This is a genomic window from Burkholderiaceae bacterium DAT-1 (genome assembly GCA_019084025.1).
In the GTDB taxonomy this organism is placed as follows: Bacteria; Pseudomonadota; Gammaproteobacteria; order Burkholderiales; family Chitinimonadaceae; genus DAT-1.
Window position 1 is genome coordinate 394,584 of sequence record JAHRBI010000004.1, and the last position, 57,671, is coordinate 452,254.

Here is a 57,671-nt window from a genome sequence, read left to right on the forward strand (position 1 = left end):
AGTGCCGCAGAAATCAGCATACCTATTGCGGCGATGGAGCTGCCGGTGGTTAACAGACGCTCGATTGGCAGCACATCACCCATGCGCTGGATAAGCAGGGTGCTGGCGATAAAGCCGGTGAAAATGACCGCTTGGCAAAGTAGATAGGTGGACTGATCCTGATGCAGCCCGGTCATGATCAGCGCAGGGGACAGGCCGATCCACGCGGTAAGCGGGGTGATGGTGATACCGGCAAGCAGAATGCCTGTCATAAAGCGCTGACTGCCCAGAATTGTCCGGTAGCCCGCTACCACATCGCGTAGTTGCAGCGCGGGTCGCGGCAAATCCTGCTCGACTGGCATGTATAGCCAGATGCCCACCATCGCAATCAGCGCGAGCACAAAAGCCACGGCAAAGATCGATTGCCACGGCGAATGCAGCAGAATGGCGCTGCCTGCCAGCGGGCCAGCAAGCGGGGCAAAGATGGCAATATTGGACAGCAAGGTGGTGAGCTTGATGGCGGCGCTATCTTCTAGCGTTTCGTGAATGCTGGCATAGCCAATGAAAATGAAGCAGGAACCCATCCCCTGGAAGAAGCGTGCAATCAGAAACTGATCGATGCTGCTGGCAAATGGCACGATGGCGGTGGCGAGTAAAAAGAAGACGCATCCGCCCAGCATGACCCGTTTGCGCCCGATCTGCTGGCACAGCGGGCCCAGAAAAGCCTGCAGCAGGCTACCGCCCAGTATGTACAGACTGAGTGACTGGCCGATATGCCGCTCGTGGCCATGATAATCGCGGATCACCGCGATCATGGCGGGCATGATCATGTCGTTGGAAAGATAGACTGTCAGCTCGTACAGGATAAAGAAAAGCGCGAAATACAGCAGATGACGTGGTACGTCCTTCATGTATGACTCCGGTTCAAGGTGGGTGTGTCATGTCTGGATGGATACCTGTCGGTATGAGTCCAGATTCTTGTGTGGTATCTAATATGTATTTAAGTGGTAATTTTGTGGATTCTAGTTCCGCACATATCTAACGGTATTTAAAAAGTGAAAGTGTGCGGGCAGGTGTTGCGGATTGGATAATGAGCAGGTGATGCCAAAATGACGTCTGATACAGGTGTGATGCGGCCTGCAGTCAATTGAGCAAGACACTTTGCCTTGGGTATCGCAAATCTGATCTGGTGGCAGTGCCGCGATCTGTGCATCATCAGCAGATTTTGCTAGATCACTCACAGCATCGCGCCCGCCGTCGCAGGGGGCACAATCACGATTGCAAGGTAGGTACCCATGTCATTTATTCGCCGGATCGCGCCTCTCGCTACTTGTGTTGCGGTCTTGACCCCGCTGTTTGCCGCCACGCCCGCACCTGTTTCGTCCGGCGCAGATACGCTCGCCCGCCTGTCAGCACACGCCATGCAGGACGGTTATGCCTATGAACGATTGACCGACCTGACCGACCTGATCGGCCCTCGTCTGTCCGGTTCGGCAGGGGCCGCGGCGGCGGTTGAGCAGGTTGCTGCGCAACTCCGCGCCTTGGGGGCGCGTGTGACACTGCAGCCAGTTAAAGTGCCGCACTGGGTGCGAGGGGAGGAGAAAGCAGATATTGCCGACTATGCAGGCAAGCCAGCTGGCGTGTTTCGCCCGGTGGCGCTGACGGCGCTGGGCGGTTCTGGTGCGACGCCGGAGGCCGGGATTACGGCGCCGGTGATGGTGGTGCATAGTCTGGAAGCCTTCAACGCCCGCGCGTCCGAAGCCAAGGGCAAGATTGTGGTGTTCGATGTAGCCTTTGATCAGGGGATGGCTGAGGCCGGGCGAGCCTTTAATGCCTATGGCGAGTCGGTACGGATTCGCTCGGCAGGGCCGATTGCCGCAGCCAAGGCGGGTGCGGTTGCGGCGCTGGTTCGCTCGATTGGTGGCGCGGACTATCGACTGGTGCATACCGGGGCAACCAGCCTGGGACGCAATGGCAATCCGGTGATTCCGGCTGCTGCACTGGCCGCAGAAGATGCCATGCTGCTGTCGCGGCTGAGTCAGCGTGGCGAAGTCAAGCTTCACCTTACCCTGACCCCCAAGAACCTGCCGGATACCGACAGCTTCAACGTCATCGCCGATCTGCCCGGAAGCGACAAGCCGGAGGAAATTGTGATTGTGTCCGGCCATCTGGATTCATGGGATCTGGCGCAAGGCGCGATTGATGATGGCGCAGGGGTGGCGGCGTCGATGGGCGTGATCAAGGTGATCAAGGATCTGGGATTAACACCCAGGCGGACGATCCGTTTTGTGGCCTGGATGAATGAGGAAAACGGGCTACGCGGCGGCACGGCCTACGCTGACGCCTATCGTGCGTCGGCCGGGAAACACGTCGCAGCCATTGAAACGGATGGTGGCGTAGGACGACCGCTGGGTTTGATTACCGATATTGCCCGTAGCGATCTGCCTAAACTGGCTGACCTGCGCCCGGCATTGCGGATGATGGGTGCACCAGTCGTGGAATGGCGTGCCAATGCCTGTGGCAGCGATCTCGGGCCGATTGGCGAAGCGGGCGTGCCATGTTTCGAGCCGATGGTCGATAGTCGCAATTATTTCGATTACCACCACACACCGGCAGATACACTGGATAAGGTGAATCCGGATGATTTGAGCAAGCAGGTTGGTCTACTGGCAATAACTGCTTGGTATTTAGCAAATATGGACGGGCGGATTGTTCCGCGTGAGGGGGATCACTGATCCGTATCTCAAGAGGCCATATTGCTACTGGATACTGCATGCAGCAACCGATATAGTGCGCTGATGCCCACTCAGGGGCATCTCGCATACCCAGATGATTTGAAGGCGTCCGCCGTTTTTGGCGATAGGCGCACATGACACAGGAAACCCAGGATGACTTCTCGCTTCGCTCCTTTGATGCCCAGCCGCACCGCTATTGCCGTGATGGCCGGACTTGCAGCATGTCAGCTGTTTGCTGCGCCTGCCAAGCTCGATCCCTTGCATGCGTGGTCTGCCGGGGATGATCCGGTTCAGCTGGAGGCGTGGGTAAAACAGCATCTGGATGCCGCTCAGGGCTATGTTGACCGCATTGCAGCGGTGAAGGGCAAACATACGATTGCCAATACACTTCGCCCGTTTGATGATGCCCAGAATGAACTGGCGCTGGCAGGGAGTCAGGCGACCGTGATGAATATGGTGTCCAAGTCTGCCGCTATTCGCGATAAGGCACAGGCACTGGCGGAAACCATTTCAGGCGCGAATGCTGCTCTGTCACTGAATCAGGCTGTCTACAAAGCGCTTGCCGATATTGATTTGAGCAAGGTGGACGCAGCATCGCGCCAGTATCTGGAGCGTAGCCTGCTGCAGTATCGTCTGGCAGGTGTGGACAAGGACGAGGCAACCCGTAGCAAAGTGAAGCAGCTGCAGGAGAAAAGCGCCAATTTACAGGCAAAATTTTCGCGTAATGTCACCGAAGATGTGCGCAGCTTCAAGGTGAAACCGGCTGACCTGGCTGGGCTGCCAGCCGACTTTATCAGCCGCCATAAGCCTGATGCAGAGGGCAATGTCACCCTGACTACCGATGCCCCGGATATGGGCCCGGTGATGAATTTCGCCAAGAGCGACGCAGTGCGTCACCAAATGTTTTTGACATATAACCAGCGTGCTTGGCCGGCCAATGTGGAGGTGCTGCGTGATCTATTGCGTGTACGTAAAGACATCGCCAATACACTCGGCTTCAAGAGTTGGGCAGACTTTGCCACCGCAGACCAGATGGTCGATTCGCCCAGGAAAGTAGAGGCCTTGCTGGCAGGGGTGGAGAGTGTGACGCGAGAAACCGGGCTGCGTGAACATAGTCAGCTTATGGCATTTGCCCAGTCGCAGCAGCCGGATTTAAAAACCATGTATACCGCTGATCGCGGATACTGGGCGGAGCAGTACCGTCGTGCAACCTTTAATTTCGACGCCCAATCGGTGCGCCCGTATTTTGCATACGACACGGTTCAGGCCGGCATTCTCAAAACCGCCGCGCATCTCTTCCATGTGCGCTTCGAGCAGGTGAAGGGCTTGAAGCTGTGGGATGAATCGGTAGATGCCTTTGATGTGTTTGATGGCAAACGCAAAATTGGCCGGATTTATCTGGATATGCATCCGCGGGCAGGGAAGGATAAGTGGTTCACTGCCGACCCGCTGGTGCCGGGCATGAAGGGGCGTCAACTGCCGGAAGCCATGCTGATTTGTAATTTCTCAGGTGGTGTGAAGGGCGATCCGGGTCTGATGGAATATGGTGAAGTTGTTACATATTTCCACGAGTTCGGCCACCTGATGCATCATCTGCTGGGTAGTCAGGGCGTGTGGTCCGGTCAGGGTGGCTTTAATGTGGAAGGCGATTTTGTTGAGGCGCCCTCGCAAATGCTGGAAGAGTTTTTCAGCGATTACGCTACCTTGTCCAGCTTTGCCAAACATGTGGAAACGGGCGAGAAACTGCCACAAGACCTGTTCAACCGTATGATCAAGGCATCCGCCTATGGTCGTGCCACCTGGCTGCAACGCCAGATGGTGTTTGCGGATATGGCACTCAAACTGCACACCACTGACCCAGATACGATTGATTTTGATGCCGTGCAAAATGCCAGCGCCCAGCGCTATCTGCCGACATCCGTGATGGAAGGTGATCACTTCTTTGCGGCCTTCACGCATCTGACGGGCTACGCCTCGAACTACTATACCTACGTGCTGGATAAGGTTATTGCCATCGACTTCTTCTCGCAGTTCGACCGCCAGAACCTGCTCAATGGTCCGGCGACCATGAAGTATCGCAAGGCAGTGCTCGATCCAGGTGCATCCAAGCCAGCAGCCCAGCTGGTGAAGGACTTCCTCGGCCGTCCGGAAAGCATGGATGCAACGAGAAACTGGATTAACGTCCAGTTCAAATAAGCGGCCTGCATGCTTGATCAGTTCTTGTAAAATCAACAGCCCCGGTGTGATGTCGGGGCTGTTTTTATGTAAATAATGGAAAAATCAATACTTGAATCAAGATCAATTTAAATACGCTTTAAAGTGCGGTCGTGGAAGCGCCATTCGATACGTCCAACAATATGGAGCAGATGCTGTTCGGGACATTCTGCTTGCCGCATGTATTGAAAATCAAGCTTATGATGGACAGTGCGAGGGGAATCGCGCTGACTGGTTGTTTTCCATGATTCGAGGCTGCAAGTCTGAAGCCTGGTTTGCAGAATCACTGGTTAAACAGCTGAATGATCCGGACGAGTATTGTGATCTTGAGCAAGTCTGTGAGCTTCTGGCGAAATTAGCACTCGCAGGTCACGAAAATGCGGCCCATACCCTGCGTCAATTTGTCTGGGGTCAAGTCATTGAATGCGAGATGGATGATTGGTATGGATTTCATGCGATTATTTCGTTAGATGGTGAGCCAGCACTTATTCGGGTGATCCGCATTCTTGGCAGCATCCTGAAAACGGACGAGCGTGCATATGTTGATTCACTAGATTCGCTGACGCACGATACTGGTATTTCGGACACTGCACTCGCGCTCATTGAAAGTCATGCAGATTCAGATGAATACATTGCTTTGTATATCAATAGAGAAAAGCGCGAGGCAGAGAAAGAAGCTAAACGCGAATCTGAGACACCAATTGAACGGGATGCACGCATCAAGCAGTTTGGTCAAAAATATTTGGTAGATTTACCTGTTGAATTAGTCATTCAAATGGCTAAGGAAAAACAGTCTGGTTGTAATGGGAAGTTTCGCCAGTTTGGAAGATTTGCGGGGGATGCCGAGCGACAGGCAATTTTACGGGTAATAGATCAAGAATCTGACCTTGATGTTGTGAATAGGCTTGCGCGCGTTTTCATGGTGGGTGAGCCCGCATGGATTCCCGCCCAAATATGGACGCTTCTGGCTTCGGAAGATGAAAATACTCACTACATCGCCTCGAAATTTCTTTCGAATTCAAAGGATGTAGCCGTTGGCGATTATGTCAGGCAGTATCTTCATGATCAGTCTATAGCACATAATCCAAGTTTCCTCCGGTTATTAAAAAAGCATCTTATAGAAGCGGATGTTGTGCTGATTTATTCAGTCCTTAATACCCAGTGGTCGGATGATGACTTGCATGAAGCTGGTCGAGCTTTGCTTGAAGTATGCGAAGAAAATAAGCATATCCCGACGGGCAAAGTCTGCGAATGGATGTATCTGAATAATCCATGTTCACTGTGTAGAGAAGGTGCGATCGATCTCTTAATTGAGCATGATTATGTTTCGGCGGATGTGATAAATGAGGGTGTGTGGGATGTAAATGGCGATACCGTGCAGAAGTTAAAGCAGTATTCAAAAGCTACTTAGATTAATTCCGGAACTGAACATGATCATCCCCTTTCTCGTCTCCCACGAAAATTCACAATTGCCCGCCTGGTTGAACGGCTGGTTATCACCATTGCGGCAGGCCATGCCAGATGAGCAGATTGTCCCGTTTGAGGCACTGTCAGAGGCGGATAAGCTCGCCTGCGAAGTTGCCATCGTGGCCAATCCGGAGCCTGCGCAGCTGGCCCAGTTGCCCAATCTGAAATGGGTACACAGCGTATGGGCGGGCGTGGAGCGGATGCTGGCCGAGCTGCCGGAGAGCGATCTGGCGGTGGTACGTCTGGTTGATCCGCGTCTGGCTAACACCATGGCAGAAGCGGTGCTGACCTGGGCGCTGTATCTGCATCGACTCGGGCCCCAGTACGCGCAGCAGCAGTCGCAGCGGGTCTGGCGTGCGCTGGAATATGTCCGGCCCGAGCGACGCACCATTGGCATTCTCGGGATGGGTGAGCTGGGGAAATGTACGGCGCTGCGTCTTCGCGGCGCGGGCTTCCGTGTAATGGGGTGGAGCCGCAGCGGTACGAGTGTGCCCGATGTGGAAACGCTTTCAGGAGAGGCAGGTTTGCGCGAGATGCTGGCGCAGAGTGACATTGTGGTTTGCCTGCTACCGCTGACAGCCGAGACGCGCGGACTGCTGAATGCAGAGCAACTTGCACGCATGAAGCCAGGCGCAGCGATCATTAATTTCGCCCGTGGCCCGATTATCGACGAGGCAGCGTTGTGGGCGGCACTGGATCATGGCTCGCTCGGTTACGCCGTGCTGGATGTGTTTGATCAGGAACCATTGCCTGAAGATGCATGGTTCTGGGATCACCCCAAAGTCACAGTTCTGCCACATTGTTCCGGCCCAACCGATCGCGAATCAGCCGCGCAGATTGTGGCTGGGAATATCGCACGATTCAGGGAAAGCGGTGACATCCCGCCAGCAGTAGATCGTCAGCGGGGGTATTAATGCAAAAAGGGCCTGACGGCCCTTTTTATTCGGCGATTGCGCAGCTTATTCGGCAGTCAACGCCACCAGCGCAGCCACCACTTCATCCTTACTCACGCCATCACCCAGCGCCGCAGGCACGTCCGCGAGCGCAGCTTCCGGGGTGGATTTGAGCTTGCCTACCCATTGACCAGCATCGCGACCGCTGGCGAAGCCCTGGCTTTGCAGGAGCACGCGGCCATCGTGGCTGCTGAGCTTGAAGTAGAACTGACCGTCTGCTTCACGATATTGCTTGAATACCGGTAGCTGATCCTTGGCTTTTTCTTCCTTTTGCACCACCACCGGCGCGACGAAACGGCGCAGGCCTACTGCGTGGCGCAGCTCGTTCAGGAATGGTGTTGCAGTCGCACGAGCCTTGGCCGCACCAGCCTGCAGTATGTCTTCGATCTCGACCGGCTTGGCCATCAGCTCGACATAACGCTCGCGCATGGGCGCCAGTTCTGTGTTCAGCAGGGTAAACAGACGTTGCTTGGCCTCACCCCAGGCCAGACCGCCGATCAGGTCGGCACGGAATGCAGCGCGCTGTTCGGCGGATGCAAACGCATCGTAAATGGTCACGAGGTGCGAGTTGTCGGGATCTTTGGCTTCGCCGGGTAAACGTGAGTCGGTGACAATCTTGGCAATGGCATCCTTCAGACCACGCTCACCGCCTTCAAACAGGGGAATGGTGTTGTCGTAGCTCTTGGACATCTTGCGGCCATCCAGACCGGGGAGTGTCGCAACATCTTCTTCAATCACAGCCTCGGGAAGCACAAACAATTCTTTGCCGCCGCCAAACATGTGGTTGAAGCGCTGCGCGACATCACGAGCCATTTCAACGTGCTGAACCTGATCACGACCCACCGGAATTTGATGTGCATTGAACATCAGAATGTCCGCAGCCATCAGAATCGGATAGGAATACAGCCCCATGGTCACGCCTGCATCCAGATCCTCGCCGTTGGCGGCATTGACATCGGTAGCGGCTTTGTAGGCATGGGCGCGATTCATCTGCCCCTTGGCGGTCACACAGGTGAGCAGCCAGGTGAGCTCGGGAATCTCGGGAATATCACTCTGACGGTAAAACGTCACGCGCTCGGTATCGAGCCCAGCAGCCAGCCAGGTCGCAGCAATCTGCAGGCGGGATTGTTCGATGCGAGCCGGATCATCACACTTGATGAGCGCATGGTAATCGGCCAGAAAGAAAAAACCGTCCACATCCGCTTTGCGGCTGGCGACGATGGCCGGGCGGATTGCGCCGGCATAGTTTCCGAGGTGGGGCGTGCCGGTTGTGGTAATGCCGGTCAGAACGCGCGTAGTCATGTGGGGAATCCTCAAGCACTCAGGTCAAGCAGACGAGCACTATACCGCACCCGACGCTGACAGCGGGAGCTCTTGATAGATGAATATCTGATAGGGACGGATGTTCAATCCTGAAAAATAAAGTACACCGCTCCGCAGATACACAGCGCCGCCCACAAATAATTGAGCTTGAACGGCTGATTCATCACCAGCATCGAAAACGGCACAAATACCACCAGCGCAATCACCTCCTGGGTAATTTTGAGCTGCGCAAGCGTCATCGGGCCATAACCGATACGGTTGGCGGGTACTTGCAGCAGATATTCGAACAGGGCCACGCCCCAGCTGGCCATGGCTGCGATGTACCACGGTTTATCGCCCAGACTTTTTAAGTGTCCGTACCATGCATACGTCATAAATACATTAGAGAGAACCAGAAGCAGAATCGTTTGCAGGGTGGGCGGCAAAGTGGGCATGGCGGGTCCGGAGGGCAGAGGCAGGGCTGGAGTGTAGTGTGCATAATGGCGTGCGTCGAGTGCATGAAACTGCGCCGGCATGTCGAATGCATAGCTGCACAGTTGTCCGCGCAACAGTTTCAGCAAACACTCATGCAGGGCGCACCGAGGGAGAATAGGATGTGCATCCCGTCATCGATCTGGCGGATTCATCTGATGTGATGCTGATACCCCTATGGATAAAGTCAAACGGGTCTATACCCTGCATGGATTGCTGCATGGCCGCCGTACCGTGGTGAGTCTGGCGTCTATCATGGAACACCTCGAATGCTCGCGCGCGACCGCACTGCGCATCATCCGCGAATTACGCGACGAGTTTGGCGCACCTGTCGAGTTCGACCGTGAGCGCGGTGGCTATTGCTACCGGAAGGCTGGTGATCGACCCTTTGACTTGCCGGGTCTGTGGTTCGACGAGTCCGAACTGTTGTCGCTGCTGACCATGGAACAGCTGCTCTCGGGGATGGGCAATCCGGCACTGAGCCGCATGCTGGCCCCCGCACGCGAGCGGGTGAGCGCTTTGCTCGGGTCGGATAATGCTCATGTATCAGGCCGGATTCAGGTGGTAGAACATCTGAAACGACGAGGCCGCAAAGATGTTTTCGAGCCGGTGATGGCGGCCATCCTGCAGCAGCGGCGACTTTCAATGGCGTACCACGCCCGTGGCAGCGACCAGACCACGCAGCGGACCATTTCACCGCAGCGGCTGGTGCATTTCCGTAGCAACTGGTATCTCGATGCCTGGTGTCACACCCGGGAAGACGTGCGCCGTTTCGCGCTGGATGCCATTGTGTCGGCAGACATGCTGGAAGCCGCCGCCATCTTGGTGCCGGTAGAAAAGCTGTCCAGTCAGCTGGACGAAGATTATGGCGCGTTTACAGGACAAGCGCGCCTGATGGCAGTGCTACGCTTCAATCAACAGGCTGCCCGCTGGGTAGCCGACGAAGTCTGGCATCGTCATCAGCAAGGCCATTGGCTCGCCGATGGTCAGTACGAGCTGCATATTCCCTATTCTCACGATCGCGAACTGATCATGGACATCCTGCGGCATGGTGACAATGTCACCGTGGTTGGCCCCTCGGCACTCCGGCAGGCAGTCCGGGATACCCTGGTTCGCGCACACGCGCAATACGCCACCTGACATTCAATTTCGCAACAGTTTGATCGGGCAAGCGGACAGTCTCATGTTTTGAGACTGTCCCTGTGCACCATGCATGTATACGTAACCCGATGGAGACGAATCATGCAAAAACTGGCGCGGATGAGTGTGGATGGATGGGTGGTGGTGTGCTGTGTGCTGGCGATGTCGATTGTGGGGTGGGGGTAGGCATGGTGTTCATGCAAGGCTCATGAGCCTGCATGCAAAACAAATAAAAATGAAATGAAGAGGAAAAGCCATGATGTGGATGATCACCGCCCTGCTATTGGCAGGCCTGATCCTGATTGTGCTGCGCGCCCGAAGCGCTACGCCGGTTACCCCGCCCATTCTGAAAGAACAGCCTAGCCTGCGCTATACCACGGCACCGGCCTTGTTTACCCCTGCTGAACGATCATTTCTGGGTGTGCTCGATGGGCTGCTCGGGCCGTCTTATCGTGTGTTCGGTAAGGTGCGCGTGGCCGACGTTCTGGTTGTGCGCAAAGGGTTCGAGCGCGGCGAATGGCAGCGCCTGCAAAACATGATCCATGCCAAGCATTTTGATTATGTGATTTGCCGTGCAGATGATCTCAAGGTAATGGGCATTATCGAGCTGGACGATAAATCGCATCATTCAAGCGAGCGCAAAGCCCGGGACGAACTACTGGATGCCGCCTGCAAGGAGGCCAATCTGCCCATCCTGCATGTCGCGGCCAAAGCGAGCTATGTGCTGTCCGATATCGACAGCCAGATCAGAATCGTCCTCGGGATCGATATTCGTGGTGTTCAGCAAAGGGTGGGTGTGCACGCCAGCATGCCGGTCGTACCGCTCGACAATCCCACCATTTCAGTGCCCCCTCCGTCTGCCTATTCGCCTGCAGACGTCAATTCCGTCCTCGGCCCGCCCTGTCCGAAATGCGAGGGCAATATGGTCAAGCGCATCGTTAAATCCGGCACCCATGCGGGCAAGGCATTCTGGTCGTGCGCCAATCATCCGGGATGTAATGGGATGAGGGTGGTGGAGGTTGAGCGGGGGTAAAAGCCTACATCCCCAACGACTTCAACAAATCATCGTTATCGTCGTCACCGCTATTGGCGGTCGATGGCGAGTTCTGTGCCGGGCCGGTGTTTTCGGCCAGCAGGGCATCCACGTCGATTTCGGCGTTGCTGTCAAAATCGTGCAGCTTGATGAATTCGGTGCGGTCGATGGCGAGTTCGAGGTAGAAGACGTTGTTGCGTTCGGTATAGAAGCTGACCCGGCGCATTTCCGGGCGGTCGAGCGGGGTGTCGACGCTCAGGGTGACTTCCTTGTTCAGCACCAGCATTTTCGGCTGGCTCTGGGTGATGTTGGTCTGCAGTTCGCGACGGATTTTGCTGGTGAAGTCACCGACAATCTGGTTCATCAGTTCGCCCAGAATATTGGCCACTTCATCCGAGGTATGAGAAGCGACCAGTTCATCGGCGGGCATGCCCATGGTCAGCATATAGCGTTCGTACAGCTCCATGGCTGCTGACGATGAAAAGTTGAGTACCACCAGCCCCGAGAACCCGCCATCAAACAGAACAAAGCAGCCCAGATCGGGTTTCAGGCCAATCTTGGTGATGCGCTGGACCATGGCCGAGTAATGCATCTTGCTTTGCGTGGCGATGTTCAGTACGCGCACGATCGAGTTACACAGGCTGATCAGAAGATCTTCTGTGTGAAAAACGATTTTCTTGTCGAAGTCTGGCACGTTGGTGTCCTCAAAATCGGTCGGTACGGTGCGGCAATCGCGCAAACCCGAACACGGATAATTTGATTGTAGACACAGAAATCAAAGCGTGTAGCCGATTATCCTCATGAAGCGGATATCGTGTACGCCTCAAACTCGCATAGCGATCGCCAGTGATCGGAAATATACTGCCACCAGAAAGCACAAAAGGGGCCTCAGCCCCTTTTTGTGTGTTCGCGCATGATTCGGTCAGTGCACAGTGGGTGTAATCACTGCATTGCCGAGATAGTCAGCGCTGATTTCACCTGCCGGTGAACGGAAGGTGACATTGAAGCTGCGGCCGGTTGGGCGCACTGCAATTACTTCAAATTGAACGGCGTGGCCATTCAGGTGTTGGACGAAGCAGTCGCCCGGTTGGAGTTCACGAATCAACATAATATGTATGTCCAAATAACGGTTCAGCGGCCTGCGCATTAAGGCCAGCATGGCAGCAAATCATTGCACTTGCGTGACAACTGTATTGCTAAACGGATGCTGTGGCAAAACGCAAACAGGCAACTGTTGCAGACACGCATGTGCCTGCCTGGCTAAATATGCCATACGATTGCGGCTTCGGTGGCCGCCAGTGCGAATGGCTCGATATTTCCGAGCGGCAGCGCCGAGAGGAGGGCTAACGCCATCTGGCCCGATCAGGGCGAGGCGTATCAAGCGCGGTGAGACATGGATCTGATCGGCTTCCGTGTATGGGAGGAAGCAAGGTCGGCCATCGAGGCAAAAGGCTTGAACTGCAACTAGGACAGTCTGGCAATTGTTCTTGTACATTTTGCCAAAACTGGTGCGCATCCTACCGGAGATTTTGAGATGGTGCAAGTCATTGATTTGTATCGGCGTGCGAACACGCTCAAACGTGAACCGGGAAAGACTGTATCTGGTTGTGTACGAATCAGTTGTGTTGAAGTAGTCACTTGATTTCAAAAATAAAATGGGAATGAGCATGAAGCATGTCTTGAATACCGAGCGCCTGATCCTGCGTCGATTCGAGGAACATGATCTGGAGGCGTTTTACAAGCTAGGTACGATCCCGGAAGTGATCCGCTATGCTCAGGCACAGCCCTACGTATCGATGGATGATGCGCTTCAGTGCATGCACAAATGGCCATTTCATGATTACGCGACCGTTGGATACGGGCGCTTTGCCGTGGTGTGGCGCGAAACGGGCGAGGTAATCGGATTCAGCGGCGTGAAATATCTTGCCGATCTGGGTGAGACCGAACTCGGCTATCGCTTCCTGCCAGAATACTGGGGACGTGGATTGGCCACCGAGGCCGGGCAGGCATCGATTGATTTTGCCCGTGATGTGTTGGGGCTCAAGCGCCTGATCGGCCTGGTGCATCCTGACAATGAAGGATCGGCCAACGTGCTGACCAAACTCGGCTTTTCAATTGAAAAGCAGATGCCCTTTGCCGGTCTGGACGATGTGCAGGTCGACGTATTTGCGCGCGCCATCTAAGTGCTGACAGATGGCGCGTGTCGCAGTGTAATCACCTACAACGCCAGCGTCATGAACACACTGTGTGGATCTTCGGCATAATCGCCGAAGGGGCCGCAGAAGGTGAACCCACGGCTTTCATACAGGGTATGTGCGGGCAGGAAGTCGGCCGCCGTACCGGTTTCAAGGCTGATTCTGGCAAAGCCACGCTGACGAGCAACATCGAGAATGTGATCGAGAATGGCTCGCCCCGCACCGCGCCTCCGCTGTGCAAGCGGTGTACGCATCGATTTGAGTTCGGCGTGGTGCGCATCCAGTGCTTTGATCGCGCCACAGCCTAGTAGCGTTTCTCCGTCCCATATCGTCCAGAAGGTGACATCCGGTGCGCGTAGCTTGCTCAGGTCGAGCGCGTGCACGCTTTCTGGTGGCGAGAGTTCATACATGCTGTTCAGATGCTCGTTCAATAGCGCATGAACACGTGTATCGCTTAGGTCATCAATTTTAATATGCATCGCAAGATCCATTCATAGTCTGGTGATTCAGTCAGGATTCGTGCGATAGATGGGGACACTTGCTGCCCCTTTGGGGAAGGGGCGTGGATACCCTGCCAGACCGGGGAGAGAGGCTGGGATCGGCAAAACCATCGCGGTGCCAAGTGTAACCGAGTAGGTCAGGGTTCGCCATTGCGCCCGAATTGCCGGTACCCGGATCGCTCGTTAAGCAGGTCGTAATAGCGGGATACTGCCGGAAGATCGGGGCGCTCCGTCATCGGGGTCAGATACCAGCGATGAATGGACAAGCCGATGGAGATGTCTGCCAGTGTAAACCGGTCGCCGCAGATGAACGGGCCCGCATGGTCGAGCTGCTGATTCACAATGTGCATGCAGTCATGCCATTTTCTTTCGCTGGTGGCAGCCTGTTCAGGATCTGCAAAGGCGGGAGACTGGCGAACGCGAGCCATAAAGCAGTAACGCCAGGCCGTATTGAGATCGGTTGCCTGCCAGTCCAGCCACTGATCGACACGGGCGCGTTCGCGAGGCGCAAGCGGGTAGAGGTGCCAGGCTTGTTCGCGATTCACCAGATAGCGGCAAATCGCATGACTCTCCCACAGTGTCCAGTCGTCTTCGCGGATAAGGGGCATCTGAGCGTTGGGATTCAGTGCCGTAAAGGCGGGAGCGACCAGCTCCGCCGCTGTTATCGACTGGTGGGTGTTGCAGTAGTCGATTCCGAGTTCTTCGCTTAGCCACAGTACTTTGCGGACATTGATGGAGCTCGGGCGGCCGATGATTTCCAGCATGTTGACTCCTTAAATTTCTGCCACGCCCTGCATGTAAAACACAGCTGTACCACTGAGTTCAACCCGGTCCCCGATCAGCTTGCACTGTATTTCACCGCCACGGGGCGAGGCCTGCCACGCGCGTATGGATTGCTTGTCGAGTCTAGCCGCCCAGAAAGGTGCGAGCCCGCAGTGTGCGCTGCCTGTGACCGGGTCTTCCGGTACGCCTTTGGCTGGGGCGAAAAAACGGCTCACGCAATCGAAGCCTTTATCGCCGGGGGCGGTGACCACCAGACCAGATTGATCCAGTCGGGCAATGGCAGCGAAATCCGGCTTCAAAGCACGTACAGCATCTGCTGATGGTAGCAATGCCAGATAGTTCGGGCCGGAGGTAAAGACTTCGAGCGGGGCGATGCCAATGGCCTCAGCCAGACCTGCAGGACAAGGAATGGCTTCATTGACGCGGGCAGGGAAGTTCAGTGTGTAGTGCTCACCGTGTTTGCGCACGTGTAGCGAACCGCTTTTGCTGGAGAACGTGATCGCTGTTCTGCCCGGCTCCAGCAGCTCGCAGATCACAAAGGCACTTGCCAGCGTGGCATGGCCACATAACGCGATTTCCACCTCGGGCGTAAACCAGCGGATCTGGTACTCAGCGCCTTCGCGCAGGATAAATGCAGTTTCAGCCAGATTATTTTCTGCGGCGATACTGGTCAATTGCTCATCGCTGGGCCAGTGTTCGAGCATCATGACGGCTGCTGGATTACCCTTGAAACGCTCACTGGTGAAGGCATCGATCTGGTAAATGGGTACACGCACGGTTGTTCTCCCTTTGAGATATGCCACAGATACTACCGCTCACACTCCGCAATTTTCAGATACAGATGGCTGTTTTGCCGGGGATGCAGATGGCGCCTACGGATGTTGGCTTTGTCCGGTTTGAGCATTGACACGCTCACGATGCAAAGGATGGATCTGTATCGGTACGGCTTGCAGAAAATTGCATCTGTATACCTGAACAGCTCAATGTAATAATCCCCCGATGAATATGCCATCACTTTATCAGCGTCTGGCCGCGCAATACCGGAAAGCCATTGAATCAGGGACACTGGTGGCGGGTACCCGTTTGCCATCGCTGCGGGAGCTGATGGCGCGCCATGAGGTGAGTCTGTCGACCGCCGTGGAAGTGTATCGCCTGCTTGAACGGGAAGATTACATCGAAGCACGGGATCGCTCCGGCTATTTTGTGAAGCTGCGCGTTCGTAGTCGTGTTCGGCCTGCCAAAGAGCCCGATCCAGCAGCCATCGATCCGGCACAGTATGTCGGAATTAACGAGCGGGTGTCTCGGGTGATTGCTGCGGGTCAGCAGGCCTTGGTGACGGTAGATTTAGCGCATGCCAGCCCTTCGGCTCGCTATTACCCCTCGGATGCCCTGCAGCGACTAGCGACGAGAGTCATGCGCGAAGACAAAGACCTGTTCGGCCGCATGGCACGGGAAGGGGGAGAGCCGGCACTGAAGTCGGTGCTATCACGACGGGCATTCGCTGCGCAGATCGATGTCTCGCCAGACGAAATCATCGTGACTCACGGGGGGATTGAAGCTCTGAATCTGGCGTTGCGTGCCGTCACGCAAACTGGCGACACGGTTGCAATCGAGTCCCCTACTTTTTTTGGTTTGCTGCAAATCATCGAGAGTCTGGGTCTCAAAGCGGTGGAAATCCCGACCAGTCCGCAAACCGGCATGTCGATCGATGCGCTTGAGCTGGCGCAACGCATGTGTCCGGGACTAACGACAGTGATTTCGGTTCCCAATTTCCATAATCCCACAGGCAGTGTGATGCCGGACGAGGCCAAGGCAAGACTGGTGCAATTCTGCGAGCAACACGGCATTGCCTTGATTGAAGATGATTCCTATTCCGTCCTGGGGCAGGGAGAATTACCCGCAGCCTCGCTCAAGCGCTGGGATAGATCGGGCAATGTGATTCATTGTGCCTCGCTGCACAAGACGCTTTCACCGGGTTTGCGCCTGGGCTGGATGATTGCGGGCAAGTGGCAACAACGAGTGCGTATGCTCAAGTATGTGCAGTCTCGCTCGAACAATGCACTGCACCAACTGGTTGCAGCCGGGTTTATGGCGGAATCGTCGTTTGACCGTCATCTGAAAAAGCTGCGCGGACATTTGTGCGATCAGCGTATGCGCTATGCCCAGGCGATTTACGATTACTTCCCGGACAGCATTCGTATGACGGTGCCGGAGGGTGGCATCTACCTGTGGATTGAGTTACCGGAGCAGGTGAGCTCACTGACCTTGTTCGAGGATGCACTCAAAAAGGGAATTCGGCTGTGGCCGGGTTCTATATTTACAAACACCTCTCGGTTTGATCACTTTATTCGACTGACTTACGGTGAAACGTATAGCGAACCTGTAGATCAGGCGATGCGGACCCTCGGGCGAATGGTAGAGAGCGCTTCACGTGCATGACAACGTGATGTCCTGCTTTCTATATCTGCTTGGATTCTGATATTTTCCGCTCATGACAATCATCGCCCTCCTACTTTCCGGCTTCTCTATTTTTAGCGCAGCATTGCTTTGGGTCACCCATTTGCGTCAGATGCACCCTGCCCATGCTGTTTCGCGATGGGCTGGATACGCATTTTTCGCAGCATTGGCAGCACTACAGCTAGCCCATGCGGGCTGGCTGTCAGGCGAGTGCATGTGGTTGCAGACGGTGTACTACCGCATGATGCTATTTGTAGTGGCGCCTGCGGCATGGCTCTGGATCAGGCCATTTGTGCTGCCGGATGCACCCACCTTTACCGCGCAGCACATCGCACTTCATGCATTACCAGTATTGCTGCCCTGCCTGTTGCCCTCATCACAGGCGACGGCTGCAGCCTTTGTACTTGGCGCAGGCTATCTACTTTCAGTTGGGCGTTGGCTGTATGCATTGCGCGCGCAACGTGCGGGATTTCATCTTGAAGTGGCCGTGCTCGGCACTATTTTTGCCATTGCACTGTGCGTTGCCGCAGTGGGCTGGATGCCTGCGATGTTTGTGAGTCGTGCTTTCGTGAGTCTGTATGCCATTGCAATCGGATGCGCGTTTTTCCTTGGGCAATGGATGCTGGGCGTGCGGCCGCAACTGCCTGAGGAGGTCGAAGAAGTTGCGCGCGAGGTTAGCCCGCAAAACACCCTGAGACAGGTGGATTGTGAGGCGGCACTGGGCAGGCTTGACTACCTGATGAAAGATGAGCACCTGTATGTCGATCCCGATCTCAGCCTATCCATGCTGGCTAATCGGCTCGCACTGAGCACCCACCAAGCATCGGCGTTATTGAATCAACGGCTGGGCAAGGGCTTCGCCCGCTATGTCCGCGAATTCCGGGTGATGGCTGCGAAAGACATGCTGGTTCAGCAACCCGGTGCGTCGGTATTGTCAGTGGGGTTGAGCGTTGGCTTTACTTCACAATCTACCTTTTACGAAGCCTTTCGCGAACTGGAAGGCTGCACGCCGGGACATTACCGACAATCTTCGCTGAAAAAGTAGAGTCGTTTAAATTCAAAGGGTTGGCATTCCGGATCGATCATTCCGGATGCCAGATACTCCGACTGGATCGTTTCGGAAGCACTGGCCAGACGGTTGCTACACACTGTGAGCATCACTTTACGGGGAGATGATCATGCAGGTGTTGCTAACAGGGGCAAGCGGCTTCATCGGCCGCCACATTCACGCGGCACTTCTGGCCGCGGGTCACACCGTGAAGCCGGCTTCACGCAGTCACGGAATTGATTTTTCCCGCCACACCCGGGTCGAGCAATGGGCGCCTTTGCTTGTCGGGGTCGATGCTGTCATCAATGCAGTCGGCATTATTGCCGAGACGAAAGGGCAGACTTTCGATCACCTGCACACCGACGCACCTGTTGCACTATTTCAGGCTGCTCGGGCTGCAGGCATCACCCGCATCATCCAGCTTTCGGCGCTGGGCGCCGATGACACGGCATTCTCTGCCTATCATCTGAGTAAACGGGCTGCGGACGATGCCTTGCGTGCAATGGATGTAGACTGGTTTGTGCTGCGCCCTTCGCTGGTGTACGGGCCGGGTGGCAGTAGTACCGCGATGTTCGCCCTGATGGCCCGCCTGCCGCTGACGCCGCTACTAGGCGGAGGACGGCAGCTGGTACAGCCTGTACATGTCAGCGATGTGGTGGCCACGGTGATCCGTGCGCTGGATTCGCCATTGGCAAGACAAACGCTGGATGTGGTGGGGCCGGAGGCCATGAGCTTTGCGGCCTGGCTGGATTGCCTGCGGCATGCGATGGGAAAAGGCGCATTACGTCAGCTGCCGGTGCCAGTCTGGATGGGGCTTGCCGGAGCGTATCTATTATCGCCGCTGGTGCCTCTGATGCAGCCGGACAATATCAGGATGCTGGTAGCGGGCAATCACGCAGCGGCGGATGGATTGACAGCATTTCTAGGACGTCCTCCCCGGCCACCGGAACAAGCGCTGCTGCAAGCCATGCTGGCGGGAGCGTGAGTATGGACTACCTCCATATCAAGGCGTTGCACATACTGAGTATGGTGCTGCTGTTCGGTACGGGTCTTGGCAGCGCTTTCTACAAATGGATGGCCGATCGTAGCGGGAATGTAGCCCACATCGCAGTGACGAATCGGCATGTGGTGCTGGCCGACTGGTTGTTTACTACGCCAACCGTGATTTTGCAGCCACTCACCGGATTGTGGATGGTGCATCAGGCGGGTTGGCCGCTCAGCACGCCATGGATTGCGGCGAGTCTGGCACTGTACACGGTGGCCGGACTATGCTGGCTGCCGGTGGTGTGGCTGCAAATCCGCATGCGTACTTTGGCAGAGGCCGCCGTATCGGCAAATATGCCCCTGGATGCGGTCTATTGGCGCCTGGCTCGATACTGGTTCTGGTTGGGCGTGCCGGCATTTGCTGCCATGGTTTCGGTTGTCCTGATGATGGTGCTGAAACATATTCCGGGGGGAGGCGAATGAAAAGCATCATTGAGCAGGTTCTGGGTGAAAGCTGGCATGATCTGCCACGCGTCCTGCAGCGGCACTATCAGGCGGGTGAGACTCACGAAACGGGCACGATGGCTGTTCGGTATCCGAGATGGATGCAGGCAGTTCTCAATGTACTTCGGCTGATGGGGGCGTTGGTTAATCAGCGAGGCGAGATGGTGCATACCGAAGTACGTACCGTACCGACTCCAGGCGGGCAGCAATGGTGGCGGGAGCTGACCTACTCCAATGGTAGACAGCTCCACTTTCGCAGTCTGGTGAAAGCGGGGCGGGGTAATCACGTTATCGAGTTTATCAACCCGCTGCTGGCGCTTGAAATGGCAGTGTGGGTACGCGAAGGTCGTATTGAATACGAAGGCGTGCGCTATGTGATGCAACTCGGCCGGCTCGCCCTGCCTGTTCCCGAGTGGCTCTCACTTGGTCATGCGACAATTGTTGAACAGATCGCCGATGACGAGCATTTCGACATGGATTTCCGTCTGACACATCCCGTGTTTGGCGAGGTCTTCTGCTATATGGGACGATTTCGCGTCACGCCTAGCGCCTAGCCTACGGCGACAGCCACGTCATCATCATCTTTGGATGAGTGAGTACGACGGACTGCTCGCTCCAGGTGAGCCGCGGGGGCGGGCTTGCTGAACAGGTAGCCCTGGTAATGGCTGCATCCCACTTCAAGCAGGAGTTGCCGCTGTGCTTCGCTCTCCACCCCTTCGGCGATGGCGTTGAGGCCGAGGCTATTGGCCAACGAGACAATCGCTTTTGCAATCACTTCATCATTGCTATCGGTCAGGATATCCCGCACAAAGGAGCGGTCAATCTTGAGTTGATCAATGGGCAGTCGTTTCAGGTAGGAGAGGGACGAATACCCTGTGCCAAAATCATCCAGAGAGATGGAGATGCCCAGCGCGCGCAAGCCATGCATTTTTTCGATCACTTCGTCGATATCATTGGCCAGTGCACTTTCTGTCAGTTCGATTTTCAGCTTGCCGGAGCGCGCGCCAGTGGCGTGAACAATCGAGGCGACGCGATCGACAAAGTCGGTCTGACCAAACTGCAGGGCGCTGACATTCACCGCAATCACAACGTGATTGAGCAAGGGATCATTGTCCCAGTGATTTAGTTGTTTGCACGCTTCAGTGATCACCCATTCGCCCAGATCGCCAATCAGGCCGGTGGCTTCTGCGATCGGAATAAATTCCATGGGAGGCACGAGTCCGCGCACAGGGTGATGCCAGCGCAGCAAGGCTTCAACGCCAACAATATCACCCGCCTCGTTTACCTGCGCTTGATAATGCAAGGCCAGCTCGTCGTGTTTGATGGCGCGGCGCAGATCATTTTCAATTTCCACCCGGTGAGCAATGGCTACTTCCATTGTCTTATCAAAGAAGTGATAACGGTTGCGTCCCGCTTCCTTGGAGCGATACATCGCCAGATCCGCCTGTTTGAACAGCTCGTCCTGGCGAGTCTCGGCGCCTAGAAACAGGCTAATCCCGATGCTTGCCGTGTTTCGGTGAACTACGTCGCCCAGATGAAACTCACAGCCAATGGCGTCCAGTAGCTTGTTTGCTACGATGCCCGCTTGTTCGGCGGCGGTCTGGCCGTCCTGTCCCAGGTGCTCGAGCAGAATGACGAATTCATCCCCACCCAAGCGGGCGACGGTATCCACCTGGCGTATGGTGGCATTCATCTTTTCGGCGACGGAGGTGAGTAAACGATCGCCATGCTCATGTCCATGCATATCGTTCAATAGTTTGAAATGATCGAGGTCGAGCAGCAGGACAGCCCCAAAATGGCCATTGCGTGCACTGCGTGCCATGGCTTGCGTCAAGCGGTTTTGTAGCAGCGTTCGATTCGGCAGATGCGTGAGTTGATCGAAATACGCCAGTTCGTGAATCTGCGCTAGCGCCTTCTTTTGCTCTGAAATATCCGATAGGGTGGCAACCAGATGGGTAATCCTGCCCTGATCATTGATAACGGAAGATACCGACATGATCATCGGACTCTCGCTACCATCTTTCCGTCGGTACAAGACTTCCTGCAGCCAGCTGCCTTCACGCTCTCGAATCGAGCGCAGGCGCTGGAATTCGCCGGAATGAAGCCGGATATGATCGAGTTCGGTGGCAGTCTGGCCGATGACATCGCCGGGCATATAGCCTGTGATGCGGGTATAGGAGCGGTTGACACGCAGAATATGGAAGTGTTCATCCATGATGGCGATGCCATCACCGGATTCGAAGGCGACCGCTGCAATACGTTGCTGCGTAAAGGCCTCGGACATTTGCTCCGCCATCTGCTTGATTGCACTTAACAGGCTCTCGCGGTCGCTTTCCACTACTTCAATCGGTACCTGCAAGTCACCATGTGCCAGCTTGATCACAATGTCACGTATCTGATGCGGATCACCGCCCAGTATGCGGAGGATTTTTCGACCCAGGAAAAAATAGAGCAGGCTACTGGCTACAATCGACAAGCACAGCATCAAGCCCGCCAGGTTCAGCGCCTGCACCGATTTCTCCATGCCAGCTCGCCCCGCTTCATCTGCATGGGCGTTCAGCTCATCGTTCAGGGAACTCAGGCGTGCAGCAGGTGCGCGATCCAGATTGATCGTGCGCTGTTCTTGAAGTGCATTCTGATCGGCGTGTAGTGTGGCGAAGGTTTGTCGATACGCATTCCCCGCCTGTTGGTGAAGCACCATAAAATCATTCAGGTGATTACGCGCATCTTCATCGTCCAGTTCGGCAAGCAGTTGCTGCGATTGGGTGGCCACAGCAGCTTCCTGACTCAAAAAAGCTGTCCAGTACTGCTCTTGCAAATGGTGATCGTTCGAGTAAAGAAGTAAATCCTTCCACGCCTGTACTTGCGATTTGAAGCTGTTCTGAATTGCTTCGGCCATCTCTACCTGGCGATGATGCTGCCCAATGATTTCGCTGAACAAGGTGACATTGTCCCAGGCCCCACGCAAGGTAACAAAAGCCGAAGCGAGCTGAATGCTCAGACCCAGTGCCAGCACTACCAGCAAATGTTTGAAAAACGGCAGACGGGGAATGGCCATGGATGTCCGGTTAGAGTCACGCGGGTTATCGACAGCATGCGTCCCTCTCACGGGTTTGGTCACTCAATCGCGCTTCGACCGCTCGCATGAAGAGTCGATGTATCCGGCGCAAAGTGGCATGCATTTCTCTTTAAATAAGCAAATAATTATATGGTACTTGATGGAGTGTGGACAGATGCTGGACATCTCATCCGCCAGACGGTAAATGTGCTCAAGAGGCCGATTGCACAAGCTTGACAAGCTGGGTGGCATGGTTGCGGAGCGTTTGATTATCCAGTGCGCTATACCCGAGAAGCCAGCCAAAATGCGCAGTCTGAGTGGTATGGAACTGGCTTATCGGGCGTAATACCAGTGTGCCCCTGGCTGCCTGAATGATGCTTTGCTCGAGTTCAGGAGAGGTCGTCACTGCAAACTGCAAACCCGATGCAGTCCCTTGAGGCTGAACGCGGTCATCAATGACCTGTAGGCAATCAAGCAGAAGATCGCGACGGCTGCGATATAGCTGGCGCATGTGCCGAAGGTGGCTGGCAAAGTATCCTTGCTCTATAAAGGCAGCGGTGACTGCTTGCATCAGGACAGATGAGTGGCCATCAAATGCTGTACGTGCGTCGGCAAATATGTGGGCAAGCGTACCTGGTAACACCATCCAGGCGAGTCTCAATGACGGAAACAGCACCTTGCTGAAGGTGCCGATATAAATCACCCTGCCTTCGCGATCCAGACTCTGCAGCGCAGGCAGTGGACGGTGGTCGTACTGAAACTCGCCATCGTAGTCATCCTCGATGATCCATGCATCATCGCGATGCGCACGGGCAAGCCAGTCAAGCCTGCGTGACAGGCTGAGGGCGTGCCCGAGTGGATACTGATGTGACGGTGTTAAATAGACCAATCGTGGATGATGCGACTCAGGTAGCGAAGCGGGATCTGCGCCATCCTGATCGACCCGAATCGGGATCAGGCTGCCGCCAGCGGCCTGTAAAGCCGTGCGCGCACCCAGGTAACCGGGATTTTCCATGGCAACGGTATCGCCGGGGTCAAGCAGCAGGGTCGCCGTGAGCTGAATGGCCTGTTGCGAGCTAGTCAGAATGAGGACTTGATCAGCCGTGCAATGCACACCTCGGGAATGCGCCATCCAGTTGGCGATGGCGGTGCGCAGGGATAGCAGACCTTGAGGGTGCCCATAGTCACCGAGTTCCCGTGCGGAGGTACGCAAGATCTGATTGATCATTCGCTGCCAGGTCTCATGCGGGAAAGCCTGACCATCGGGCAGTCCTGCGTTGAATGCACCTCTGATTGTGTGTTCGATGCAGGCGGTGGAGGCGAGTGTTTGTATGCCCCGTTTTGATAATGGCGGCGCATGATGTGTAGCGATCACACCTGTTGCCGCCGCAGGTTTGGGTAAATGCTGGGCAGCATCGGAGACGAACGTGCCGGAACCGGTTTTCCGGTAAAGATAACCCTCCGACTCTAGTCTGGCATATGCCTGATCGACCGTAATTCTGGCCACGGACAAATCAGTGGCTAATGTACGTGCAGATGGGAGTCGGCTGCCGGCATCGAGCCGGCCATCCAGAATCAGGCTGCGCAACTTGGTCACCAGCTGGCGCTGCAAGCCTTCCCCGGATTCAGCCTGTAAAAGATTGATCCATGCATCGCGCGAAATGGGCATGATTGGCTCTATTGGGTATTGAAAATTGGCTGTATGAATCATGCCATTCACGCACTAAACTTGCCATACTTCATCGGGAGGATGTCTATATGAGTACCGAATCATTTGTACGTGCGACTGGCATTGCCACACCAGCTGAAAGTGCGGCTTATTTATTCGACAAATTGCGGTTTCATACGGATGCCTGGGATTTGGCGCTCGACCTGAAAGCTGTGCATCCGGATGTAGTGGTGATCGATACCCGCTCATCCGATGCCTATGCGGCGGGTCATATTCCGGGTGCTGTCAGCTTCCCCCACCGCACCATGAATGCGCAAACTACGGCTACGCTTGATCGCACGAAGATCTATGTGGCGTACTGTGATGGCATTGGCTGTAATGGTTCCACGCAGGGTAGTTATAAGCTCGCCAGCTTTGGGCTGACCGTCAAGGAGCTGATTGGTGGCCTTGATTTCTGGCTGCGCGATGGTCACCCCGTGGTTAAAGGTGATCAGCCGGGACACTACGATCAGGCATTGATTCAATGTGCCTGTTGATCAAAATTCAAAATTAGACGAATTACTTTATACGGATCGACCATGTCAGCATTTGAATTGAACGAATTGGGCCAGCCCATCGGGCTTCGGGTTCATCACTGGCAATCGCCGACATTGCCCAGTTTCCCTGCATTGGAAGGATTTGGCTGCCGGATCGAGCCCCTGAGCCTAGCGCATGCCCCCGACCTGCATGAGGCATTTCTGCTTGATCGCGAGCATCGCATGTGGACATATCTGTCGATCGGGCCATTTCCGCAATTAGCGGATTTTCAGCACTGGATTACCCATTCGGATCAATATGAAGCCACGCAGTTTTACGCCATTATCGATATGCAGTCCGGTAAGGCGCTGGGGTTTGCATCCTACCTGCGTATGGATCCTGCCGAAGGCTGTATTGAAGTCGGCTGGCTCACCTATAGTCCTTTGCTGCAGCAGAGTAGGCTGGCAACTGCCGCCATGTACCTGATGATGGAGCATGCCTTTTCTATCGGATATCGTCGTTATGAGTGGAAATGCAATGCATTGAATGCACCATCACGCCGTGCCGCTGCCCGTCTGGGATTCAGCTACGAGGGTACTTTCAGGCAAGCACGTGTCGATCGCGGTCGAAATCGCGATACTGCATGGTTCTCGATTCTGGATTCGGAATGGCCCGCATTGCAGCGCGTGTTCCAGTCCTGGCTGGCCGATGACAATTTCTCGCCGGAAGGTAAGCAGCGGACCTCGCTTTCGACATTTACCCGCCCTTTGGTGACAGCCTGGTATCCCGGAGATAAGCCTGGCGACTGACCTGATGGCAATCGCCTGCTGAGGTGTGCGGTTAATACATGACAGGGAGCATTTGCTCCCTTTTTTTGTCTGGATTCCGCGTGGTGTGTTTGCGCTAATTCATTGAAAAGATGGGAGAAGTTTTCGGAAGGAAAACGGAAGAATCTGACTGTGCAGGGTAAGCGACACTGCATTTGCCTTACCGCATCAATGGTGCTGCAAAACCACGAGGGTAGGGGAAAGCGGATGGATGCAATGATCTCGGCTGTGTGCCGCCATCCGGATCTCAGTATTGCTTACAGGAATGCATCAGGAGATATCACATGTTCAATAAATGGCATTTACTCAAGGCGTGTCTGGTTCTGGCTCCCGGCTTTGCCGCTGCCGGCACACTCTACGAGACTCAGGCCGCCAGCAATGTAACCGATACAACGGCCCGGCTAAATGGCAATGCGCAATCATCAGTGGGCGTGAGTGGTGAATTCTTTTTCTGGGGCACCAGTCCGGATAACCTGAACAAGTCTGGCGTTGCCAATCCTCAGGGCGTTCAAGGTCCGGTGACACTGGATGTCAGCGGTCTTAACTGTGCTACCACATATTATTTCAAGTTTCTGGGTGATCCCAAGCCACCCTTCCCGACAGTGCAAGGCGAGGTACTGAGCTTTGCGACTGCCGCGTGTAAACCGGCAGTCGGCACCGGCACCTCGTATCAATCGGTTGCAGCCACCAACATTACCAGCAGCAGCGCGCAACTTAACGGCTTTGCCCGTTCCATCTATGGCGTAAGCGGTACACGGTTTGTGTATGGCCCGACTACCAGCTATGGCAATACCGCACTGACCAGCCAGCAGGGTGTTCAGGGCCCGCAATCGGCGACCATTTCCGGCCTGAACTGCGGCTCGGTGTATCACTATGCATTTCAGGGCGATGCCAAACCGCCACTCGCGACGGTACAGGGTAAGGATCTGTCATTTACGACGCAGCCATGTACCAACACCGTGGTTGGCTTTACAGGCCCCTTTGCCGCTGACAAATGGCTGACAGGTTCCAATTCGCCAATCAATCTGGTTGATTTCTCGGCCATGCCCGAGCGCGCGGTACTGCGTAATTACCAGCCCTGGTACCAAAGCGGTGCAGTTATGGAAATTCCTTCCATGCCTTATTCGGGTCGCGTGACGTTCAGTTACACCGTCAGCAATGTCACTGACTCCTGCCCGCCCGGCTACATGATCAACAATGTCATGACCAGTCTGCCGCTGTCAGACGGCAATGCACAGGTCAATGTGCGCGCAGGTGAGGCCTTCCGCATCACGCTCAATGGCTCGGCCAGCGACATGATCTGCCGTCTGCCGGGTGTGCAGGCCACCTTCAGCATCTACAACTTCCGCTTCACCGCCAATTGATGTTCTGAGGTGCGCGCACATTCAGTCTAAGTCGCCGCGCACCTGTTCCGACTCAAGGAGACCAGCATGAATATGTCCATGAAAGCACTGCCATTTGCCGTTGTGATTGCGCTGTCAGGTTTTGCCGCCGCTGACAGTCAGCAAGTGACTACCCTGAATCAGTCCGGTAACGGCAATCAGGCTGCCATCGAACAGGTATATGGCGATACGGGAAATGGCTCGCAAACCAGCGTGACCCAAACCGGTAACACCAACACGGCCATGACGCTGCAGTCCAATGTGGTTCAGGGCAATCTGGTTTTGCTGCAGAACGGGAGCAGCAATGATGCCAAGCTGAGGCAGCAGAATTCGAATCAGGCAAGCGCAAGCGTTGCTCAAACCGGTGGCACCAATACCTCGGTGGTTAAGCAGGATAATGTGACGGGTCTGACTGCCGCTGGTGCATTTAATGTGCTGCTGGAACAGAACGGCAATGCCAATGCTGCCGATATCAACCAGCGCAATAGCAACGCCGGTATTACTGTTCGTCAGACCAATCAGGCGAATCAAGCCAAGGTGGCCACCACCACGATTGAAAACAGCAATCTAGAAATTACGCAAAATGGCACGGCAAATCAGGCGTTTGCAACCCTGACCGATGTGCACAACCTATCAACGGTCAGCACCAATTTTGATAGCATCAATCAAACTGGCGTGGGTAATGTCGCCAATCTTTACCAAAGCAATGTGAACGGCTCGTTTGCAGTGATCGATCAGCAGGGCACTTCCAGCCAGGCAGGTGTCACCCAGATTGGCGTGAGCTTTGCCGGTAGCGCTCAGGCCGGTGCCACGATTCGCCAGGATGGCACGGCCAACAATGCCAATGCCAGCATCTGGCAGGGGCAAACCAGCGATACGGTGGCCAGCATTCAGCAAGGCGGGAATGGCTCGCTGGCAGCAAGTAGCCAGACGGGTGTCTCTGGTGCATCGGCCCGGATTCAGCAAGCTGCCGATTTCTCATCTGCCAGCATCATTCAGACTGGCGGTGCGGGTAGCAATGGTGTGATCAATCAGTCTGGTTCACTGCTGTCTGCAGTAGTGACACAGGATGGCGATAACCACAGGGCCAACGTGAATCAGACCGGAGATGGTCACGTGGCCGATCTGGGTCAGACCGGTAGCAGTCAGGTTGCAACTATCGTGCAATCGGGCAGCAACAACTGGACGTGGGCCACTCAGGCAGGTTCAGGCAACCAGCTGACCGTGACCCAGAGTGGCGTTGGCCAGCAAGCACTGGTCAGCCAGAGTGGTGCGGGTAATATCGGTTCCATTCTGCAGCACTGAGCGGCAGCCACTACCGGTTTAGGCGATTCGGCCTCTTCGGAGGCCGTTTTTGCGGATGCCACCGTGAGGAAACGTCCCGCCACAAGGCTGTGTGGCGGGGGGCGTACGGGCTGGAAGAAAGTCATCCGACCTTTAAGGAATTATTGCGGTGGGCGCGGACGGTTGATGACAGGGGGATCGCTTTCAATCGGCGCGTTGGGTGTAGCTGAATGTGCGTATTTTGCGACCAGTGTGAACCCAAATGTACGATCGTCCGTGCAGAGATCAGTGATCGTGACAGAGCCGTTTGCAACGTCAATCGACACATTGGAAACTTCAGATGTAATGTTGCCGTGTGGGCCGGCCACCATATTGGCATAGACCAATGTAAAGCCTGCAGCTTGTGATGCTGCATCGAGCTGATAGGTGACTTCGCCAGCGCCACTTAGCTTGACCAGTCCATCAGCACCAATGCCATTGCCTGAGTAGCTCCAGCTGTAGACGGGCGAGGTGGAGTCGGATGCGGTAATTGTGACAATGACAACGAAATTGTTGCTCATAACTGTTTCCCATGTTGGTGTGAAAGTAGTGCTTGAAAATCAGTCTGACGATAGCCCATTGCATCCAGCCGTTGAATGTCGGTACGAACAGCTTGAAGACGGCCAGCACATGCATGTGCTTCGACCCATATTGCAGTCATCACATGACCGATATACTGTCGATGGAATGGCTCCATTAATTGAATCGCTTTCGAACATGCGGATTCTCGTGTGCGTGCATCACTTCGTACAGTGTCAGCCAGTAACAATCGTGCTTGAGCCAGCGCTTGCTGACGTGGATGCGCTGCTGATACTTTGCTTGCCAGCAACTGCCGGGCTGCTATCAGCGAGCGATTGTCGATGGTGCCAAGGTGTAGGTATGAAATGTGCGCCATTTCGAGATAGTTATCTATTCGCAGCCAGAATAAGTCGATATCCGATTGCGCGGCAGGATTTCGCTCAATTGACCTGATAACCGATTCAAGTTGTGTCCGTGCAGCTGCGGGATTTTCGCTGGCCTGCAAGATGGCACTGAGCGATTGACTAAATTGCGCTAGTGAGAACCACAATGTATTGGCTGGATCTTGAGCGAGTAGATCATGCGCATGGCGATTGGCAGCGAGTGTGATCTGCTGTGCAGATGCCAAATTACCCATCGCATATAGCAATTTGGCCTGACGAATCTGTGATGAGGCAAGGCGCCAAACATAATCGGTGTCGCTTGATTGCGACTGTAGCAATTCGGAGAGCTGCCTTGCCTCCTGTTCGAAGTCATCGAGCGCATTCTGGAGATGCCCTGTCTGCTCCGACAATGACCCCCGCCACGACAAATCATTCGCATAATCCGCACGTAGTACGCGATCATTCGGACGACGGGCGATTGCCATGAGCTTTAAACGAATGGCTTCCTGAATGCGGCTGGATGCTTCATCAAACTTGCGCAGATTGAGCGCGGTGGTAGCCAGCGCGCCATGCGCATAGGATGTTTCAATCCAAGCATCGGGACTCTCGGGATCGAGACGCTGCATGCGTTGTGCAAACTGCAAATAGCGCTGATAGTGCTGGTGGGCATTGGCGTCCCGGCCTTTATCGGCCTCCGCCTGACCCTGCCAGAAGGCAATGGCGCCCAGATCCTTCAGTAACGCAGCCTGTTCGCCATCCTGTTGCAGGCTGTAGTTCAGCAGCGACTGTGCCTGCGCCAATGCGCGCGCTGCCGCCTCTGTCTGGCCTTGAGAGCGCGCAACTTCGGCAATGGTGAGCAGGGCGCGTGCGCGGTGATTGCGCGAGGCTGAATTCAGGGACTCAGGGCTTTGCAAGGAGAGCTGGTTGAGTGCCTTGTCTCCTACCCCTTTGAGCAGATCCAGTCTGCCTAGTGGGCGCAACTGATCGACCAGATCGCCCAGCATGTATCCCATCAGTTCCTCTGCTTCACGACGGCGTTCAAGCGCCTGACCTTCGGCGCGATGTGCTTGCCAGCCCAGAATGATGGCGACGCTGCCGAGCATGAAGAATCCGCTCATAAAGGTTGTTCGCACGCGCTGCAGGCGTTGCTTACGCTTGAGTGATGCCTGAATAAGTGCGCGGGTCGCGTCGCCAATCGGCAGATGATCCTCGGCTAGCAGTGTTTGTGCCTCCCTCAGCGCCTGACTGCGCTGGATCAGCTGATCGCTCGGCCGACCTGCGGCCTCCCAGTGCCGGGCATGTTCATGCAGGCGCGTACGCAGCGCGAGTGCCTGGCGGTGCTGGGTAATCCAGTCAACCACGCGTGGCCACTTTCGTAGCAGGGCTTCATGCACCACACCGAACACGGCGGTTTCCCTATCCCCTGTGCTGACCAGTAATCGGGCTTCCACAAGGGCTTGTACCAGTTGGCGTTCGGCCTCGCTGATCAGGGTATCCCAGCGTACCCGGTGGCTGCTGGCGGGAGCATCGGGATGTTTGAGCGCAACCAGCAGCGATAACACGCGGGGCAGGGCGGACTGGGCTACTTCGGGGAGTGCCTGCAAAACCGCTTCTGCCCGATGCCCGAGCGCGCCTTCCATCCCGCCCAGCTCGAGATAGGCTGCAACGGTCAGTGCATGGTCAGGGCTGCGCCGGAGATAGAGCTCGTGCAGCACATATTGCAGCAGCGGCAGGGTATCGCCCCCGCTGGCCGCATCATTGCACAGCAGGTCATCCAGCCGTGCGTGACTGGCATCATCCATGCCGAAATGTAATCCGGCAGCCCGCGCAGGCTGGCGAATCATGAGTGCGACATCGGCATGGGTCGGCGGCAGCAAGTCGACATGTCCACCCTGCGACTTGCCTCGCATAAGCTGCGCCCGTGCAGTCAGTTCGGGATAGAAATCATTGCGGCAGGCATGGATCACCAGAACGTGGCCGGAGGCGGCAAGCGCGTCGATGCAGGCAAGAAAGCGTGCCTCATCCTCGGCCGGTATAGCGTCGTGTGCGAACAATGCCTCCAGCTGGTCGATGAATAGCGCGAACCGGTTGCGTGCGTCCCCCGACAGCGCCCGCCTGATATGCGGCAAGACTGTTGCAGGTGCATCGGCGAGGTCCCGGCTCAGGAGATCTGCGGTATAGCCATCGAATACGGGTTTTCCGTCGATTTCCAGATCGAGCAAGGTACTACCCAGTGCCACCGGCAATGGCAATCCGCCAAGGTCGCCCAGTGCGAGCGAGACGGACTGCAGAACACGACAGAATGCCTGCGGTCTTGTCAGGGCAGGCAAAACACCCGCTTGAATGAGTGAGGACTTGCCACTTCCGCTGGCACCTAGCAGCACGACCTGCGCATAGCCTGCAGCCGAAGTCGCCTCAAGTGATGCGCATACTGACTGAATGGCCTGGTCGCGACCAAAAAAAACATCCGCATGCGCCGCGTCAAATGCAGCAAGGCCGCAAAAGGGAGAGCCCGCTTGCCAGCTGCTTGCTGCAACCTGAGTCATTTGACCCGAAGGAAAGCGAACGGCGGCAACGGTGCGATATCCGCGTTTGCGAATGGTTTCGATGTATTGCGGTGCGGATGCACGATCGCCCAGTACTGTACGTAACTGGGTAATCGCCTTGTGCAGCTGGTTCTCGCCAACCACGGCATTGCCCCAGCAACGTCGCAACAGCGTCTCGGCACTCACCACTTCGCCGGCTTCCTGGCAGAGCGCCACCAGTACATCCATGGCGCGCGGTTCGATTTGAGCGTGAATATCGCCGCGAGTCAGCGTGGATGACCCCGGTTCAACCTGCCAGTCACCAAACAGGAATGATCCTTCGCGCATGTACTTTCCCACCCGATGGCATACCAAACGAGGCCGGATGATCTCATACATTCTTTCAATGCAATTTACGATTACAGTCGATTATGACAATGGGTTGCGATTGCATGCGCAAACACAACAGGCAAAAGGGTGACCCTTTGTCCGGATGAATTGCCCTTCATGGCGAATCCGCCTAATCAGAAAGTCAGGGTAAAGGGGAAATCGGCCATGCGCGGCATGAAGGGTGTCTTTGTTTCGTGTTTACTCATGTCGATTCTGCTTGCTCGTGCAGCGGAGTCTGGTGCTGCCCTGAGTCTGCAGCAAACCGGAACAGGGCAGGTGGCAGTGGTGGATCAGCATGAAGCCCGTGAGAGCTCCATCCTGAGTACTCAGTTGGGGCAGTCAAATGAAGTGACCTTCACTCAGGTGCAAAGCCTGTCTGCACGCATCGCGCTGAATCAGTCAGGACTGGGGAATCAAGCCGCGATGCTGCAAAGTCACCTCCAGCAGTCGTCTATTTCAGTGCAGCAGGACGGGTCTGGCCTGAAAGCCAGTGTGACACAACGTGACTCGGCAGATGTGGCGGCGCTCGTTGTGCAACACGGCCAAATGCAGGACGGGATTGTCATGCAATCGGGCGTGCAGCTGCGAGTGGATATTGTGCAGTCAGGTATTGCAAATGAATTGCTCCTGAATCAATCGGGCACAAATCTGATGGCCAGACTGGTTCAGGATGGATCCGGCCTGACCGTGCATGCCGCAGAGCTCGGGATAGACAACGTGATGCAGCTTTCGCAATCAGGTAAAGGCGGATTGATCATTCTGCAGCAGTCTGGTCAGGGAAATCGGATAACTGTGATTCAGCGCAATTGATGAAAAAATCTGTGTTGCAGTTTACCGTTACCGCTGGAAATGTATGTTTCGTGCAACTTTTATGCACATATCAGCATTCGATATATAGATAATGATGACTACATTTCATTTTGTTCAATTTTGTAAAAATTAGCCATTCTATCGGTTTTCCTCGAGAAATCTTCGTAAGCCCTTTACCTTTTTTTACCCGTCAATTCCAATGCTGACGCCCCGCTTGGGCGTGCGCACGGTCATTTCGCATTGACTGCGTCTTATGCATATTTGAAATTAAATAATATCGCCAGGTACGAATGATTCTGAAAATAAGAATATAACGATGGATAGGTCGTCGTTGATGACGGCGAGGGACATGCTTTAGTCTTGTAAATCAATTTCGGCATGCATGTTTATATGGTTGTTTATCTATTTAAACATTTCATCGATTTAGCATGGCTGTACAGAGGGCGTTTTGCCTGATTATTTATCGAAGGAGAAATGATGAAACTGAAGTTCCTTGCAGTTGCTATTTCATGTGTATCATCCGTAGTGGCTTTTGCTGATCCCTCGCTGACTGTTTACCAAAATGGCTCCAGCAATCAGCTTTCGGTGTCGCAACCGACCAACTATTACGGCTATGGTAGCAACGACAGCACATACATCCAGCAAAATGGTTCGGGTAATCGGACAAATGTTCAGCAGGTGTCGCAGTATAACTGGAGTGCAAGCTCTGTTAATGTGAGTCAGGATGGCACCAACAATCAGGCGAATGCCAGCCAGACAGAATCGGCTAATTCCAGTGCTTCGCTGTATCAGTCCGGTTATAACCTGGCCACCAGCGTCAGTCAGTATTACTCGGCAAACAGTGCGGGCAGCGTGACTCAGCAAGGTAACGATAGCTATGCTTCCATTACTCAGAATTACGGCTACGCACAATCTGCTTCCATCAATCAATCCGGTTCGTTCCTGAATGCATCGATTAGTCAGGACGGATCGTACAACAATGCAAATGTGAATCAGTATGGCTACGCCAATTCTGTTTCCGTCTCGCAAAGCGGCTCCGGTAACAATGCGTATGTGAATCAGTATGATTCGCTGAACAATGTGTCTCTGGGTCAATTTGGCACAAATAACTATGCCTATATTACTCAAAGCGAGCAGGGAAATACCCTGAGTGCCAGTCAGTATGGCAATGGCAATAACCTGAACCTGACACAGAATGGCTACAGCAACCAGCTGTATGTGACCCAGAACAACAGCTACTACGGTTCTGGCAAGCAACTGACTGTGAATCAGGGTGGTTACGGTAACTACCTGAACATTAACCAGTAATCTGGTTTAATGGAAGAAGCCAGATGCTAGCCATCGGAAGGCGTCTGGCTTGTCTTGCATGTGCAACGAAGATCAAGTGCTGAATATGTGTTTGTCTGGATTGATGGAATAATGGGTACGATCGATCAAGCAATACCACAGTAACGCTGAGCTGTGTAATTGTTTCATTGATTAAGCATGTTCTAATTTATTAAGTCTCTGCGATCTATGGATAAGCTGCGTTTGTATGGTCTATTTGCATTTTATTTAGGTGCTACCCTGCTGCACGCCGCCGATCTCGGCGCAGGTGAAACCTGGGCGTCTGCTTCAGGTGCGGTTGCCGTACGACCGCAGTTGTCACATCCTTCGCACGCCGTTCAGGGGCATGCCCAAAGTGTGCACCAGGATGCCGCTTCCTTGCTGAATCCGCATCCCGATACCGTCGCAACAATCCAGCAAAAGGGCGACTTCAATCAAGCCGATATTCGCCAGAATGGCGTGGGGCAGAGCGCTTCGCTGACACAGATCGGCAATCGCAATACTGCCAGCATTACGCAGAATGCCGACAATCAGAAGATTGTAGTGACTCAGACCGGTAATGGTGGCCAGTTCCGGATTGTGCGATGAGCAAACGTCGCCTGTATGTCCGCTGCATGGCATGGCTGCTGTGTATAACGGGCTGTGCATATTTGCCTGCATACAGTGCAGATGAATTGCCCCCTGCCGAAGTGGGCGGGATGCTGATTGATCGTACCTTCAGCGCGGCAGGCTCGGCTTTTTACAAAGAATTCTCTGTCCGCTGGAATGAGTTGGCCGTGCTGACCGGTAACGTCAATGTCAGCATCTTCGAGCAGCCACAGATGCGCGGCGGTACCCGCGCCATCATTGAAATGGATGGCAAGGCAGTGGTGATTGTGCCGCTTCAGCCAGGCCGGCCAGCACCGGCACAGGCTGCGGTAGAGGCTGCGATCACCCGCATTTCGGTACTGCTGGGGCAGGGCTACATAGATGAAGTGGCAAAGCCATTGCCACTCGATGATCAGGGAGATGCGCGCGGCTGGTGATGGCGCCTGCGTGCAGACAGGAGAAGGACATGAATGTATTTCGATGGATAAAGTGTGGTTCGCTGATGGCAGTCTCGATTGCCGCGGTCGCCAGTCCGCTGGTGTATACGCCGGTGAACCCGAATTTCGGCGGCAATCCCATGAACGGCACCATGCTGATGTCGGAAGCGCAAGCCAATAACCGGCATAAAGCGCCTGTTTCAACGGGGCAGCAGGATACCCAGCTTGATCAGTTCAACCAGATTCTGCAACAGGCGATTCTGGGCCGCCTGGCCTCATCGGTGACGTCCAAGCTGGTGGATAACAAAGGCAATCTGATTCCCGGCGTCTTTGAAACCGAGAGTTTCATTATCCAGATCGTGGCGCTTGCCAGCGGCGTGCTGCAAGTGACCACCACAGACAAAACCACGGGTCAGAGCACCACCTTCCAGATCAGTTCCAATCCATGATTCGCCCGACCGTACATGCAGTGACAGGAAAAAATATGCATCACCCCTATGGCGTGACCCTCAAGAAGTGGCTGAGCCTCACGTTTATTGCCACCCTGCTGGCAGGTTGCGCTTCAAACCGGATCGAGCTGCCAAACGATAAAGCCGTCCCTTTGAAAATGACCGAGTCCGAACGCGACTTGCGCGCCCTGCCCAAAGCCAAGGGGAAGGTCTTTGTCTCGGTGTATGCCTTCCGCGATCAGACAGGCCAGTTCAAGCCTGCACCGGAAAGTGTGTACTCGACTGCGGTGACACAAGGTGCAACAGCCTGGTTGGTGAAAGCGCTGTCAGACTCGGGCTGGTTTATGCCGGTAGAGCGGGAGAACCTGCAAAATCTGCTCACCGAACGGAAAATCTGGCGTGCAGTCGATCCTGAAAAGGAAAAGACGAGTCCGCTGCCGCAACTCACGCCTGCGCCGATCGTGATTGAAGGTGCAGTCACCAGCTATGAAAGCGATGTGAGTACCGGCGGTCATGGCATCGATTTCATGGGGTACAAGCTATCGGATATCTATCGTGCCGATCAGGTGACAGTGACGCTTCGAGCGGTGAACGTGCGCGATGGCGTAGTGCTGGCGAATGTAATTTCATCCAAAAAGATCTGGTCGAGCCAGTTCAATGCCGGCGTGTTCCGTTATGTGGCGTATAACAGGTTGCTACAGATGGAAACCGGCTACACCCGCAACGAGCCGGCACAGCTGTGTGTGAAAGAAGCCATTGAAGCGGCGGTCACCATGCTGGTGGCCAAGGGCATCCATGATGGCTTGTGGACACCCGAGGATGTACAGTCACCGCAGATGTCGATTCTGGAGAAGTATCGGGAAGAGTCGGGTGGGTGAGTGTGTATGCGTGATGAAAGAAGGACGCAATAGGCGTCCTTCTTTCATCAAAGCGGCGATCGTGCACGCTTGAATGGGGTTGGGATAAGTATCGCTCAACTCCTTAGTCGACCAAGGGCACCTGCTGCGGTAAGGGCAGGGATGCGCTTTCCGATTCCCAGGTTTCGCTCAAAATCCAGAAGCGGCTACCGTCAAAGTAAAGTTGAATGCTATTGATGCCTCGTCCGATGCTGGGGCCATCCGGTGTGCGACGTGTGTCGTAATAGCTGAAAACGTGATACATGCTGCCGTAGCGGCGTACTTCCCGTCGTGTTTCAAATTCATAAAAACCGGGTGCATAGACGGGGGCACTCCAGACGTGAAATTCCGGAACAGACATGCGCCGTATTACGGCACGCCCATCTGCATCGCGATCGGGCACCATCAGCTGAGCGTCGGGGTGATGCAAGGAACGATCGCGCGCTACATCGCGCGCTTGTCCCGCTGGACCGGAAACCACTTCGTAGTAGGCACGCATCAGGCCATCGATGCTGCGGACATCATTCGGGCGAGCCTGTGCGACACCGCTGGACTGGCTGACTGATGGCACTATATCGGTCTGAGCTGACGACGCCGCTGACATAAAGAATGCCGCACTCAATGCAAGTGCGCTGAATGAGGGTGAAAATCGATTAAGCATGTTCTGTCTCCTGGGGCATCCCGACCAGTAATGGGTCAGGTCAGTTTTTACTGAGGAGGCGACTGTATTGGTCCCTGCAGGAAGTAGCAATTCAAGGTTCTTCACCATGGTGGTGAGATATCGCGCTGCAGAGGTAATTCACCACTCTGGTGAAGAAATGGCGCTGCGTCCAGCTGAGGCTGCCAGCTATACTGGCAGCGTGCCGGGGTGAAGATCGTTGACCTAGACAGACTTGTAAACACACTGAAAACGAATGCTTGAAGGAAAGCTGATGCGCCGTATGCCGGGCTTGAATGATTTGAGGGTGTTCGAAGCGGCAGCGCGGTTGCAAAATTTTCGTCAGGCAGCCGAGGCGCTGCATCTAACCCATGGCGCAGTGAGCCATCGCGTGCGCACCCTGGAAGATCAACTTGGAGTGAGCCTGTTTGACCGTCAGGAGGCGATGCGTCTGACAGCAGCTGGAAGAGAATTGTATTCAGCCACAACCCGTGCCTTAAATACACTTACGGATGCGCTGGACCGGATCGACCAGCATTATCGTGATCAACCCGGCGTTGTCCGGTTATCGGTCCTTCCAACTTTTGCCTCTCACTTTCTGGTACCGCGTTTGCCCGCATTCCAGCAGATTCATCCGAACTGTCATTTGCGGATTGAAGCTACGACTGCATTGGCCGGTTTCGGTGAACAGGGCGTGGACGTGAGTGTGCGCTATGGAAAGGGTACATGGCCGAATCTGCATGCAGAACCCTTGATGCATGAGTGCTATTACCCGGTGGCTTCCCCCTCTTTTCTGGCGCGTTTTCCCGAGCGGAAAATCGAGGACTTGTGCAAGATGCCTTTGATCGGGGTGGAGGTAGCATATGACTTCGGCGTCAGTTGGAGCGCCTTATTTTCTGCAATGAGGCTATCCGCCAGCCCGACCTTGGCGCTGACCATGTTTGATGATAGTGCACTGGCCGTGTTGGCTGCCGAACAGGGCATGGGGGTGGCACTGGGCAGGCACAGCATGGTTCACGCCAGCATCCGCAGCGGCAAACTACAGCGTGTGTTTGATGTAGGCATGCGCGGCCAATTTCACCATTACCTAGTACGCCGTGAAATGCGGCCCAACAACCTTTCGGTTCAAACACTGATCGACTGGCTGCATGCCGAATGTGAGCAATTTCAGTGCGAAAGTCAGGGTGACCTTGATGGCATACGCTGGCTAGACTAGCGTTGCGGCGCCATCCTTGTGACCGGAGCATCCATTGCAATCGACCGCAATTACGCTAGGCACGGCACATATCCTCCTCCATGAGCATTCGAAGCGTCAGTTGCTCCACCATCATCTGCCGTGCCGCAGCTTCGTCCTGATACCCGATGACCTGCACGCAATCCTGCCCGTCAAAAATCCGGAAGCCGAATTGTCCATCAGGTGAATGTATGATTTCTCCGTTCATTTTCGTTCAATGTCTTCAAACTGATTGCTACTACATGAGGGTGAGGCACAAAAATGCAAGTGAATCGCGGATGATACCGGTTGTGATTACAACGTGTGAGATGCGATGCGCTGCCAGTGGACCAATGCTTCATCCAGTGCATGCTCGCTAAAAACGGGTATACCAGCATCTCGAAGCACCGTGGTGCTAATGCCCTGACCGCTCACTTGGCCGCCATCAAACTGTCCGTTATAGACATAGCCGCTCCCGCAGGATGGACTGCCCTCTTTCAGTACCGCAAGACAAACCCCATGGGCTTTCGCTAACTTCAAAGCGGCTTGCGCGCCTCGAAGGAACGGTTCGCTGACATGTTGACCTGCCGCGCTGTGCAGGACGATGCGCCCTGATCGAACGGATTCAGGATCACCACCGCTGATGATTTCTGCCGGTAATCTGGGAACGGGTAAGCCACCGCTCACCTCGGGGCAAATTTTGACGAGGCAGTGTGTATTGATCCACATGGTGATGGCTGGATGATCGACCCCTTTGCTGCGTCCGTCATAGCGAACTGCATCACCCAGGAGGCAGGCACTGATAAGCACTGAAGGCGCCTTACTCTGCATTCATATCCCTAGCATCCGATTCACGCGAAAAATAGGGAACGGCGGCATCCGCGTGAAAGACCTTACGCAAAGAGCGATTGCCGCGCGGGCCCGCAATGGTAGCGACCTTATTAGAGTCCGGATATTCGCATGCTTCGACCTCGGCGACGGTCGATAAGGATAGGTAACGCAATGGCGTATTGCCGGTATTGATGATCTGGTGTGCGACCTCGGCGCCGCCGGTGGGGCAGGCGATGACGTCGTGTTTGCGCAGCGGATAACGCTCATGACCAAACCGCAATTCACCAGTGCCTTCAAGAATCAGGAACATTTCCTCTTCGGCGTGATGACTGTGAAAGGGGCACTGACTTTTCCCCGGTGGGACTTCGGTCAGGTTGTAGCCAAGCTTGCGCGCACCAATCAGGTCGCTGATCGTGGCACTTTTTCCTGCGAATAGCCCGTTATCATCCTCAAAATCAAATACAGCCTCGTCAAGATTCATCAGTGGACGCACAAAGATTCTCCCGTTGATTGGCACGCATCAGCCGAGCCTTCAGCATATTCGCAAACGGCAGACAAAGGCCAGCAATCATGATTGCAATGCCCGGCATCATGAAGATAAAGGCCAGCATCCCCGCGCCAATACTGTTGCCGCCCTGCTTTGTCGCCAGATAGAACACACTTGCTGCGATAAATACGCAGCACATGCCCGAATACATCAGCCGTTTCGTCCATCGTGAGATGACTACATGTCGACCGAGCGGCGTTAAAGCCAATAAGGCGCCAGCCATGAGCCAAAGCGGGAGAAACGCGAGTGTGCTCGGATGGAGATTCAGCGCAATGAGCGCAAACCACCCGAGCCACGCAAGTAGAAAGCTGTACAGCAGCATGTAATCAGGCGATTGAATTGAGCGTTTTTTCAAACGTATTGATCGTGCGATCGATGTCTGCCAGCTTATCGAGCCCGAACAATCCAAGCCGGAAAGTCTGGAAATCGCTGCCTTCATCGCATTGCAGGGGGACACCAGCTGCAATTTGCAAACCCAGTTCGGTGAATTTTTTGCCAGACTGCATGCCCGCATCACGGGTGTAGCTGACGACCACGCCGGGCGCCTGAAATCCCGCTGCGGCTACACTCGGGAATCCTTTGGCGACGAGCAGGGCGCGCACCCGGGCACCCAGTTCGGCTTGCTGCGCTTTAAGCGTATCAAAGCCTACCTTCTGGGCTTCCTGAATGGCATCGCGAAGCTGCTTCAGCGCATCGGTCGGCATGGTGGCGTGATAGGCGAATCCGCCGTTCTCATACGTCTGCATGATTTGCAGCCATTTTTTCAGGTCGCAGGCGAAGCTGGTGCTCTGGGTGTGTTCGATGGCGGCCAAGGCACGATCGTTCAGCATCACCAACCCGGCACAGGGCGAGGCACTCCAGCCTTTTTGCGGCGCACTGATCAGAACGTCGACGCCCGTTTGCTGCATATTGACCCACATCGCGCCAGAGGCAATGCAGTCAAGCATCAGCATGCCACCGTGCTCATGTACTGCATCGGCCAGACCCTTGATGTAATCGTCCGGCAGCATCATGCCCGACGCGGTTTCTACGTGTGGCGCAAAGACCAGATCGGGCCGCATGTCGCGAATGGCGGCTTGCGCTTCGGCCAAAGGTACGGGCGCAAAGGGCGCCTGAGCACTAGCCTCGCTGCGACGAGCCTTCAATACATGAGCTTCGGAGGGAATGTTTCCCATTTCGAAGATCTGTGTCCAGCGGAAGCTAAACCAGCCATTGCGGATCACCAGGCATTTTTTGCCAGTGGCGAACTGACGCGCAACCGCCTCCATGCCATAGGTGCCGCTGCCCGGCACCACAATCGCAGCCTGTGCGCCATATACCTGTTTCAGTAGCGCGGAAATATCCTTCATGACGCCTTGGAAAGAGGCGGACATATGATTCAGCGCGCGGTCGGTATATACCACCGAATATTCCAGCAGACCATCCGGGTCTACATGAGGGAGCAGTCCAGCCATGGCAATCTCCTGATGCGTATGGGCATGACAATTGAGGGAATGCTGGATCATGCGGTGCAGCAAGGCGGGTTGCCAAGGGTAGTGGCTGGCCTGGCCATGGGCTGCGTGAAGTAATGGCAGCTGGAGCGTCTGGCATGATCAGCGGAAAAGATCATGCGGCAATGTAGCATTGTGCGGTGCGATTGCACAGTCAAGGCGGGAAAGGCAAGCCCCCTGAGTGTGGGGACTTGCCAACACGGCAGGATTAATTTGCCCGGTGTTCGGCGGATTTGATATAGGGCTCGCGTTTATCCATAGTCAGCGGCCAGGATAAGGGCACTGCATCGAGCGATTGCGCCCAGGCGTCTTTTTCGGCTGACTGCCATGCGCTCCGGATCATCGCCTCTTCGCTGCCCGGTTCGGATACCCGGGCTACACGCTGAGTCGACTGCCCGCGCGTGGCCGGTGTGCCGGGAAAAAGGTGGTCTTCAGGAAAGCGTTCATACACATCCATCGCGTTAGGCCAGCGCAGCACCATGTCGATCCGCTTCTCTTTCATGACCGCGCCATAGTGCGTCATGAATGCAGCTTGCCAGCGATCATGTCGCCATTCCAGAAACTCCGCCCAGCCAGACAGTGCAACACCGGCGGTGACAACGAGGCCGACAATGACCTTTGCGACGGCTTCACCCTTGCGGGCACGGGGGTCTTGTTCTGGTGTATGTGTGTTCATGTGTAGGTGTGGCCCGGGCGAGTTCGGGCCGGTTAGCTAGGATGCCGCGAATTATGACGCCTACCGGGGGACTTTGTGAATGATATAAATCAGAGGCGGCGTCCGCGCAGGGATGATTTTTTGAGGGAACACGCATCTGGCAGGAAGGGATATGGTCTATGATCTGACGCGATAGATCGGATAGATAAAGATAGATTGGGAAGAGGAATCGCCATGAATTGCTTCGTCAGGCTGCGCAATTTTTTCTGGCTGTCTGCGCAAGTAGGCACATTGCAGCGACAGAGCATGTCGTACTTGTGTTTGCTCGCCATCGCATCTGCGCCACATGCGGCGCAACTGGAGCGTTTTTCTCCCGCTGGTGATGTCGGCCATGTCGCTCAGGCCAGCGCGCGATTTGATGAAGCAGTTGTGCCACTCGGGGTGCCGGATGCCCCCGCTCCCTATACCTGGACTTGCTCCGGCGCCAGCCAGGGGCATGGGCATTGGGCGGATCAGCTGACCTGGGTTGTCGATTTCGCCCCCAATCTACAATCCGGTGTGAAGTGTACATTTACGCCGTCAGCGGCATTCCGGGCGCTGGATGGCAAAACGCCCAAGCTCACGGCAGTGAGTTTCAATACGGGCATCGAGCTGCGCATCTCCCCCGCCGGTAACGAATGGGAAGAGCTCGATAGCGCCGCTGCTTTTCTGATCAGCAGTACAACGCCTCTCGATTTGCCGAGTGTGGCCAGCCATGCCTGGTGTGCACTGGAGGGCGTGGGCGAGCGTGTTCCCATGGAAGCTATTTCCGGCAAGGATCGCACGGAAATTCTGAGTGCACTGGACAAGACTGCAGAGGCCAAGCAGATTGCCACGTTGCGCTGCAAACGGGCGCTGCCTGAGGGGACACGCATGAGCGTGGTGATTGACCCCGGGGTGAAGTCGACAGCTGGTCTCGTTACCAGCCAGCCAGTCAGAGCAGAATATTTCGTCAAGATGCCGTTTGGAGTGACGGTACATTGCGAGCGAGAAAATGCCCGCGCAGATTGCACGCCCGTCGCGCCGATCACCCTGAATTTCACCGCCAGCGTCAATGCAGATGATGTGAAACGCATCATGCTGATCGGCCCGGATGGCCGCAAGTGGGAGGCAAAACCAAATGATTCGGAATATGAGTATTCGGATCACACGTCCTTGCAGTTTGCCGGCCCGTTTCCGCCAAAGGCAACGCTGAGCCTAAAGCTTCCAGCGCAGATTCGTGACGAGGAGGGGCGGCCGCTGAACAATATCGAGCGACTGGCCAGGGTCACTCTCAAAACCGATGACTATCCACCGCTGCTCAAATTTGCAGCCGATTTCGGGATCATTGAGCGCAAGGGCGGCGGGATGCTGCCTGCCACTTTACGTAATCTCGATCCCTTGGGGGAAAGCAGCCTGCCCACTGCCGACGGTAGTCGGCCCGGTACCAGCGCCAAGGTGCGCATATTGCGTCTGACCCGCGACGAAGAGATCATGGAGTGGATGTACCGCCAGCCACAATTCCTCACTCCCGCGATCGACGATAAGGTGCGGGATGAACGCGAAGGCAGTCTGCTCGTCAAGGAATCGCGTGCACGTACTTTGCTTTTGCCCAAGCCTAATGGCGATCGGCCGATGGAGGTGGTCGGCATCCCGCTGAACGATCCCGGCTATTACGTGGTAGAGGCCGAGTCCCGTCTGCTCGGTCAGCATCTGATCGCGAGTCAGGCGCCGATGTTTGTGCAGACGCGTGCGCTGAATACCAATCTGTCCGTGCATCTTAAACTGTCAGCTGAAAATCAGCTGGTGTGGGTAACCACGCTTGATTCAGCTGCACCCGTGGCAGGTGCGCAGATTGCCATTCGCAATTGCGCCGGGACATTGCTGGAATCCGGCGTCACAGGCAAGGATGGGACACTGCTCATTCCGCGCAGCCTGCCAAAACAGCCCAAATGCGAGCATCGCTATGATGGCTATTTTGTATCGGCGCGCAGCAAAGTGGATGGCGTGGAAGACATCAGCTTTGTGATGTCTTCATGGCAGCAAGGGATCGAGACCTGGCGTTTTGAATTGCCCTGGCGCGGCATGCTTCCCGATGTCATCACCCACACCGTGTTTGACCGGCCGCTGTTCCGCGTAGGCGAAACAGTACACATGCGCCACTACGCACGCCGTCATTCCATTCGCGGACTGGAGGATGCCAGTGCTGCATCGCTGCCCAATCGGGTAGCCATTCAGTTTGAAGGCGATGATCAGTCATTCGAATTTCCGCTCACCTGGAAAAATGGCAGTGCCGATACGGAATGGACTATCCCGCCAGGTGCCAAACTGGGTCGCTACTGGGTGGCTTTCTTATCTTCGAATAACCGTTCGCACCGGATGTATACAGGCGAAGACATGAATTTTGCCTGGCAGGGCCAGTTTCTGGCGGGGGGGAGCTTCCGGGTTGGAGAGTTCCGCCTGCCTGTCCTGAAAGGTGAACTCACTGCAGCTGCACCGGTTATCGCAGGGCCGGACGCCAATGTGGATTTGCGCCTGAGCTATATCGCAGGTGGCGCGGCCTCCGGTGAAAAAGTACGGGTGCGCAGTGAAATCAGGCCCTATTTCATTCAGGCGGCGGGTTTCGAAGCATTTGCCTTCGGTAGCCAGCCACTCACCAGCCCGCAGATTCAAAAGGGCGAATGGAACCCGTCATTCGAAGACACCAAAGTGTTCGATGATCAGCGCGATCTGGCACTAGATAAAAGCGGCAGCCGTCGCGTGATAATCCGCAAGATTCCGCAGCGGCCAGTCCCCGCGCAGGTCTATTCGGAAATGGAGTTCAGTGATCCATCCGGCGAGATTCATGCTGCGGGTGGGACGACGCTGTGGTTTCCCGCGTCGGTGGTGGCAGGCGTGAGTGCCGATGCGTGGGCGCAGGTAAGTGGACCGGTGCGTGTGAAGCTGGCCTCGCTGGATACATCGCTGAAGCCTGTGGCGGCTGACTATTCCGTTCATGCCTGGCAGCGCCGCTATATCGTGCACCGCAAGCGGCTGGTCGGCGGCTTCTATAGCTACGATCAGCAGGTTGTTGTCGCGGACATGGGTGAAGTCTGTAAGGGGCGTACGGGCAGTAATGGGCAGGCTGAGTGCAGCTTTGCTGCCCCTAAAGACATTGAAGATCAGCAAAGTGGCGAAATTATCGTCGAGATGCGGGCACGTGATCCGCAGTCTCGCGTCAGCTATGCCAATACCTCGATTTGGGTGAGCGGCAATGCGGTGTGGTTTGAGCAGGGTGATTCGGATCGCATCGAAGTCGTACCGGAAAAGAAAGCGTACGAACCCGGCGACACAGCGGTGTTTCAGGTGCGCTCGCCATTCCGCGATGCAACCGCGCTGGTAAGTGTGGAGCGGGAAGGGGTGATTGATCATTTCGTCACCCGGATCAGCAGTGATAATCCCACGATCAAAGTACCCGTCAAAGCCGTTTACGGGCCGAACGTGTATGTGTCTGCACTGCTGGTGCGGGGGCGCGTGGGGGATGTGCAGCCCACGGCAATGGTGGATCTGGGCAAGCCAGCTTACCGTTTGGGGATCGGGTCAATCGACGTGGGGCATAGCGCTTATACGCTTCAGGTGAATGTGAAGCCCGAGCGAAATGTATACAAAACGCGGGAGCAGGTGAGCGCACGGATTCAGGTGCGCCGGCCCGATGGTCAGCCAGCGAGTCATGGTGAATTTGTACTGGCTGCCGTCGATGAGGCGCTGCTGGAGCTGGCCCGAAACGACTCCTGGCAAATCCTGCCCCGGATGATGCTCCGGCGCGGCTATGGCGTAGAAACGGCTACTGCGCAGGCACTGGTCATCGGTAAACGCCACTTTGGCTTGAAGGCGCTGCCCGCTGGTGGCGGTGGTGGCAAACAGGCGACGCGCGAACTCTTCGATACGCTGATCAAATGGAATGCCCGCGTGACGCTGGACCAGAATGGCGAAGCCACTGTGAATTTTCCGCTCAACGATGCGCTGACCAGCATTCGTATTGTTGCTGTGGCCACCGAAGGCCCGGCCCTGTTTGGTACGGGGTGGGCGCGTATCCGTACGACCAAGGATGTACAGATTTTTTCGGGGTTGCCACAGGTGGTGCGCGATGCGGATCAGTTCCGCGCTGGCTTTACCGTCCGCAATATGTCTGGCGGCAAAGACCGCCTGACCCTGACGGCGACTGCCACCCTCATTGCCTCAGGCAAGCGGACGCCAGTGTCAGGGATGACGCCGCAAACCATAGAGCTGGATGCTGGTGCCGGTCGCGAGCTGGCCTGGAATATCACTGTTCCGGCCGGGGTGAATGCCATCGAATGGGTCGTCAGTGCCGCTGGCACCCGAGGCGATCAGGATGCCCTGAAAACGATCCAGACCGTGATGCCATCCTACAAGGTACAGACATATGGCGCGACGCTGGAGCAGGTAAAAGGCAATGTCACGGTGCCGGTCAAGCTGACCGCCGATGCAGTGCCGGGCAGGGGCAGCGTGGAAGTGTTCCTGAAATCACGCCTGGGTGTCAGTAGCGATACGGTGCGCGAGTATATGGAAAACTATGCCTATAGCTGTCTCGAGCAACGGGTATCCAAGTCCATTGCAACTTCAAGTCGCGCACGGTGGGACGACACCATGAAGCGGCTACCGACCTATCTCGATCGCTCGGGGCTGGTGTCCTACTACCCGAATCCGGGCAAAACCAACCGGCCCTCGGTGGCATTAACGGCCTATCTACTGTCTATTGCACATGAATCCGGCTATGTGATTCCGGATGCCGAGCGTATGCAGATGTTGGCAGGTCTCGCGGGCTACATCGAAGGCACTGTCACTGAAAATCCTGAAGTGCACTGGCCGCGCGGGAATGATCTACCCATGCGACGACTGGCAGCACTTGAGGCACTGGCGCGCCATGGCGAGGCGACACCTGCCCGTCTGGCAACCGTAGCAGTTGATCCGGCTCACTGGCCCATGCATGCGCTGATTGACTGGCTCGGCATCATTAAGTACTCACCCGCCATGCCGGGCAGGGACAAGCGCTGGGCAGAAGCGGAAAACATCCTGCGTGCCCGCCTGATTACTTCCGGTACCACCACACAATTCGCCAATGAAGCGGCTGATTACTGGTGGTGGGTGATGAGTTCACCCGATGCCAATGCAGCACGCGCGATCAATCTGATGATGGATCGTCCGGCTTGGGCACGCGATATGCCGAAGCTGGTGCGTGGTGTGGTGGCGCGTCAGCATGAAGGCCACTGGAGTACGACGCCCGCCAATGTGTGGGGCGGCCTGATGCTGAACAAATTTGCGCGTACATTTGAAAAGGAACCTGTTCGCGGCACCACGCAGATTATTCTGAGCGGCAGCGCAACGCCCGCCCAGACACAGGATTGGGGGACGGCGTCTGTCGATACGAAATCCGTCAATGATCCGGGTAAGTCCTTCAGCTTTGCCTGGCCGGCCGGTGGCGCAGGCAACGTCACGCTGGCGCATCAGGGCAGTGGCGCCCCCTGGGCCACCATCCGGACGCGCTCGGCCCGTCTGCTCGCCAAACCATTATTTGCCGGTTTTACTGGCAAAAAGACGCTTACCGTAGTTGAACAGAAGCGGCCGGGACAATGGACGCGCGGTGATCTGGTACGTGTAGACATCGAGGTGTCGGCACCCGGCTCGTGGACATCGGTTGTGGTCAATGATCCGGTGCCTGCGGGCGCGGTGATCCTGGGGGGGGGACTGGGCGGTGAAAGCCAGATCACTCAGGAAAAAGCAAAGGGTGTAGCGAGTTGGGCGAGTTACGAAGAGCGGGCATTTGATGCCTATCGTGCCTACTTTGGCTACTTTGGCAGTCAAGCCCACGTGAGCTACGTGATGCGTCTGAACAATGCAGGGGATTTCAAGCTGCCGCCTACCCGCATCGAGGCCATGTACGCACCGGAGAATTTTGCCGAGCTACCCAACGGGGATTGGCATGTGGTTCAGTAAGCGTGGCTGGCAAGTATCGCTGCTCGCTCTGACCGTTTCGTTCGCCTATCCGGCTCACGCAAACGTGCCGGGAGTCGCACAAGTGCGGGCTGCCTATCTGCCCAGTGACTGGGTGATCACTGATCGCAACGGCATGCCCTTGCAGACCGTGCGCCACGATATGCAGGTGCGGCGGTTGGCATGGCTTACCCTGGACGAGGTTTCGCCCGCACTGCAAACCGCACTCATCACTGCAGAAGACAGCCGATTCTGGTCACATGATGGGGTCGATTGGGCGGCCATGATGAAGGCTGCTTGGTCGAATCTGCGCGGGAACAACCAGGCTGTACGCGGCGCATCGACGCTTACCATGCAACTTGCAGGTTTGCTCGATCCGGCGCTACAGCCCGGCAAAGGTGTCCGGCGCACCTGGGGGCAAAAGTGGGATCAGGCGCTGGCGGCACGTGACATCGAAAAACAGTGGGCCAAGCGCGAGATACTGGAAGCGTATCTCAATTTGCTGCCTCTGCGCGGTGAAACAGTGGGGATACGCGCTGCCAGCCAGACCCTGTTTGGCAAAGCGCCTGCCGGTCTTAACTGGACAGAGGCCGTTATACTGGCAGCGCTGATACGTCAGCCACAGGCATCGGCGGAGACGGTAGCGGATCGTGCGTGTGCCATCGCGGCTGCGATACCTGAGGATTCACTCGGTGCAGTGCTTCGGCCCGAGTGCTGGCAAATCAAGGCTACGGTCAAGCTGGGGCTGGGTGGTGATTCTGCCATGCCACGATTCCAGCTCAATCAGGCACCGCATATTGCACGTCAGGTCATGGCCGGATGGGGCGAGCGACCCGCACCCGCGCCGCGCGTGCCGGGTGGCATGCCTGAAATCCGTACGACGCTGGATGCACGCCTGCAAGGCGTTGCCGAGGAGAGCCTGAAAGCGCATTTGCGCGCCTTGCGTCATCAGAATGTACAAGATGGCGCGGTGCTGGTACTCGATAACCGGACGGGTGAGGTGCTGGTCTGGATCGGGTCGAATGCCGATAGCTCTGCCGCTGCTGATGTCGATGGTGTGCTGGCTGCCCGTCAGGCAGGTTCGACGCTCAAGCCTTTTCTGTACGCGCTGGCGCTGGAAAAACGGAAGCTGACGGCAGCCTCGTTGCTGCATGATTCATCCCTGGCACTGACAGCCGCCAACGGCGCATATATTCCGCAGAACTATGATCGCCAGTTCAAAGGCTGGGTGAGCGCGCGTACCGCACTGGCATCCAGCCTGAACATTCCGGCGGTCCGCACTATTCTGCTGACAGGCGTCGACTCGTTTTATGCCCGCCTCAAGGTGCTTGGCTTCACCACGCTCGATTTTCCGGCAGATCACTACGGCTTCGGGCTGGCGCTGGGTGATGCCGATGTCCGCCTACTGGATCTGACGAATGCCTATCGCGCGCTGGCCAATGGTGGCACTGCTTCATCGCTTGCACCCATTCTGTTCACCACAGCTTCCAATACGACACCGACCACCCGCATTAAGCCGGCGCAGGCCTTTTCACGGGAGAGCAGCTTTATTGTGGCGGATATGCTGTCCGATCGCGGTGCCCGTGCCCCTACATTCGATCTGGAAAACACGCTGGCCACGCGCGTCTGGTCTGCAGTGAAAACAGGCACCAGCAAGGATATGAGAGACAACTGGTGCATTGGCTTTACTTCGCGCTACACCATCGGTGTATGGGTGGGTAATTTTTCGGGCGAGCCGATGTGGAATGTATCGGGTATGCATGGTGCTGCGCCCGTCTGGCACGATATGGTTCATGCGCTGCACAGTGAAACGATGCACGATGTCCGACCAGTTGCACCGGCAGGATTGGTGAGTAGAAAGGTCGATTATCCGGGTGGCGAAGAAGCATCCCATCAGGAGTGGTTTATTCGCGGGACTGAATTGAGCCGGATTGTTCGCGCGGATGCGGGCGGTACCGAGATGCTTGTGTCTGCCCGGCCGCGCATTCGTTATCCGGCAGATGGGTTGGTAATTGCATTGGATCCGGATATCCCGGCCGCCAGCGAAGGCATTCTGCTTCAGGCTGACGGCGAGATGACCGGCATGCACTGGCTGCTGGAACGAAAAGGGGATGCTCCTTGTCGAAATAAATTGCATCCCGGCGAAGTCTGGTCGCCCCAGCCGGGGCGCTGGACAGTGCGTTTGCAGGATGAACAAGGCCGCGAGATGGATCGCGCCGTGCATATAAGCGTAAGAGGCAACGCACGGCATCCGCGTGCATGTGATCTTTAATGAACCGATTCTTGCATTCCTGATCCTGATTGCCGTCAGATTTGCCGCACCTGTACGACTAATGAGTACTTTTTGAGTATGACGAGAGGTACAGCATCATGTTTCGATCTTTCCTGCAAAGGTGCTCGCTTAGCCTGTTTGCCGCCTGTAGTCTGGTGCATGCAGGGAGCGGGACCAGCCAGTCGCCAGTCGTATCTTCGCCCCAGCAAGAATCAGTCGTGCTGGGGATGGGATGTTTCTGGGGTGCTGAAAAACGAATGGGCGCATTGCCCGGTGTGATCGCCATCGAAAGCGGATACGCAAATGGCAGCGTGGCTGGTAAATACGAGGCGATTCACGATCAGGAAATGGCCCGTCGAGCAGGGCGCAGTAATCTGCCCAATCATGCGGAAGTGGTGAAGGTGACCTTCGACACCCGCAAAACCGATCTGAAGACCGTGCTGATGCGTTTCTGGGAAAATCACGATCCGACCCAGGGCGATCGCCAGGGCAATGATGTCGGCAGCAATTATCGCAGCGCCATTTACACCCTGCAGGACAGCCAGCAGGCGATTGCGATTCAGACACGGGATGCATATCAGAAGGCGCTGACTGCAGCAGGGTACGGCAAGATTACGACCGATATTGCGCCGCTCAAGACTTACTTTACAGCAGAAGCCTATCACCAGCGCTATCTGCAGAAGAATCCGGATGGATACTGTGGTTTGGGTGGGACGGGTGTCAAATATCCGCAGGCGCAAGTAGCTGCAGCCGATGCCAGTGTGGTTAAACCTGCTGCAGGTGATGCCTTGCCGCTGGACGTTAAAAAGCTGAATGCCCAACGACAGTTGATCGTATTCGAAGGAAAGGATTGTGCATTCTGTGCACGATTCAAAACCGACATTCTCGATCACTGGCGCTCTCCGGTCCCGATTGTCCGGACGCTTGTCCCGCGTGCGCCCGAAAGCTGGTCTCTGGAAAAGCCGCTATTCGCAACACCCACCATTGTGCTATTCGAGCGAGGCAAGGAAGTATCCCGCTTTACAGGCTACAACGGTGATGCGCCGCGTTTCTGGAAGTGGCTGGGGTTCTATTTGCTGACACCCAAGCAGCGGCAGATCGCGTTCGATAAAGGAACCGAGTTTCCGTTTACGGGCTCGAATCTGGACGAAAAACGACCCGGTACCTTTGTCGATCCAGTGACGGGTGTGGCACTTTTTCGAACCGATACCAAATTTGATAGCGGCACGGGCTGGCCCAGCTTTTTCACCCCGCTATCCGGATCCGTTATCCTGCGTGAGGATCGTAGTGATGGGATGAAGCGGACCGAGGTGATCAGCGCCAGTTCTGGCATTCATCTGGGGCATGTGTTTGACGATGGCCCACCTCCGACCGGTAAGCGTTATTGCATCAATGGCAATGTGCTGAAGTTTGTGCCGGATGCTGACAAGAAATAGTCATTCAAGCGCCTATCTCCTGTGCTGGCGCCCGGCTTCATGGGAGGTTAAGGCTTGATGCGACTATGGCTCAGCCTGACGGTCGCTGTTCGGGTGCTGCCGCCATGGCAGTACAAGGCAGGCTAGAAAGCGGTTGCTACTCGGGTAGCGGGTGTTGTCAGCAACGCCTAAGCCGCTTGGTAGCTGTCCGCGATCATACGAGAAGCTGCCCAATAGCAGATCCCAGAACGAGATGACAGCACCGTAATTGCCGGCCTCGTGCAATGTGTTGCTGTGATGGCGACGGTGCAGCTCGGTACCGATTAGCAGATAGTTCAGCGGACCCACGCGAATGTCGACATTCAAGTGCGAAAACAATCCCTGAATGCCCACGATCAGGTTGAATACAAAGAGCGCTTCGCGGCTGATGCCGAGGCAGAAAGATGGAACCAAACCGATCGCTGCCACGATCAGCATATTGAGCGGATGCATCACCGGGTGCATCAGAAAATAAACGCGTTTTGGCAGGTGATGAACCGCGTGCATGCGCCACATAAACTGGCCGAGCCGCCCGCGTCCTTCGTGGCAATAGCGATGGATGGCGTACTGCAGGCCGTCGTACACCAGTAGTGCGATCACAATCTGCAGGACAAGCGGTAGCGAGGCCAGCCCGGCGGCTGCAGCAGGGGCGGTGCCGATGGCCAGCCAGGCCGTCAGAAATTTAACGGTCTGCATGACGGCGCCACCTGCCACCATATATTTCAAATCACGCACGAAGCTAATCCAGGTCATGCCCCACTGAGGCTGGCACGGCCAGATGAATTCGGTGGCAATAAATACCGCAAAGCGGACCGCAGTAAACACGGTAAAGGCCCGTTGCGGGTCGGCTTGACCAGTAAAACTCAGCCAGGCAAAGCAAGCCGTCAGCGTAACAATCAGGGGATAAAAGCCATAGGTAATCCCAGAACGCATTGCGCTTACTCCATCGGGGGAATGAGTCGATCTTAGTGATTCCCCATTTGCGAGGCTTTGCATTACTTGCTATTGCCGGCAGACTTACAGGACGGGTTCGCCTTTGCGTCTGACCTTGAAAAATAGCACTCGTGTGCAATCGGCGTAATGCCACGCGCCGCTCTGAGACGGGCTTAGCCGCTCAAAAAACAGGGTAGATGCGAGTGCGTATTCAGATGGCAGCAGTACCGTATCATGAAAAGCAAAAACAGCGTTTCCCTGGTCCACGGTCGGGCCAGTAAATACCATGCGCACATAGTCTCCGCCGGGGAGAGTCAGTACATCCTGTTCGCACTCATCGCCGGTGTCAGACGTCCATGCCAGAAAATATCGACAGTCAGACGGTGGCACATGAAATGGCGCGTCGGCGAAGATGCCAATGATTGCCTCGTCAGGCGGGTAGTTTTTGCTGGCCATACTGCACAGCGCCTCGGAGATGACTGCATCGTCCAGTAAATGTCTGGTCACACGAAGATGACGGGTTGGCATCCGGTAAAGCTGAAGGGGGGAGGACGGATAGGTCGATTTTGCTGGGTGGTGACGAATGAGACTATTTCGAACATCGCTTGGTGTCTGCCCGAACACCTGCCTGTAGGCACGGGAAAAACAGGCTGCGGAACTGAAGCCGCTTTCTAGCGCAATACTTAGGAGGGAGGCATCTGGCAAGGCGGCGAGTAAATGATCGGCATGCAATACCCGGACCCGCCGCAAATAGGCCATGGGGGTGTCGCCCATAGCAGCCAGAAAAAGCCGATGAAAATGATAGGGTGACAACCCGGCCGAGAGGGCAAGGCTATTTAGCGATAGCGGTTCACGGAAATGCCGGGTGATTTCCAGCAATGCCCGCTCAATACGCGGGTCGACGGGATTGCCGGACGACGAGTGAGCTGGGGGTAAACACGATGCAGCCTCCAGTGTCTGCTCGCTAGAGGCATTCTGTACTGGTGTAGACATCATCTGCAGGGTGTCGCCTCATGGATGATTGCATGAAGGAGTAGAAGGATACACAGAAGAATACACGCAACCGCAGGCAGTATCGGCCTGCCTGCGGCGCTCAGTGTGCCGGATGCTGAAAAGAATTAAGCAAAAGACAAAGGGCCTGCAATTGCTTGCAGGCCCTTTTCTGTATCTGGCGGAGAGGGAGGGATTCGAACCCTCGGTGAACTTGCGCCCACGCCTGATTTCGAGTCAGGTACATTCGACCACTCTGCCACCTCTCCGGGAGCCGCGCATTATCAAGGTGCGGGCCACCGTTTGTCAATACGCCAAGCATGAATTTTTTGGAGTCTCGCCATGTCACATGGCAGAATGTGAGGCTAATCAACGAGTAAGGGGTCATTTTGGCGACAGGGCAGATGCTAAACTGGTGCAAACGAATCGCATGTCTGGCCGCATCCATGCTGGTGCTGGCGGGGTGTGATCGCGTCACGCAAGCGCCGGCCAAGCCTGCAGAAAAGCGACTGGCCATGCCGAGTAAGGATCAGGACTTGGTGGTTCTGATTCGCAATGGGGCAACCAGTTTCTTTGTTGATGCCGAGTCCAAATATGCTGGCCCCGAGTACGATCTGGTCCGCCAGTTTGCCGAGGCGCAAGGCTGGCATATTAAACTGGTTGTGACCCCTAATCAGGCCGAAATGGTGCAGCGTCTTGCACGCGGTGAAGCACACATGGCGGTGGGGATGACCCGGCGTGGGGACGCGGGCATGCATGTCAGCCAGGAATATGCGCGCATGCAACCCGTCGTGGTGGTGCGCGATGATGCGGAGGCTCCGGCACGCCTGACGGATCTGGAAGACAAAATCTGGGTTTCGCCTGCGGTTGAGCCGGCCATGTCCACCTTGCAGGCCAAAGCACCCAAGGCGCGCTTTATTGTCGATAATGATTATGACGATGAGGCGTTGATTGAACGGGTTGCCTCGGGTTTGATTGACTATGCGGTGGTAGATCAGCGTGCTGCCGACGCGGCACAAAATTTCTATCCTGACGTGGCAATCGCGTTTATGGTTGGTCAACCGCTCAATGCAGCCTGGATGTGGGCGGACGCAAGCGATACAACCCTCGGGCCGCTGGTAGACGCGCACCTGAGTAAAATCCGTAAGAGTGGCGCTCTCAGCAAACTCTTCGACCGCTATTACGGCTATTCCTTGCGGCTGGAAACGGCCGATGCGTCCGAATTCCTCACCCAGCGGATTACCACGCTGCCCAAACTGAAAAAGTATTTTGTCGAAGCCGAGGCGTCCTATGGGATCGACTGGCGATTGCTGGCAGCGTTAGCCTATCAGGAATCGCACTGGGACAAGCATGCCACCTCGCCCTATGGCGTGCGCGGCATCATGATGCTGACCAACGATACCGCCAACCGTATGGGGGTTCATGATCGCCTCGACCCGCGTCAGAGCATCCTCGGCGGCGCCAAATATCTCTCGATGCTGAAGTCCAGTCTGTCTGACAAGATTGTCGAGCCGGATCGCACCTGGTTTACGCTGGCAGCGTATAACATCGGCACGGCGCACCTTGAAGATGCCCGTGTGCTGGCGCAAAAGCAGAAAAAGAATCCCAGCCTGTGGGAAGATGTGAAGCAGGTGCTGCCACTACTGCGCGAACCCGAGCATTACGAAAATCTCAAATTTGGCTTTGCGCGTGGAGGCGAGGCAGTGGTGTTCGTGGAGAATCTGCGTAGCTACTACGATATTCTGGTGCGCTTCGAGGCACCCGTGAAACCTATCTTCCCGCCGTTTGACGACAAAGTCACCGTCGCCAATCCGGCTGGGCTCAAGCTGGGTATTGATGCGTCGGGACGCAAGCCGCAGCCTGCGTCTGCTACCCCGCAAAAGTAGCGCTTAAGCCCGCTTATCCTCGTGTGCGGCGCGCAGCTGCAATTCATACAGGAATGCGCTGGCCTGATGATCGGCTGGCGGTGCAGTGTAGGTGGTCTTGCGATTGGCCGCCTTTAGTGCAGCATCTTCCGGTGCGATCAGAATCAGACGCTTCACGGCTCGCGTTGCACCCACATAGAAGAGACGCCGTTCATTGCTCGCATGCTGCCGCGCTTCTACCCAGCGGCGACGGTAGGGCAGGGGCAAGCGATCTCTCGATAAGCCACCCAGCATCACCACCGGCCATTCGTGCCCCTTGGCTTGTGCAAAACTGCCCAGAAACACGGCATCCTCGCGTTTGCTGTACTGATAACGCTGATTGATCTGCTCGATAGCGGTTAATGCGTGTGCCACCGTCATCGCTTCACGGGCAAACCATTCAATCAACCGGTGATGCGTGCGCAGTCGTTCCTCGAGCCGTTCACGGTCCAGCCACCGCAGGCGTGCGTGGCTTTCGATGGCTAGTTTACTCAGGATATCGGTCAGGGCATCTGCTGCGGGCATCTCGCTGTCGATGCCGATCAGCCACTTGCCATGTTCGCTCAGCAAGCGCGCCTGTCGTGCAATCGGGCTATTGCGTCCGCTCCGTTCGATCAGGCTGGCCGCGTGGCGTGACAGCACGTCGAACTCGCCCAGCTCTTCGGGAAAGTCACACAGGCGCCAGATGTCACCACTATCCAGTACCTGTTCGTGACCGGGCAGGATCAGATCGAGCGCGGCCTGAATGCAGGTGTGACGACGCGGACGAGGCAGGCTGGACAACCGGTTGCCGCCGAGAGCCAGCAAGCCCATCAGCGCATTGCTTTCTTCGCGCTCGCCAATCGGTGCACCGCCCAGCAGTCGATAAGGTAATCCGGCGGCGATCAGGGCCAGTTCGGTTGTGACGCGATCTGCGCCATCGCGGAACAGAATGGCGATGTCTTTGAGTGCGCGATCACGGCCAGTTTCGCGTTTCACCTGTTTTACGATCTGCGCAGCTTCATCAGCCTGATCGGCGCTGTAAATGCGGTCGATGGAAGTATCGCGCTGACTAAGTGACTGGCATTCGGTAAAGGGCGGTTCGGCTGAGCGCGTCATAAATCGCCGCATGGCGCCTGCCAGTTTGCTGCCAAAGCGGAATGAACCGGATAGACTCATACTGCGCACGCGCGGAAACAGCGTGGCGAACTCTTCGCGCATCAGGCGCGGCTCCGAGCCGTGCTCCAGCTGGATACACTGGCTCTCATCCCCGGCCGCCAGCACAATGGCGCGTGGCCCGGCCACCAGACGAATCAGCTGCAGTTGCGCCCGGCTGAGATCATTCACCTCGTCGATCACAACATATTCCGCACCGAGAAAGGCCAGTCGCCGCGACTCCGGCTCGCGGACAAAGGTCTGTAGCGGCTCGTGAATCTGGTCGGCAAAAGTAATCCAGCCGCGATGGCGGCGGATACGTTCGAAATGCCGGTACACCGCCAGCACGCGCGGCTCCACCCCCAGTTGCTCTGCCAGCCATTCGTCGTCGCCGTAGCTATCGACATGATCCTGCCGCGCCAACTCGCGCTTGGCTTTGATCAGATCGATCAGGTAGAGCAGGGTGTCGGCATTATCGGTATTGAGGGCAAACGCATCGTCATCGGTATCCTGTGCTGCAGCGGCCATGGCTTCGAACATCAGTTCGCGCAGCTGCTCGCCATGTTCGTGGCGAGTCACCAGCGTGGCACCTTCCTGCAGCCAGCCGTGGTCCACCAGTCGTTCATAGAGGCGCATCCCCAGCGCATGCACGGTCACCACCTGCGGCATCGCACCCGATCCTTTTACCGAGTCCAGC

The 57,671-nt window shown here is 55.8% G+C and carries 49 protein-coding genes and 1 tRNA gene (2 of these 50 cut by a window edge); 27 read left to right on the forward strand and 23 right to left on the reverse strand.

All coding sequences use genetic code 11. The features are described from left to right. Nucleotides 1-890: the 5' portion of an MFS transporter gene (locus KSF73_10525; GenBank protein MBV1776145.1), read on the reverse strand. The gene continues 331 nt to the left of window position 1, outside the view; 890 of the gene's 1,221 nt are visible here — the first part of the coding sequence; its start codon is at nt 888-890; the stop codon falls past the left edge of the window. A 384-nt stretch (nt 891-1,274) separates the two neighbouring features. Here KSF73_10525 and KSF73_10530 point away from each other — a divergent pair, with 384 nt between their 5' ends. The 4 genes from KSF73_10530 (at nt 1,275) to KSF73_10545 (ending at nt 7,309) form a co-directional block, all read left to right on the forward strand. Beyond that, nucleotides 1,275-2,714 (forward strand): M20/M25/M40 family metallo-hydrolase, encoded by a 1,440-nt coding sequence (locus tag KSF73_10530; protein ID MBV1776146.1) that lies wholly within the window; start codon nt 1,275-1,277, stop codon nt 2,712-2,714. Between the two features lie 153 nt (nt 2,715-2,867). Then, nucleotides 2,868-4,910: a Zn-dependent oligopeptidase gene (locus tag KSF73_10535; protein MBV1776147.1), complete on the forward strand. Its 2,043-nt coding sequence runs from the start codon at nt 2,868-2,870 to the stop codon at nt 4,908-4,910. A gap of 91 nt (nt 4,911-5,001) precedes the next feature. Then, nucleotides 5,002-6,339, forward strand: a complete 1,338-nt coding sequence (locus KSF73_10540; protein ID MBV1776148.1) for a hypothetical protein — start codon at nt 5,002-5,004, stop codon at nt 6,337-6,339. A 19-nt stretch (nt 6,340-6,358) separates the two neighbouring features. Continuing rightward, nucleotides 6,359-7,309 carry a glyoxylate/hydroxypyruvate reductase A gene (locus KSF73_10545; protein ID MBV1776149.1) on the forward strand — a complete coding sequence of 317 codons (951 nt, stop codon included), beginning with the start codon at nt 6,359-6,361 and terminating at the stop codon, nt 7,307-7,309. Nucleotides 7,310-7,354: 45 nt separating this feature from the next. On the opposite strand, the gene KSF73_10550 is transcribed toward KSF73_10545, so the two are convergent. Continuing rightward, entirely contained in the window at nt 7,355-8,650 is a 1,296-nt protein-coding gene (locus KSF73_10550) for a tryptophan--tRNA ligase (GenBank protein MBV1776150.1), read from the reverse strand. A 104-nt stretch (nt 8,651-8,754) separates the two neighbouring features. Then, nucleotides 8,755-9,105, reverse strand: a complete 351-nt coding sequence (locus KSF73_10555; GenBank protein ID MBV1776151.1) for a DMT family protein — start codon at nt 9,103-9,105, stop codon at nt 8,755-8,757. 214 nt (nt 9,106-9,319) lie between these two features. Between KSF73_10555 and KSF73_10560 the strand changes: the two genes are divergently transcribed. Together KSF73_10560 and KSF73_10565 are read left to right on the forward strand one after the other, a co-directional pair. Then, the gene (locus tag KSF73_10560; GenBank protein ID MBV1776152.1) at nt 9,320-10,282 is read left to right on the forward strand and encodes a YafY family transcriptional regulator; all 963 of its coding nucleotides are present in this window, start codon (nt 9,320-9,322) and stop codon (nt 10,280-10,282) included. A 256-nt stretch (nt 10,283-10,538) separates the two neighbouring features. Next, nucleotides 10,539-11,315 carry a DUF2726 domain-containing protein gene (locus KSF73_10565; GenBank protein MBV1776153.1) on the forward strand — a complete coding sequence of 259 codons (777 nt, stop codon included), beginning with the start codon at nt 10,539-10,541 and terminating at the stop codon, nt 11,313-11,315. Between the two features lie 4 nt (nt 11,316-11,319). On the opposite strand, the gene KSF73_10570 is transcribed toward KSF73_10565, so the two are convergent. Next, entirely contained in the window at nt 11,320-12,009 is a 690-nt protein-coding gene (locus KSF73_10570) for a DUF3334 family protein (protein MBV1776154.1), read from the reverse strand. A gap of 228 nt (nt 12,010-12,237) precedes the next feature. After that, a complete protein-coding gene (locus tag KSF73_10575) occupies nt 12,238-12,423 on the reverse strand; it encodes a hypothetical protein (GenBank protein ID MBV1776155.1) in 186 nt (61 codons plus the stop codon). Between the two features lie 559 nt (nt 12,424-12,982). Here KSF73_10575 and KSF73_10580 point away from each other — a divergent pair. Further along, nucleotides 12,983-13,498: a GNAT family N-acetyltransferase gene (locus tag KSF73_10580; GenBank protein MBV1776156.1), complete on the forward strand. Its 516-nt coding sequence runs from the start codon at nt 12,983-12,985 to the stop codon at nt 13,496-13,498. A gap of 35 nt (nt 13,499-13,533) precedes the next feature. Here KSF73_10580 and KSF73_10585 read toward each other — a convergent pair whose 3' ends face one another. From KSF73_10585 to KSF73_10595, 3 genes are all read right to left on the reverse strand, one after another. After that, a complete protein-coding gene (locus KSF73_10585; protein ID MBV1776157.1) occupies nt 13,534-13,989 on the reverse strand; it encodes a GNAT family N-acetyltransferase in 456 nt (151 codons plus the stop codon). A 158-nt stretch (nt 13,990-14,147) separates the two neighbouring features. Beyond that, the gene (locus KSF73_10590; GenBank protein MBV1776158.1) at nt 14,148-14,774 is read right to left on the reverse strand and encodes a glutathione S-transferase N-terminal domain-containing protein; all 627 of its coding nucleotides are present in this window, start codon (nt 14,772-14,774) and stop codon (nt 14,148-14,150) included. A gap of 9 nt (nt 14,775-14,783) precedes the next feature. Beyond that, nucleotides 14,784-15,569, reverse strand: a complete 786-nt coding sequence (locus KSF73_10595) for a PhzF family phenazine biosynthesis protein (GenBank protein MBV1776159.1) — start codon at nt 15,567-15,569, stop codon at nt 14,784-14,786. A gap of 223 nt (nt 15,570-15,792) precedes the next feature. On the opposite strand from KSF73_10595, the gene KSF73_10600 reads away from it, so the two are divergent. The 5 genes from KSF73_10600 to KSF73_10620 all read left to right on the forward strand — a co-directional run bounded on the left by KSF73_10600 (nt 15,793) and on the right by KSF73_10620 (nt 20,340). Next, entirely contained in the window at nt 15,793-17,232 is a 1,440-nt protein-coding gene (locus KSF73_10600) for a PLP-dependent aminotransferase family protein (protein ID MBV1776160.1), read from the forward strand. Nucleotides 17,233-17,284: 52 nt separating this feature from the next. After that, entirely contained in the window at nt 17,285-18,295 is a 1,011-nt protein-coding gene (locus tag KSF73_10605; protein MBV1776161.1) for a helix-turn-helix domain-containing protein, read from the forward strand. A gap of 133 nt (nt 18,296-18,428) precedes the next feature. Then, nucleotides 18,429-19,283 (forward strand): complex I NDUFA9 subunit family protein, encoded by an 855-nt coding sequence (locus tag KSF73_10610; GenBank protein ID MBV1776162.1) that lies wholly within the window; start codon nt 18,429-18,431, stop codon nt 19,281-19,283. 2 nt (nt 19,284-19,285) lie between these two features. Further along, entirely contained in the window at nt 19,286-19,765 is a 480-nt protein-coding gene (locus tag KSF73_10615; protein MBV1776163.1) for a DUF2269 domain-containing protein, read from the forward strand. Beyond that, nucleotides 19,762-20,340 carry a DUF4166 domain-containing protein gene (locus KSF73_10620; protein ID MBV1776164.1) on the forward strand — a complete coding sequence of 193 codons (579 nt, stop codon included), beginning with the start codon at nt 19,762-19,764 and terminating at the stop codon, nt 20,338-20,340. The genes KSF73_10615 and KSF73_10620 overlap by 4 nt, the downstream gene beginning before the upstream one ends. Here the strand turns inward: KSF73_10620 and KSF73_10625 are convergent. Continuing rightward, entirely contained in the window at nt 20,337-22,844 is a 2,508-nt protein-coding gene (locus KSF73_10625) for an EAL domain-containing protein (GenBank protein MBV1776165.1), read from the reverse strand. The two genes, KSF73_10620 and KSF73_10625, sit on opposite strands and share 4 nt — an antisense overlap. A gap of 211 nt (nt 22,845-23,055) precedes the next feature. Beyond that, nucleotides 23,056-24,513, reverse strand: coding sequence for a PLP-dependent aminotransferase family protein (locus KSF73_10630; GenBank protein ID MBV1776166.1), 1,458 nt, complete (start codon nt 24,511-24,513; stop codon nt 23,056-23,058). Between the two features lie 89 nt (nt 24,514-24,602). Here KSF73_10630 and KSF73_10635 point away from each other — a divergent pair, with 89 nt between their 5' ends. The 4 genes from KSF73_10635 to KSF73_10650 all read left to right on the forward strand — a co-directional run bounded on the left by KSF73_10635 (nt 24,603) and on the right by KSF73_10650 (nt 28,543). Further along, nucleotides 24,603-25,049, forward strand: a complete 447-nt coding sequence (locus KSF73_10635; protein MBV1776167.1) for a rhodanese-like domain-containing protein — start codon at nt 24,603-24,605, stop codon at nt 25,047-25,049. 42 nt (nt 25,050-25,091) lie between these two features. Continuing rightward, complete coding sequence (locus KSF73_10640) at nt 25,092-25,838, forward strand: GNAT family N-acetyltransferase (protein ID MBV1776168.1); 747 nt, start codon at nt 25,092-25,094, stop codon at nt 25,836-25,838. Between the two features lie 302 nt (nt 25,839-26,140). Next, nucleotides 26,141-27,220, forward strand: coding sequence for a hypothetical protein (locus KSF73_10645; protein ID MBV1776169.1), 1,080 nt, complete (start codon nt 26,141-26,143; stop codon nt 27,218-27,220). Between the two features lie 66 nt (nt 27,221-27,286). Continuing rightward, nucleotides 27,287-28,543, forward strand: coding sequence for a hypothetical protein (locus KSF73_10650; GenBank protein MBV1776170.1), 1,257 nt, complete (start codon nt 27,287-27,289; stop codon nt 28,541-28,543). A 140-nt stretch (nt 28,544-28,683) separates the two neighbouring features. Here KSF73_10650 and KSF73_10655 read toward each other — a convergent pair whose 3' ends face one another. Together KSF73_10655 and KSF73_10660 are read right to left on the reverse strand one after the other, a co-directional pair. Continuing rightward, nucleotides 28,684-29,082 (reverse strand): DP-EP family protein, encoded by a 399-nt coding sequence (locus KSF73_10655; protein ID MBV1776171.1) that lies wholly within the window; start codon nt 29,080-29,082, stop codon nt 28,684-28,686. Next, entirely contained in the window at nt 29,079-32,336 is a 3,258-nt protein-coding gene (locus KSF73_10660) for a winged helix-turn-helix domain-containing protein (protein ID MBV1776172.1), read from the reverse strand. The genes KSF73_10655 and KSF73_10660 overlap by 4 nt, the downstream gene beginning before the upstream one ends. Nucleotides 32,337-32,495: 159 nt before the next feature. Here KSF73_10660 and KSF73_10665 point away from each other — a divergent pair, with 159 nt between their 5' ends. The 6 genes from KSF73_10665 to KSF73_10690 all read left to right on the forward strand — a co-directional run bounded on the left by KSF73_10665 (nt 32,496) and on the right by KSF73_10690 (nt 36,866). Then, nucleotides 32,496-33,188, forward strand: a complete 693-nt coding sequence (locus KSF73_10665) for a hypothetical protein (protein ID MBV1776173.1) — start codon at nt 32,496-32,498, stop codon at nt 33,186-33,188. Nucleotides 33,189-33,665: 477 nt separating this feature from the next. Continuing rightward, complete coding sequence (locus KSF73_10670; protein MBV1776174.1) at nt 33,666-34,496, forward strand: hypothetical protein; 831 nt, start codon at nt 33,666-33,668, stop codon at nt 34,494-34,496. Between the two features lie 207 nt (nt 34,497-34,703). Then, entirely contained in the window at nt 34,704-35,102 is a 399-nt protein-coding gene (locus KSF73_10675) for a hypothetical protein (GenBank protein ID MBV1776175.1), read from the forward strand. Then, entirely contained in the window at nt 35,099-35,539 is a 441-nt protein-coding gene (locus KSF73_10680; protein MBV1776176.1) for a curli production assembly/transport protein CsgE, read from the forward strand. Before KSF73_10675 ends, KSF73_10680 begins: the two co-directional genes overlap by 4 nt. A 29-nt stretch (nt 35,540-35,568) precedes the next feature. Further along, nucleotides 35,569-35,988, forward strand: a complete 420-nt coding sequence (locus KSF73_10685; GenBank protein ID MBV1776177.1) for a curli assembly protein CsgF — start codon at nt 35,569-35,571, stop codon at nt 35,986-35,988. Nucleotides 35,989-36,023: 35 nt separating this feature from the next. Then, on the forward strand, nt 36,024-36,866 hold the full coding sequence (locus tag KSF73_10690) for a curli production assembly/transport protein CsgG (protein MBV1776178.1): 843 nt from the start codon (nt 36,024-36,026) through the stop codon (nt 36,864-36,866). Between the two features lie 103 nt (nt 36,867-36,969). Here the strand turns inward: KSF73_10690 and KSF73_10695 are convergent, their stop codons facing one another. Then, complete coding sequence (locus KSF73_10695) at nt 36,970-37,545, reverse strand: hypothetical protein (protein MBV1776179.1); 576 nt, start codon at nt 37,543-37,545, stop codon at nt 36,970-36,972. A 271-nt stretch (nt 37,546-37,816) separates the two neighbouring features. Between KSF73_10695 and KSF73_10700 the strand changes: the two genes are divergently transcribed. Next, nucleotides 37,817-38,758 (forward strand): LysR family transcriptional regulator, encoded by a 942-nt coding sequence (locus tag KSF73_10700; GenBank protein ID MBV1776180.1) that lies wholly within the window; start codon nt 37,817-37,819, stop codon nt 38,756-38,758. Between the two features lie 55 nt (nt 38,759-38,813). Here KSF73_10700 and KSF73_10705 read toward each other — a convergent pair whose 3' ends face one another. The 6 genes from KSF73_10705 to KSF73_10730 all read right to left on the reverse strand — a co-directional run bounded on the left by KSF73_10705 (nt 38,814) and on the right by KSF73_10730 (nt 42,299). Then, nucleotides 38,814-38,984, reverse strand: a complete 171-nt coding sequence (locus KSF73_10705) for a hypothetical protein (protein MBV1776181.1) — start codon at nt 38,982-38,984, stop codon at nt 38,814-38,816. A gap of 86 nt (nt 38,985-39,070) precedes the next feature. Beyond that, a complete protein-coding gene (locus KSF73_10710) occupies nt 39,071-39,586 on the reverse strand; it encodes a DUF523 domain-containing protein (GenBank protein MBV1776182.1) in 516 nt (171 codons plus the stop codon). Next, complete coding sequence (locus KSF73_10715) at nt 39,576-40,067, reverse strand: cupin domain-containing protein (GenBank protein MBV1776183.1); 492 nt, start codon at nt 40,065-40,067, stop codon at nt 39,576-39,578. Before KSF73_10715 ends, KSF73_10710 begins: the two co-directional genes overlap by 11 nt. Beyond that, a complete protein-coding gene (locus KSF73_10720; GenBank protein MBV1776184.1) occupies nt 40,057-40,356 on the reverse strand; it encodes a hypothetical protein in 300 nt (99 codons plus the stop codon). The genes KSF73_10715 and KSF73_10720 overlap by 11 nt, the downstream gene beginning before the upstream one ends. A 103-nt stretch (nt 40,357-40,459) precedes the next feature. Continuing rightward, on the reverse strand, nt 40,460-41,587 hold the full coding sequence (locus KSF73_10725; protein MBV1776185.1) for an aminotransferase class V-fold PLP-dependent enzyme: 1,128 nt from the start codon (nt 41,585-41,587) through the stop codon (nt 40,460-40,462). 244 nt (nt 41,588-41,831) lie between these two features. After that, a complete protein-coding gene (locus KSF73_10730) occupies nt 41,832-42,299 on the reverse strand; it encodes a hypothetical protein (GenBank protein ID MBV1776186.1) in 468 nt (155 codons plus the stop codon). A 213-nt stretch (nt 42,300-42,512) separates the two neighbouring features. Here KSF73_10730 and KSF73_10735 point away from each other — a divergent pair, with 213 nt between their 5' ends. From KSF73_10735 to msrA, 3 genes are all read left to right on the forward strand, one after another. Continuing rightward, the gene (locus tag KSF73_10735) at nt 42,513-48,290 is read left to right on the forward strand and encodes an alpha-2-macroglobulin (GenBank protein ID MBV1776187.1); all 5,778 of its coding nucleotides are present in this window, start codon (nt 42,513-42,515) and stop codon (nt 48,288-48,290) included. Then, complete coding sequence (gene pbpC / locus KSF73_10740) at nt 48,277-50,559, forward strand: penicillin-binding protein 1C (protein MBV1776188.1); 2,283 nt, start codon at nt 48,277-48,279, stop codon at nt 50,557-50,559. Before KSF73_10735 ends, pbpC begins: the two co-directional genes overlap by 14 nt. A gap of 98 nt (nt 50,560-50,657) precedes the next feature. After that, nucleotides 50,658-51,995 carry a peptide-methionine (S)-S-oxide reductase MsrA gene (gene msrA, locus KSF73_10745; protein ID MBV1776189.1) on the forward strand — a complete coding sequence of 446 codons (1,338 nt, stop codon included), beginning with the start codon at nt 50,658-50,660 and terminating at the stop codon, nt 51,993-51,995. A gap of 63 nt (nt 51,996-52,058) precedes the next feature. On the opposite strand, the gene KSF73_10750 is transcribed toward msrA, so the two are convergent. The 3 genes from KSF73_10750 to KSF73_10760 all read right to left on the reverse strand — a co-directional run bounded on the left by KSF73_10750 (nt 52,059) and on the right by KSF73_10760 (nt 54,205). Continuing rightward, nucleotides 52,059-52,946, reverse strand: a complete 888-nt coding sequence (locus tag KSF73_10750; protein MBV1776190.1) for a sterol desaturase family protein — start codon at nt 52,944-52,946, stop codon at nt 52,059-52,061. Between the two features lie 84 nt (nt 52,947-53,030). Further along, nucleotides 53,031-53,942, reverse strand: a complete 912-nt coding sequence (locus KSF73_10755; GenBank protein ID MBV1776191.1) for an AraC family transcriptional regulator — start codon at nt 53,940-53,942, stop codon at nt 53,031-53,033. 173 nt (nt 53,943-54,115) lie between these two features. Continuing rightward, nucleotides 54,116-54,205 (reverse strand) — tRNA-Ser (locus KSF73_10760). Between the two features lie 135 nt (nt 54,206-54,340). On the opposite strand from KSF73_10760, the gene mltF reads away from it, so the two are divergent. Further along, nucleotides 54,341-55,822, forward strand: a complete 1,482-nt coding sequence (gene mltF, locus KSF73_10765; protein MBV1776192.1) for a membrane-bound lytic murein transglycosylase MltF — start codon at nt 54,341-54,343, stop codon at nt 55,820-55,822. A gap of 3 nt (nt 55,823-55,825) precedes the next feature. On the opposite strand, the gene KSF73_10770 is transcribed toward mltF, so the two are convergent. Further along, a protein-coding gene (locus KSF73_10770) for an ATP-dependent helicase (GenBank protein ID MBV1776193.1) crosses the window boundary here: on the reverse strand, nt 55,826-57,671 show its 3' portion. The gene runs 209 nt beyond the window's last position; only the last 1,846 of its 2,055 coding nucleotides appear in the window; the start codon falls outside the window, past its right edge; its stop codon occupies nt 55,826-55,828.

Excerpts from the sequence above, each read along its gene's own strand:
- KSF73_10530 (MBV1776146.1), top strand. The coding sequence starts at position 1,275 with ATGTCATTTATTCGCCGGATCGCGCCTCTCGCTACTTGTGTTGCGGTC.
- KSF73_10535 (MBV1776147.1), top strand. The coding sequence starts at position 2,868 with ATGACTTCTCGCTTCGCTCCTTTGATGCCCAGCCGCACCGCTATTGCC.
- KSF73_10545 (MBV1776149.1), top strand. The coding sequence starts at position 6,359 with ATGATCATCCCCTTTCTCGTCTCCCACGAAAATTCACAATTGCCCGCC.
- KSF73_10550 (MBV1776150.1), bottom strand. The coding sequence starts at position 8,650 with ATGACTACGCGCGTTCTGACCGGCATTACCACAACCGGCACGCCCCAC.
- KSF73_10555 (MBV1776151.1), bottom strand. The coding sequence starts at position 9,105 with ATGCCCACTTTGCCGCCCACCCTGCAAACGATTCTGCTTCTGGTTCTC.
- KSF73_10560 (MBV1776152.1), top strand. The coding sequence starts at position 9,320 with ATGGATAAAGTCAAACGGGTCTATACCCTGCATGGATTGCTGCATGGC.
- KSF73_10565 (MBV1776153.1), top strand. The coding sequence starts at position 10,539 with ATGATGTGGATGATCACCGCCCTGCTATTGGCAGGCCTGATCCTGATT.
- KSF73_10575 (MBV1776155.1), bottom strand. The coding sequence starts at position 12,423 with ATGTTGATTCGTGAACTCCAACCGGGCGACTGCTTCGTCCAACACCTG.
- KSF73_10580 (MBV1776156.1), top strand. The coding sequence starts at position 12,983 with ATGAAGCATGTCTTGAATACCGAGCGCCTGATCCTGCGTCGATTCGAG.
- KSF73_10585 (MBV1776157.1), bottom strand. The coding sequence starts at position 13,989 with ATGCATATTAAAATTGATGACCTAAGCGATACACGTGTTCATGCGCTA.
- KSF73_10590 (MBV1776158.1), bottom strand. The coding sequence starts at position 14,774 with ATGCTGGAAATCATCGGCCGCCCGAGCTCCATCAATGTCCGCAAAGTA.
- KSF73_10600 (MBV1776160.1), top strand. The coding sequence starts at position 15,793 with ATGAATATGCCATCACTTTATCAGCGTCTGGCCGCGCAATACCGGAAA.
- KSF73_10605 (MBV1776161.1), top strand. The coding sequence starts at position 17,285 with ATGACAATCATCGCCCTCCTACTTTCCGGCTTCTCTATTTTTAGCGCA.
- KSF73_10610 (MBV1776162.1), top strand. The coding sequence starts at position 18,429 with ATGCAGGTGTTGCTAACAGGGGCAAGCGGCTTCATCGGCCGCCACATT.
- KSF73_10615 (MBV1776163.1), top strand. The coding sequence starts at position 19,286 with ATGGACTACCTCCATATCAAGGCGTTGCACATACTGAGTATGGTGCTG.
- KSF73_10620 (MBV1776164.1), top strand. The coding sequence starts at position 19,762 with ATGAAAAGCATCATTGAGCAGGTTCTGGGTGAAAGCTGGCATGATCTG.
- KSF73_10625 (MBV1776165.1), bottom strand. The coding sequence starts at position 22,844 with ATGGCCATTCCCCGTCTGCCGTTTTTCAAACATTTGCTGGTAGTGCTG.
- KSF73_10630 (MBV1776166.1), bottom strand. The coding sequence starts at position 24,513 with ATGCCCATTTCGCGCGATGCATGGATCAATCTTTTACAGGCTGAATCC.
- KSF73_10635 (MBV1776167.1), top strand. The coding sequence starts at position 24,603 with ATGAGTACCGAATCATTTGTACGTGCGACTGGCATTGCCACACCAGCT.
- KSF73_10640 (MBV1776168.1), top strand. The coding sequence starts at position 25,092 with ATGTCAGCATTTGAATTGAACGAATTGGGCCAGCCCATCGGGCTTCGG.
- KSF73_10645 (MBV1776169.1), top strand. The coding sequence starts at position 26,141 with ATGTTCAATAAATGGCATTTACTCAAGGCGTGTCTGGTTCTGGCTCCC.
- KSF73_10650 (MBV1776170.1), top strand. The coding sequence starts at position 27,287 with ATGAATATGTCCATGAAAGCACTGCCATTTGCCGTTGTGATTGCGCTG.
- KSF73_10655 (MBV1776171.1), bottom strand. The coding sequence starts at position 29,082 with ATGAGCAACAATTTCGTTGTCATTGTCACAATTACCGCATCCGACTCC.
- KSF73_10660 (MBV1776172.1), bottom strand. The coding sequence starts at position 32,336 with ATGCGCGAAGGATCATTCCTGTTTGGTGACTGGCAGGTTGAACCGGGG.
- KSF73_10665 (MBV1776173.1), top strand. The coding sequence starts at position 32,496 with ATGGCGAATCCGCCTAATCAGAAAGTCAGGGTAAAGGGGAAATCGGCC.
- KSF73_10670 (MBV1776174.1), top strand. The coding sequence starts at position 33,666 with ATGAAACTGAAGTTCCTTGCAGTTGCTATTTCATGTGTATCATCCGTA.
- KSF73_10675 (MBV1776175.1), top strand. The coding sequence starts at position 34,704 with ATGGATAAGCTGCGTTTGTATGGTCTATTTGCATTTTATTTAGGTGCT.
- KSF73_10680 (MBV1776176.1), top strand. The coding sequence starts at position 35,099 with ATGAGCAAACGTCGCCTGTATGTCCGCTGCATGGCATGGCTGCTGTGT.
- KSF73_10685 (MBV1776177.1), top strand. The coding sequence starts at position 35,569 with ATGAATGTATTTCGATGGATAAAGTGTGGTTCGCTGATGGCAGTCTCG.
- KSF73_10690 (MBV1776178.1), top strand. The coding sequence starts at position 36,024 with ATGCATCACCCCTATGGCGTGACCCTCAAGAAGTGGCTGAGCCTCACG.
- KSF73_10695 (MBV1776179.1), bottom strand. The coding sequence starts at position 37,545 with ATGCTTAATCGATTTTCACCCTCATTCAGCGCACTTGCATTGAGTGCG.
- KSF73_10700 (MBV1776180.1), top strand. The coding sequence starts at position 37,817 with ATGCGCCGTATGCCGGGCTTGAATGATTTGAGGGTGTTCGAAGCGGCA.
- KSF73_10705 (MBV1776181.1), bottom strand. The coding sequence starts at position 38,984 with ATGAACGGAGAAATCATACATTCACCTGATGGACAATTCGGCTTCCGG.
- KSF73_10710 (MBV1776182.1), bottom strand. The coding sequence starts at position 39,586 with ATGCAGAGTAAGGCGCCTTCAGTGCTTATCAGTGCCTGCCTCCTGGGT.
- KSF73_10715 (MBV1776183.1), bottom strand. The coding sequence starts at position 40,067 with ATGAATCTTGACGAGGCTGTATTTGATTTTGAGGATGATAACGGGCTA.
- KSF73_10720 (MBV1776184.1), bottom strand. The coding sequence starts at position 40,356 with ATGGCTGGCGCCTTATTGGCTTTAACGCCGCTCGGTCGACATGTAGTC.
- KSF73_10725 (MBV1776185.1), bottom strand. The coding sequence starts at position 41,587 with ATGGCTGGACTGCTCCCTCATGTAGACCCGGATGGTCTGCTGGAATAT.
- KSF73_10730 (MBV1776186.1), bottom strand. The coding sequence starts at position 42,299 with ATGAACACACATACACCAGAACAAGACCCCCGTGCCCGCAAGGGTGAA.
- KSF73_10735 (MBV1776187.1), top strand. The coding sequence starts at position 42,513 with ATGAATTGCTTCGTCAGGCTGCGCAATTTTTTCTGGCTGTCTGCGCAA.
- pbpC (MBV1776188.1), top strand. The coding sequence starts at position 48,277 with ATGTGGTTCAGTAAGCGTGGCTGGCAAGTATCGCTGCTCGCTCTGACC.
- msrA (MBV1776189.1), top strand. The coding sequence starts at position 50,658 with ATGTTTCGATCTTTCCTGCAAAGGTGCTCGCTTAGCCTGTTTGCCGCC.
- KSF73_10750 (MBV1776190.1), bottom strand. The coding sequence starts at position 52,946 with ATGCGTTCTGGGATTACCTATGGCTTTTATCCCCTGATTGTTACGCTG.
- KSF73_10755 (MBV1776191.1), bottom strand. The coding sequence starts at position 53,942 with ATGATGTCTACACCAGTACAGAATGCCTCTAGCGAGCAGACACTGGAG.
- mltF (MBV1776192.1), top strand. The coding sequence starts at position 54,341 with ATGCTAAACTGGTGCAAACGAATCGCATGTCTGGCCGCATCCATGCTG.